Source organism: Streptomyces sp. HD (assembly GCF_028369295.1).
Classification (GTDB): domain Bacteria; phylum Actinomycetota; class Actinomycetes; order Streptomycetales; family Streptomycetaceae; genus Streptomyces.
The window spans coordinates 288358-335823 of the sequence record NZ_JAQMYP010000003.1; the positions used below are offsets into that span (position 1 = coordinate 288358).

Annotated in this window: 39 protein-coding genes and 2 tRNA genes (1 of these 41 only partly in view); 8 read left to right on the plus strand and 33 right to left on the minus strand. The window is 70.4% G+C overall.

The features are described from left to right. A protein-coding gene (lepA, locus tag POF73_RS04685) for a translation elongation factor 4 (RefSeq protein WP_272113151.1) crosses the window boundary here: on the minus strand, nt 1–382 show its start. Its footprint begins 1487 nt before the window's first position; only the first 382 of its 1869 coding nucleotides appear in the window; its start codon is at nt 380–382; its stop codon lies off the left edge, out of view. Between the two features lie 254 nt (nt 383–636). Between lepA and rpsT the strand changes: the two genes are divergently transcribed. After that, the gene (gene rpsT / locus POF73_RS04690) at nt 637–903 is read left to right on the plus strand and encodes a 30S ribosomal protein S20 (RefSeq protein WP_272113152.1); all 267 of its coding nucleotides are present in this window, start codon (nt 637–639) and stop codon (nt 901–903) included. A 220-nt stretch (nt 904–1123) separates the two neighbouring features. On the opposite strand, the gene POF73_RS04695 is transcribed toward rpsT, so the two are convergent. Both POF73_RS04695 and holA read right to left on the minus strand, forming a co-directional pair. Next, nucleotides 1124–1519, minus strand: coding sequence for a nuclear transport factor 2 family protein (locus tag POF73_RS04695; protein WP_272113153.1), 396 nt, complete (start codon nt 1517–1519; stop codon nt 1124–1126). Between the two features lie 68 nt (nt 1520–1587). Beyond that, entirely contained in the window at nt 1588–2577 is a 990-nt protein-coding gene (gene holA / locus POF73_RS04700) for a DNA polymerase III subunit delta (RefSeq protein WP_272113154.1), read from the minus strand. Between the two features lie 60 nt (nt 2578–2637). On the opposite strand from holA, the gene POF73_RS04705 reads away from it, so the two are divergent. After that, a complete protein-coding gene (locus tag POF73_RS04705; protein ID WP_272113155.1) occupies nt 2638–3459 on the plus strand; it encodes a class I SAM-dependent methyltransferase in 822 nt (273 codons plus the stop codon). A gap of 14 nt (nt 3460–3473) precedes the next feature. Here POF73_RS04705 and POF73_RS04710 read toward each other — a convergent pair whose 3' ends face one another. The 7 genes from POF73_RS04710 to leuS all read right to left on the minus strand — a co-directional run bounded on the left by POF73_RS04710 (nt 3474) and on the right by leuS (nt 13504). After that, nucleotides 3474–3719: a hypothetical protein gene (locus POF73_RS04710; RefSeq protein ID WP_272113156.1), complete on the minus strand. Its 246-nt coding sequence runs from the start codon at nt 3717–3719 to the stop codon at nt 3474–3476. A 297-nt stretch (nt 3720–4016) separates the two neighbouring features. Beyond that, nucleotides 4017–4856 carry an arylamine N-acetyltransferase family protein gene (locus tag POF73_RS04715; RefSeq protein ID WP_272113157.1) on the minus strand — a complete coding sequence of 280 codons (840 nt, stop codon included), beginning with the start codon at nt 4854–4856 and terminating at the stop codon, nt 4017–4019. Between the two features lie 4 nt (nt 4857–4860). Then, complete coding sequence (locus POF73_RS04720) at nt 4861–7449, minus strand: ComEC/Rec2 family competence protein (RefSeq protein ID WP_272113158.1); 2589 nt, start codon at nt 7447–7449, stop codon at nt 4861–4863. Next, nucleotides 7446–8513, minus strand: a complete 1068-nt coding sequence (locus POF73_RS04725) for a ComEA family DNA-binding protein (protein ID WP_272113159.1) — start codon at nt 8511–8513, stop codon at nt 7446–7448. The genes POF73_RS04720 and POF73_RS04725 overlap by 4 nt, the downstream gene beginning before the upstream one ends. Before the next feature lie 152 nt (nt 8514–8665). Beyond that, nucleotides 8666–9511: a DegV family protein gene (locus tag POF73_RS04730; protein WP_272113160.1), complete on the minus strand. Its 846-nt coding sequence runs from the start codon at nt 9509–9511 to the stop codon at nt 8666–8668. A 93-nt stretch (nt 9512–9604) separates the two neighbouring features. Beyond that, nucleotides 9605–10468, minus strand: a complete 864-nt coding sequence (locus tag POF73_RS04735) for a hypothetical protein (protein ID WP_272113161.1) — start codon at nt 10466–10468, stop codon at nt 9605–9607. A gap of 153 nt (nt 10469–10621) precedes the next feature. Next, nucleotides 10622–13504: a leucine--tRNA ligase gene (gene leuS / locus POF73_RS04740; protein ID WP_272113162.1), complete on the minus strand. Its 2883-nt coding sequence runs from the start codon at nt 13502–13504 to the stop codon at nt 10622–10624. Between the two features lie 470 nt (nt 13505–13974). Here leuS and POF73_RS04745 point away from each other — a divergent pair, with 470 nt between their 5' ends. Then, on the plus strand, nt 13975–15330 hold the full coding sequence (locus tag POF73_RS04745; protein ID WP_272113163.1) for a cytochrome b/b6 domain-containing protein: 1356 nt from the start codon (nt 13975–13977) through the stop codon (nt 15328–15330). Further along, on the plus strand, nt 15327–16940 hold the full coding sequence (locus POF73_RS04750; RefSeq protein ID WP_272113165.1) for an NADH-quinone oxidoreductase subunit NuoF family protein: 1614 nt from the start codon (nt 15327–15329) through the stop codon (nt 16938–16940). Before POF73_RS04745 ends, POF73_RS04750 begins: the two co-directional genes overlap by 4 nt. 149 nt (nt 16941–17089) lie before the next feature. Here the strand turns inward: POF73_RS04750 and POF73_RS04755 are convergent. After that, nucleotides 17090–17162: transfer RNA gene (locus POF73_RS04755), tRNA-Ala, on the minus strand. A 112-nt stretch (nt 17163–17274) separates the two neighbouring features. Between POF73_RS04755 and POF73_RS04760 the strand changes: the two genes are divergently transcribed. After that, entirely contained in the window at nt 17275–17808 is a 534-nt protein-coding gene (locus POF73_RS04760) for a glycosyltransferase 87 family protein (RefSeq protein WP_443049417.1), read from the plus strand. A gap of 34 nt (nt 17809–17842) precedes the next feature. On the opposite strand, the gene POF73_RS04765 is transcribed toward POF73_RS04760, so the two are convergent. The 8 genes from POF73_RS04765 to POF73_RS04800 form a co-directional block, all read right to left on the minus strand. Further along, complete coding sequence (locus POF73_RS04765) at nt 17843–18076, minus strand: hypothetical protein (protein WP_003976229.1); 234 nt, start codon at nt 18074–18076, stop codon at nt 17843–17845. A gap of 442 nt (nt 18077–18518) precedes the next feature. Further along, nucleotides 18519–18591: transfer RNA gene (locus tag POF73_RS04770), tRNA-Ala, on the minus strand. 78 nt (nt 18592–18669) lie between these two features. Next, the gene (locus POF73_RS04775; RefSeq protein WP_272113166.1) at nt 18670–19341 is read right to left on the minus strand and encodes a histidine phosphatase family protein; all 672 of its coding nucleotides are present in this window, start codon (nt 19339–19341) and stop codon (nt 18670–18672) included. Beyond that, nucleotides 19338–19784 (minus strand): ribosome silencing factor, encoded by a 447-nt coding sequence (gene rsfS, locus POF73_RS04780; protein WP_272113167.1) that lies wholly within the window; start codon nt 19782–19784, stop codon nt 19338–19340. Before rsfS ends, POF73_RS04775 begins: the two co-directional genes overlap by 4 nt. A gap of 127 nt (nt 19785–19911) precedes the next feature. Then, nucleotides 19912–21609: an LCP family protein gene (locus POF73_RS04785; protein WP_272113168.1), complete on the minus strand. Its 1698-nt coding sequence runs from the start codon at nt 21607–21609 to the stop codon at nt 19912–19914. Nucleotides 21610–21635: 26 nt separating this feature from the next. Next, nucleotides 21636–22274, minus strand: a complete 639-nt coding sequence (gene nadD / locus POF73_RS04790) for a nicotinate-nucleotide adenylyltransferase (RefSeq protein WP_272113169.1) — start codon at nt 22272–22274, stop codon at nt 21636–21638. A gap of 77 nt (nt 22275–22351) precedes the next feature. Continuing rightward, nucleotides 22352–22516: a hypothetical protein gene (locus POF73_RS04795; protein WP_272113170.1), complete on the minus strand. Its 165-nt coding sequence runs from the start codon at nt 22514–22516 to the stop codon at nt 22352–22354. 130 nt (nt 22517–22646) lie between these two features. After that, nucleotides 22647–22808 (minus strand): hypothetical protein, encoded by a 162-nt coding sequence (locus POF73_RS04800; protein WP_272113171.1) that lies wholly within the window; start codon nt 22806–22808, stop codon nt 22647–22649. A gap of 137 nt (nt 22809–22945) precedes the next feature. Here POF73_RS04800 and POF73_RS04805 point away from each other — a divergent pair, with 137 nt between their 5' ends. Next, nucleotides 22946–24046 (plus strand): M48 family metallopeptidase, encoded by a 1101-nt coding sequence (locus POF73_RS04805; protein WP_272113172.1) that lies wholly within the window; start codon nt 22946–22948, stop codon nt 24044–24046. Nucleotides 24047–24195: 149 nt separating this feature from the next. On the opposite strand, the gene POF73_RS04810 is transcribed toward POF73_RS04805, so the two are convergent. From POF73_RS04810 to proB, 5 genes are all read right to left on the minus strand, one after another. Further along, nucleotides 24196–25278 (minus strand): SCO2583 family membrane protein, encoded by a 1083-nt coding sequence (locus tag POF73_RS04810; protein WP_272113173.1) that lies wholly within the window; start codon nt 25276–25278, stop codon nt 24196–24198. A gap of 121 nt (nt 25279–25399) precedes the next feature. Then, complete coding sequence (locus tag POF73_RS04815; protein WP_272113174.1) at nt 25400–25975, minus strand: SCO2584 family spore wall biosynthesis protein; 576 nt, start codon at nt 25973–25975, stop codon at nt 25400–25402. Nucleotides 25976–26178: 203 nt separating this feature from the next. Continuing rightward, complete coding sequence (locus POF73_RS04820) at nt 26179–27465, minus strand: glutamate-5-semialdehyde dehydrogenase (RefSeq protein WP_272113175.1); 1287 nt, start codon at nt 27463–27465, stop codon at nt 26179–26181. A gap of 74 nt (nt 27466–27539) precedes the next feature. After that, complete coding sequence (locus POF73_RS04825; protein WP_272113201.1) at nt 27540–27995, minus strand: hypothetical protein; 456 nt, start codon at nt 27993–27995, stop codon at nt 27540–27542. Between the two features lie 344 nt (nt 27996–28339). After that, nucleotides 28340–29467: a glutamate 5-kinase gene (gene proB / locus POF73_RS04830; protein WP_272113176.1), complete on the minus strand. Its 1128-nt coding sequence runs from the start codon at nt 29465–29467 to the stop codon at nt 28340–28342. 191 nt (nt 29468–29658) lie between these two features. Between proB and POF73_RS04835 the strand changes: the two genes are divergently transcribed. Continuing rightward, a complete protein-coding gene (locus POF73_RS04835; protein WP_272113177.1) occupies nt 29659–31080 on the plus strand; it encodes a polysaccharide pyruvyl transferase family protein in 1422 nt (473 codons plus the stop codon). Between the two features lie 222 nt (nt 31081–31302). Then, on the plus strand, nt 31303–33357 hold the full coding sequence (locus POF73_RS04840) for a hypothetical protein (RefSeq protein ID WP_272113178.1): 2055 nt from the start codon (nt 31303–31305) through the stop codon (nt 33355–33357). On the opposite strand, the gene POF73_RS04845 is transcribed toward POF73_RS04840, so the two are convergent. The 9 genes from POF73_RS04845 to POF73_RS04885 form a co-directional block, all read right to left on the minus strand. Then, nucleotides 33326–34552 carry a glycosyltransferase family 2 protein gene (locus POF73_RS04845; protein ID WP_272113179.1) on the minus strand — a complete coding sequence of 409 codons (1227 nt, stop codon included), beginning with the start codon at nt 34550–34552 and terminating at the stop codon, nt 33326–33328. The two genes, POF73_RS04840 and POF73_RS04845, sit on opposite strands and share 32 nt — an antisense overlap. A gap of 257 nt (nt 34553–34809) precedes the next feature. Beyond that, nucleotides 34810–36927 (minus strand): hypothetical protein, encoded by a 2118-nt coding sequence (locus POF73_RS04850; RefSeq protein ID WP_272113180.1) that lies wholly within the window; start codon nt 36925–36927, stop codon nt 34810–34812. Between the two features lie 118 nt (nt 36928–37045). Beyond that, on the minus strand, nt 37046–38545 hold the full coding sequence (locus POF73_RS04855) for a bifunctional cytidylyltransferase/SDR family oxidoreductase (RefSeq protein ID WP_272113181.1): 1500 nt from the start codon (nt 38543–38545) through the stop codon (nt 37046–37048). A 182-nt stretch (nt 38546–38727) separates the two neighbouring features. Next, entirely contained in the window at nt 38728–39921 is a 1194-nt protein-coding gene (locus POF73_RS04860; protein ID WP_272113182.1) for a hypothetical protein, read from the minus strand. Between the two features lie 90 nt (nt 39922–40011). Continuing rightward, on the minus strand, nt 40012–41568 hold the full coding sequence (locus POF73_RS04865; RefSeq protein WP_272113183.1) for an alkaline phosphatase D family protein: 1557 nt from the start codon (nt 41566–41568) through the stop codon (nt 40012–40014). Nucleotides 41569–42116: 548 nt separating this feature from the next. Continuing rightward, the gene (gene obgE, locus POF73_RS04870) at nt 42117–43562 is read right to left on the minus strand and encodes a GTPase ObgE (protein ID WP_272113184.1); all 1446 of its coding nucleotides are present in this window, start codon (nt 43560–43562) and stop codon (nt 42117–42119) included. Between the two features lie 140 nt (nt 43563–43702). Further along, a complete protein-coding gene (gene rpmA / locus POF73_RS04875; protein WP_193473216.1) occupies nt 43703–43957 on the minus strand; it encodes a 50S ribosomal protein L27 in 255 nt (84 codons plus the stop codon). A gap of 14 nt (nt 43958–43971) precedes the next feature. After that, nucleotides 43972–44292, minus strand: coding sequence for a 50S ribosomal protein L21 (rplU, locus tag POF73_RS04880; protein ID WP_272113185.1), 321 nt, complete (start codon nt 44290–44292; stop codon nt 43972–43974). Between the two features lie 265 nt (nt 44293–44557). After that, nucleotides 44558–47466: ribonuclease E/G (locus POF73_RS04885; protein ID WP_272113186.1), on the minus strand; the 2909-nt coding region annotated here is incomplete at its 5' end.

Consider the following 47466-nt stretch of genomic DNA (forward strand, 5'->3'; position numbering starts at 1 on the left):
GGGCCTCGATGCCCTGGGCGGCGTCGACGAGGAGGATGGTCCCCTCGCAGGCGGCGAGCGACCGCGAGACCTCGTAGGTGAAGTCGACGTGCCCCGGGGTGTCGATCATGTTGAGGATGTGCGTGTTGCCGGGCTCATGGGTCGGAGCCCAGGGCAGGCGCACCGCCTGGGACTTGATCGTGATGCCGCGCTCGCGCTCGATGTCCATCCGGTCGAGGTACTGAGCACGCATCTGCCGCTGCTCGACCACACCGGTCAGCTGGAGCATCCGGTCGGCGAGCGTGGACTTGCCGTGGTCGATGTGCGCGATGATGCAGAAATTGCGGATCAGAGCCGGGTCGGTACGGCTCGGCTCGGGCACATTGTTAGGGGTCGCGGGCACGCAGGGTCCTGTCTCTTGAGGCGCCTTATGCCTCGGGTCGGATCGATACGTAGGTTCCATGGTCCCACGGGCGGCGACCCGGGGGTGGTTTGGGCCACGATGGGCGGGCTTCGGCGACCGGTTTGGGGTGGCCGCGGGGCCGCTGGTAGCCTGGGTGGCTGTGTCTCATGCCCTCTCAGCACGAGGCACACCCCAAGAAAATCATCGGTACGGGTCCCGTGCGGCCCCGTGCCAGAACCTGAAAAGGCTCATTCGTGGCGAACATCAAGTCCCAGATCAAGCGGATCAAGACCAACGAGAAGGCTCGGCAGCGCAACAAGGCCGTCAAGTCCTCCCTGAAGACCGCGATCCGCAAGGCCCGTGAGGCCGCTGCCGCGGGTGACGTCGAGAAGGCCACCGAGCACGAGCGCGCTGCCGCGCGTCTGCTCGACAAGGCCGTCTCCAAGGGCGTCATCCACAAGAACCAGGCCGCCAACAAGAAGTCGGCGCTTGCTTCGAAGGTCGCTGCCCTCAAGGGCTGAACCTCTTCTTTGATCTGACCGCCGGAGGGAATCGAGCGGGCCCTCTCTCATCCGCTCCCGTCCGGCACCCCGAGCCTGTACGCGGCCTGCGTTCGCCACGCGGGTACGGGCTCAGCAGCTTGAACCGAAGGCCCCGGCCTCCGTCCTTCCCCAGGACGAAGGCCGGGGCCTTCGGTATGGTCGGGCCTCTCCTACGACGATCAGGCCCCTGCGGCGACGGTCACGACCAGAAGTCGTTGGACTTGTCGAGGTCCGCGATGCACTCGTCGAGATCGCTGATCTTGTCTCCCACGACCCGGAAGACGATCGCCTCGTCCTCGTCGATGCTCTTGCCCTGGCGCTCCGCCTTGAAGCGGTGCACGGAGACCACATGCCCCCGGCCGTCGACGAGCAGGCTGCGGAGCTCGACCTGCATCGTCCCGGCCGTCTCCTCGAAGAGCCGGCCGTACATCTCGATGACCGCGTCCTGCCCCTTGAAATCACCGGACAGCGGGTGGTTGCCGGGCACGTGATGCGTGCAGTCCGATGTCATCAGCCCACGCAGGGCGTCCATGTCACCCCGCGTGAAGGCTTCATAACCCTTGCGGACGAGAGTTGCGTGCGGGTGTTCAGCCATGCCTGATCGCCACCTTCCCTGATGTCCGGCGATGTACGGCTGATACGCCCGATTCTCCTCTCTTCTCCCTAGCCGCGCCCCCGGGACCGCGCGGCCCGCGCGATGGTGACGACCGCCTTCTCCAGGGCGTACTCGGGGTCGTCCCCGCCGCCCTTCACACCGGCGTCGGCCTCTGCGACCGCCTGCAACGCGACCGCCACTCCGTCGGGCGTCCAGCCCCGCATCTGCTGTCGCACCCGGTCGATCTTCCACGGCGGCATGCCCAGCTCGCGCGCCAGGTCGGCGGGGCGTCCGCCGCGGGCCGAGGACAGCTTCCCGATGGCCCGTACGCCCTGTGCGAGCGCGCTGGTGATCAGGACGGGCGCCACCCCGGTCGCCAGCGACCACCGCAGCGCCTCCAGCGCCTCGGCCGCCCGCCCCTCGACCGCCCGGTCGGCGACGGTGAAGCTCGACGCCTCGGCCCGGCCGGTGTAGTACCGCCCGACCACGGCCTCGTCGATGGTGCCCTCGACATCCGCGACCAACTGACTCACCGCGGACGCCAGCTCCCGCAGATCGCTCCCGATGGCGTCGACCAGCACCTGACAGGCCTCCGGCGTCGCGGACCGCCCGGTCGCCCGGAACTCGCCGCGCACGAACGCAAGCCGGTCCGCCGGCTTGGTCATCTTCGGGCACGCCACCTCCCGCGCCCCCGCCTTGCGCGCGGCGTCGAGCAGCTTCTTGCCCTTGGCCTGACCGGCGTGCAGCAGCACGAGGGTGATCTCCTCGGCCGGCGACCCCAGATACGCCGTCACGTCCTTGATCGTGTCCGCCGACAGGTCCTGCGCATTGCGCACGACCACGACCTTGCGCTCCGCGAACAGCGAGGGGCTGGTCAACTCGGCCAGCGTGCCGGGCTGCAGCTGGTCCGAGGTCAGGTCCCGCACGTCCGTGTCGGCATCGGCGGCCCGGGCGGCGACCACCACCTCCCGCACGGCACGGTCGAGCAGCAGCTCCTCCTGACCCACGGCAAGGGTCACGGGGGCGAGAAGGTCTTCGTTCGCAGTCTTCCTGGCCATCGCGTAAAGCATCCCATGGGCCACTGACAACGGGTCGTCCTGCTCACATAGGTTGGGTCGGTGACGACCACCGCATCGCAAGAGGCGTTCCTGCAAGCGTTCCACGCCGAGCACCCGGCGGTGACCACGGAGGCGCTCGGCTGCGGCCGCGCTCCCGACGGCCGGTCCAGCTACGAGATCCTTTGCGACCGGGTGGCCGACAGCAGGCGCGTGCTGGACCTCGGCTGCGGCGACGGCCTGCTGCTTGAGCTCCTGGCCCGAGGTGACGGACGACAGCTCGCGGGCGTGGACCTGTCCCCACAGTGCCTGGCCCTGGCACGGCAGCGACCGACGCTCGCCGGGGCGCGCCTGGAAGTGGCCCGGGCCCAGACGCTCCCCTTCGCCGACGACGGCTTCGACGCCTGTGTCTCCCACATGGCGCTGATGCTGATGGGCGATATCGAGCAGGTCGTCGCCGAGATCGCCCGAGTGCTGTCCCCCGGCGGGACCCTGGCCTGCGTGCTGGGTGGCGGAGCCGTCGGCGGCGAGGCCTACGAGCTGTTCATCGGGCTGTTGCGCGGCACGATCCAGGCGGCGCCCGCCTCACAGCGCATCCCGTCGCTGGGTGACAGCAGGACACGCAGTCGCGAGGGACTCGACGAGCTCCTCGGCCCGGCAGGCTTCACCGCCGTGGACTGGGAGACCGTCCCCATCGATCTGAGCGGTCCGGTGGACCAGGTATGGGCCGCCCTCTCCGGCGTCTACGACCTCGGCCCGCTCGACGAGACGACCGTCGAGCGCCTGCGCACGGCCTTCTTCGCCGAGGTGCGCGACATGACGACGCCGGAGGGGCTCGTCCCCTGCGCCTTCACCATCTACCTGGCAACGGCACGAGTGCGCTGACCGCCGAGGAGCCCCTAGGGCTCCTCCCGCCAGCCGTCCCACTCCCCCGCGAACTCATCCAGCTTCCCGGGATCGAGCCGCCCCTGCTCGTCCCGCAGCACCACCAGCCACTGGGCGTCCTCGGCATCGTCCTCGCCGGCCAGCGCGTCCCGCACCAGCCGGGGCTCCTCGTCGACACCGAACCGCTCCCCGAGCGCCTCCGCGACCTCCTCCGCCGCGTCACGGTCGGGCAGCACCAGCACATGTCTCACATCGCTCACGGAGCAATTCTCAGGCACCCGAGGAGTGACGAGCGCGCGGGTCCTGGCACGAGCAGCACGTGCAGCCCTGAGTGACCTCTGTGCCCGATCCGGAAGGACCACCCGGGCACTCCGGGCGCTCCGGGCACCTTGGGCAACCCAGGCACTCCGGGCGCCCTGGGCAGCCCGAGCGGCCCGAGTGGCCCGACTGGCCCGTCCGCCTTCGCCCGTCCTGGGTGTTCCTGCCTGCCCTCGCCCGTCCTCGCCCGACCCGGTGCGTCCTCGCCCGTCCTCACCCGCCCAGGCCCCGCCCTCGAATCAGCCCTCCCCGTTCGGCTTTCGCACCGTCGGCACCCGGTCCAGTTCGATCCCGAACCGCTCGCGGTACACCCCCAGCACCTCCTCGTCCGTGCCCAACTCCCGCTCCTCACGTGTCCCGTCGGCCGCCGTCGCCTTGAACGTGCGGCCGCTGAGCGTGATCCGCCCGCCTTCCTCCGTCACCCGCGAACACACCAGTGACTGGGTGAAGTGCGAGGCCGGCGAGGTGCTGTGCCACCACGCCCCGGCCACGAAATCACCGAGCACCCGCGGCCGCCGCTCCAGCCGGTACTCCGGTCTGCCGTCCATGACGACCTCCAGGTCCGCCGCCTCGGCCACGTCGTGCCCGCCGCGCACCCCGGCCGCGTCCGGCCCGGCCTCGACGATCCGGAACACCCCCGCCGGATCCACCTGCTCACCCCGCGCCTCGAAGGCCAGCGGATAGTGGCTGTGCGCCCCGAAGCCGACGTCCGCCAACCACGCGCCGCCGTCCACCGTGCGCACCTTCAGCGCCATGTGGTCGTAGGGAATCCCCAGCCGTTCCTCCTTGCCGTGGACACGCGCCGCGAGCAGTGTCACGTCGAAGCCGAGCGCGCCGAGCAACGTCCCGAACGCCCCGTTCAGTTCGTAACAGAACCCACCCCGTCGCGCCCCCACCACCTTGTCCAGCACCCGCTTCTCCGCCAGGACGATCTCCTCGCCGAGGTGGATCGACAGGTTCTCGAAGGGCACCGTCTGCAGATGGCGCAGATGCAGTTCGCGCAGCACGTCCACGGTGGGCCACGCCGGGTGCTCGACCCCAAGGCGACGGAGATAGGCATCAACCTCAACGGAATCCATGACCTCAGTCTCCCGCCACCCGCAGCTCGGCGCCCGCACCCGCCACCGCCAGGGCCCCGTCCTCGTCCGTCCGCAGCACCACCGCGCCCTGCGCCCGCAGCGCCGCCACGGTGCTGGGAGCCGGGTGGCCGTACGGGTTGTCCGCACCACAACTGATCAGCGCGAGTCGCGGAGCAGCCCTGCGTATGAGCTCCGGGTCCTGGTAGGCCGAGCCGTGGTGAGCGACCTTGAGCACATCCACCCCGCCCAGCAGTGCCCCGGCCGGCGATCTCAACAGGGCCCGCTGCGCGGGAGGTTCGAGATCCCCGAGCAGCAGGAGCCGCAGCCCGGCCGACCGGACGAGCATGGTGACGCTGGCGTCGTTGGGGCCGTCCGGGCCGTCCGGGGCCAGCGCCGGGTGCGCCGGGGGCCACAGCACCTGCCAGCTGAGCGCCCCGGTGCGCCGCTCCTCCCCGGCGGCGGCCCGCGTCACGGGAATGCGCCGGGCCGCCGCCTCCCTCCGTACGAACTCCACCTGGTCCTCGGGCTCTTCATGCCCCGTCGCCTCGATCGCGCCCACCTCACGCCCGCGCAGCACGCCGGGCAGGCCCGCCACGTGATCGGCGTGGTAGTGGGTGATCACGACGAGCGGGATCCTCGTGATGCCGAGGGTGCGCAGGCACCGGTCGACCAACGTCGGATCGGGTCCGGCGTCCACGACCACGCCCGTCCCCTCGCCCGCCGCGAGCACCGTCGCGTCGCCCTGCCCCACGTCGCACATCGCGAACCGCCACCCGGGCGGCGGCCACCCCGTGACCACCCTGGTCAGCGGCGGCGGCTGCACGACCACCAGCACAAGCAGCGCCCCGCAGGCACCGCACCACCAGGGGTGCCGCAACAGCCGTCGGCCCGCGCACAGCACGGCCACCGTGGCGAGGGCGAGCAGCGCCGCCCCCGTCCAGCTGCCGGGCCAGTCCACCCCCGCTCCGGGCAGCGCGGCGCCCGTTCGGGCGACATCCGCGATCCATCCGGTCGGCCAACTCGCGCACCAGGCCAGAACCTTGGCCACCGGCATCGCGAGCGGTGCCGTCGCCAGCGCCGCGAATCCCAGCACGGTGGCCGGTGCGATCGCGAACTCCGCGAGCAGATTGCACGGCACCGCGACCAGGCTCACCCTGGCCGACAGCACCGCCACGACCGGCGCGCACAGCGCCTGCGCTGCCGCCGCGGCCGCCAGCGCCTCGGCCGGCCTCGGCGGCACCCCGCGCTTTCGCAGCGCCACGCTCCAGCGGGGCGCGAGGGTGAGCAGGGCGCCCGTGGCCAGGACGGAGAGCAGGAAGCCGTAACTGCGGGCCAGCCATGGGTCGTACAGCACCAGCAGCAGTACGGCCGTCGCCAGCGCCGGGATCAGCGATCTACGGCGTCCGGTCGCCAGGGCCAGCAGCGCGACGGCCCCGCAGGCCGCGGCCCGCAGCACGCTCGGGTCGGGCCGGCAGACCACGACGAACGCGAGGGTGAGCCCTCCGCCGAGCAGCGCGGTCGTCCGCAGGGAGATGCCCAGACGGGGCGCGAGGCCACGGCGCTCGACCCGCTGGGCCAGGCCGGGCGGGCCGACGAGCAGGGCGAGGATGATCGTGAGGTTGCTGCCGGAGACGGCGAGCGTGTGCGCGAGGTCGGTCTCCTTGAACGCCTCGTCCAGTTCCGGGGTGATCCGCGAGGTGTCGCCCACGACCAGCCCCGGCAGCAGCGCCCTCGCATCCGCGGGCAGCCCGTCCGTCGCCTTCCTCAGCCCGGCCCGCAGCCGCCCGGCCAGCCGCTGCGCCGCCGACGGCTTCCCCACCGCCTCTGGCACCGCCTGGCCCCGCACCCGCAGCACGGCGGCGATCCGGTCCCCGTCGGTCAGGGCGGGAGCGAGGTGTGCGCTCACGCGCAGGTGTGTGGAGGGGAGGAGCCTCAGCCAAGGCGAACGGAGACTGGCAGATCCCGTCGGCGGTCCCTTGCCCGACGCAGCGGACCTCGGCGCCGCGTCGACGATCACCAACACCGGCGCCCGTGTCACCACCACCGCGCCGTCCGCCTTCTCCACGCGCCGCACGTCCGCGTTGAACAGCACGGACGGCGCTGCCATGTGATTCCCTCGGACCCGGGCCTTGGTGAGCCGGGGATCCGAGGTGATCTCGACCTCGGCGGTCACGGTGGCGTACTCCCGCGCCAGCCCCGGCACCGGCCCGCGTCGTAGATCGGCTCCGTGCAGCCCTGCGGAGACGGCGGCCGCTGCGACACACAGCAGCACGGTGGCGACGGAGACACGCGACCAGGTCGGCCAGGTGAGTCGCGCGGGCGTTCTGCCGGCCCCACCTCGCCGCAGCAACAGCAGGACACCTGCGGCGACCAGGCATACGACCGCCGCCCCGGTCACCCACGCCGACGGGGCGTCCAGCGCCAGCGCCGCCGTCGCCCACGCGGCGAGGGCAGGAGGGACCAGCCGAAGGTCCGTCGGCCCTTCCTGTCGGGGATGGGACGCGCCGAGCCGGCTTCCGGACGCGGCGTGCACGGCGGCGCGGGAGGGCACGGGGTCCGCCGTGGGATCGGCGGTGCGCAGGTCGTGGCTCATGGCCGTACGAGATTCCGCAGATCGGCGAAACGACGGTCGCCGATGCCGTTGACCTCCCGCAACTCGTCCACCGAGCGGAAGCCGCCGTGCTGGGTGCGGTAGTCGATGATGTGCTGGGCCAGCACCGGGCCGACACCCGGGAGAGTGTCCAGCTGGTCGACGGTGGCCGTGTTGAGGGGGACCGGCCCGGCGGGTGCGGCACCGGCCGCCGCACCGCTCGAACCCGTGCCCGAGCCCGCTCCGGGCGCTGCCCCGGGAACGGCCCCCGGAGCGCCGACGATCACCTGCTCGCCGTCCACCAGGAACCGGGCCCGGTTGAGGCTGTCGGTGTCGGTGCCTGGGCGCACTCCACCGGCGGCGCGCAGTGCGTCCGCGACACGTGAGCCCGCCGGGAGGCGATGGATCCCCGGCTCGCGCACCTTGCCGCCGACGTCCACGACGATCTCGGGCGCGGCCGTGCCCGCGGCACCCGGAGCACCGGCCGCCGACCTACCCTCCCCGGTCTCCTCCCCCGGCTCCCCTCCCCCGTACGAGGCCGCGGCCCGCACCACCTCGGGCGCCCGCACGGACTGTGCCCGCCCGGCCCAGAAGTGCTGCACGGCGAACCCGGCGGCAAGGACGAGCACCACGGTGAGCGCGACCACGCTCCGCCGCTCCAGCCCACACCTCGCCTGCAACCACACCGGCATCCGCTCCCGCAGCGCCGGTCCGACCCGCGTCCGCCAGTCACCGGCACCCGGGGCACGAACCTCGGAATCACCGGAGTCGGCGGCCACCGCCTCAGCACCGCCCGGCGTGCCCCTCGGATCCTCTTCCGATCCCCTGACGCCGGCACGCCGAGCAGACTCCTCCTCCGCCTCCGACTCTCCCCACTCCCCGGCCCGTTCGGCGAAAATCACCTCCGCCCGGCGCCACAACTCCTCCGCCGACGTATGCCTGTGCCGTGCCCGGCCCCGGGCAGGCATGTGTCGTCGCTGCCGGACCCGGACGTCGGAGTGGGGACCCCGGCCAGGGCCACTGGTCGCCCTCACAGGGCGGGTACGTGTACGTGATCGAAGTGCCATGCGACGAGCATCGGACACCTCGGCGCACCCGCGATGATCTTGCTCAATTCCCGGGGATTACCACCCAGTTGTGGATAACTCCGCCACCCACACGAGTGACCGACCACCGAGGCGGCCCGACACCACGGCGAGCACGCCCCCCAGCCCGGCCTTCAGCGCGGCGAAACCACAACCCCCAACAGCCCTGGCCCGGTGTGCGCCCCGATCACGGCCCCCACCTCACTCACATGCAGATCGGCCAGCCCCGGCACCCGGGCCCGCAACCGGTCCGCCAGCGCCGACGCCCGGTCGGGGGCGGCGAGATGGTGCACCGCGATGTCGACCTGCGCGCTGCCCGCCCGGTCGGCCGCGATCTCCTCCAGGCGGGCGATCGCCTTGGAGGCCGTCCGTACCTTCTCCAGCGGCCCGATCCGGCCGCCCTCCAGCTGCAGCAGTGGCTTCACCGCGAGCGCGGAGCCCAACAGGGCCTGCGCGGCCCCGATACGGCCACCGCGGCGCAGATAGTCGAGGGTGTCTACGTAGAAGTAGGCGGCCGTGGCCCCGGCCCGCTTCTCCGCGGCGGTCACGGCGTCGTCCACCGTGCCGCCCGTCTCTGCCGCCTCGGCCGCGGCCAGCGCGCAGAACCCGAGCGCCATGGCGACCATCCCGGTGTCCACCACCCGCACCGGCACCGGCGCCTCGCGCGCTGCCAGAACCGCCGCGTCGTAGGTGCCGGAGAGCTCGGCGGACAGGTGCAGGGAGACGATGCCGGTGGCGCCGGACTCGGCGACCCTGCGGTAGTGCTCCGCGAAGACCTGCGGGCTGGGGCGCGAGGTGGTCACAGGGCGTCGCTTCTGCAACGCCTGGGCGAGGGAACGGGTCGAGATCTCGGTGCCCTCGTCCAGCGCCTGATCGCCGAGGACCACGGTCAGGGGCACCGCGGTGATGCCGTGGCGCTCCATCGTCCGCGGCGGCAGGTAGGCCGTTGAATCGGTGACGATCGCGACATGGCGGGACATGAGCTGGAGGTTACCTGGCGTAGCGCGCGTGCGGCAGCCCGACCCCGCTCAGCCGGTCAAGCCTTGACCGGAGCGGCTCGTGGTCGCGCGGCCTCAAGTCGTGCTCTCGGGACGGGGTTTCTTCTGCCAGGGATACGTTGGCCGAGGTCCCGGCGGGTTGATGGCGGGCCGCGTGGGCTCCTCGGCCCGCTGCCGCTGAGGGCTGTCCGGCCAGGTCTGCTCGGCCGTCGCGGCGGCTTCGGGGACGGGGGCCTCCGGCCAGGGCGGTGGCGTCGCCGACGGGCCTTCCGACGACTGCCTCGGCTCCGAGGATTTCGCCGCCGAGGACGCCGAGGACGCCGAAGATCCCGTCGTCACCGGTGAATCAGCCGTCGACGAGCCCGTCTTCGACGAGTCGGCCGCCGAAGGCTCCGTCGTCTGCCAGTGCCGCAAGGCGCCGGTCTCCACGTCGATCTGCGCGCTGAGGGTGTCCAGGTCGTCGTCCGCGAAGCGGCGGGCCCGGTCGCGAGCCGCCCAGCGCAGTGAGTCCGCCGACTCGACGATGCGCTCGGTGCGTTCGCGCAGGTCGGGCAGGCGTGCGGCGAGCTTGCTGCGGTCCGGCTCGGACTCCAGGCGCCGCAGTTCGGCGTCCAGTTCGTGCCCGTGCGCGCTGAGGCGGTGGAAGAGGCCGAGGGACTCCTTGAGGGACTCGTCGTGGTCGGCGTCCACTTCCAGTGCGTCCTGGGTGGCCCGCATGGAGGTGCGCAGCTTCAGCCGCAGCTGGGCGAGCTCGCCGGCCGCGCCGGGCTGGGCGAAGGACTTGGCCCGCAGGGTGTGGTCCTCGACCGTGCGCCGGGCGTGGGTGATCGTCTCGTCCACCCGGCGCTTGGCGGCGCCGACCACCTTCACCGTGGCGTACGCACCGAGCACGACGAAGAGCACAAAAAGCAGGGCGACGACTGCGATCACTGCTTCCACGAGCTCCTCCTCCGGCCGGCCGCGGCGCACGCAACATCACGCCGCGCCACATCACGCCACATCTACTCTTCAACGGTAAACGCAGCAGGCAGGCCCGGAGTTCCAGAGGAACCCCGAACCTGCCCGTAGGGGATCACCCCGAGCCGGGAGAACCTACGCCGGAACGATGTTCACCAGCTTCGGCGCCCGCACGATCACCTTCCGGATCCCGGCCCCGTCCAGCGCCGCCACGACCTTCTCGTCGGCCAGCGCGACCTTCTCCAGCTCGTCCTCGGAGATGGACGGGGAGACCTCCAGGCGGGCCTTGACCTTGCCCTTGATCTGCACGACGCAGGTCACGGTCTCGTCGACGACGTAGGCCGGGTCGGCGACCGGGAAGTCCTGGTGGACGACCGAATCGGTGTGGCCCAGCTTGCGCCACAGCTCCTCGGCGATGTGCGGGGCCAGCGGCGCCACCATCAGCACCAGGGCCTCGGCGACCGGGCGCGGCACGGCGCCGCCCGCCTTGGTCAGGTGGTTGTTCAGCTCGGTGACCTTGGCGATCGCGGTGTTGAACCGCATGCCCTCCAGGTCCCCGCGCACGCCGTCGATCGCCTTGTGCAGGGCACGCAGCGTGTCCTCGTCGGGCTCGGCGTCCGCGACCGTCACGGCACCGGTCGTCTCGTCGACGACGTTGCGCCACAGCCGCTGCAGCAGCCGGAACTGGCCGACCACCGCGCGCGTGTCCCACGGCCGGGAGACGTCCAGCGGGCCCATCGCCATCTCGTACAGCCGCAGCGTGTCGGCGCCGTACTCGGCACAGATCTCGTCCGGAGTGACCGCGTTCTTCAGGGACTTGCCCATCTTGCCCAGCAGCCGGGAGACCTTCTCGCCCTGGTAGTAGTAGGCGCCGTCGCGCTCCTCCACCTCGGCGGCCGGCACCGCGATGCCACGGCTGTCGCGGTAGACGTAGGCCTGGATCATGCCCTGGTTGAACAGTTTGTGGAACGGCTCCGCCGAGGAGACGTGCCCCAGGTCGAACAGGACCTTGGACCAGAAGCGCGCGTACAGCAGGTGCAGCACGGCGTGCTCGGCGCCGCCGACGTACAGGTCGACGCCGCCGTGCGGCTGGCCCTCGCGCGGGCCCATCCAGTACTGCTCGACCTCGGGGTCGACCAGCTGCTCGCTGTTGTGCGGGTCCAGGTAGCGCAGCTCGTACCAGCAGGAACCGGCCCAGTTGGGCATGGTGTTGGTCTCGCGCCGGTACCGCTTCGGGCCGTCGCCCAGGTCCAGCGTGACGTTGACCCAGTCCTCGTTGCGCGACAGCGGCGTCTCGGGCTCGGTGTCGGCGTCGTCCGGGTCGAAGGTGCGCGGGCTGTAGTCCTCGACCTCGGGCAGCTCCAGCGGCAGCATCGACTCGGGCAGGGCGTGGGCGATGCCGTCCTCGTCGTAGACGATCGGGAAGGGCTCGCCCCAGTAGCGCTGACGGCTGAACAGCCAGTCGCGCAGCCGGAAGTTGACCGTGCCCTCGCCGACGCCGGACCGCTCCAGCCATTCGGTGATGCGCGCCTTGGCCTCGGCGACGCCCAGGCCGTCCAGGGAGATGCCCTCGGCGGTGGAGTTGATGATCTTCGCGTCGTACGACCCGAAGGCGTCCTCCCAGGTCGAGGTGTCCGTGCCCCGGCCGTCGGTCGGCTCGACGATGCAGTGGATCGGCAGCTCGAAGGCGCGCGCGAACTCGAAGTCACGCTGGTCGCCGCAGGGTACGGCCATGATCGCGCCGGTGCCGTAGCCCATCAGGACGTAGTCGGCGATGAAGACGGGGACCTGCTCGCCGTTGACCGGGTTGGTGGCGTACGAGCCGATGAAGACGCCGGTCTTGTCCTTGGCCTCGGCCTGGCGCTCGACGTCGGACTTGGAGGCGGCCTGCGCGCGGTAGGCGGCGACGGCCTCGGCCGGGGTCGCGTGACCGCCGGTCCACACGTCGTGGGTGCCCTCGGGCCAGGCGTCCGGGGTGAACTTGTCGACCAGCGGGTGCTCGGGCGCCAGCACCATGTAGCTCGCGCCGAACAGGGTGTCGGGGCGCGTGGTGAACACGGTGATGCGCTCGCCGTCGATCGGGAAGTCGACGCGGGCGCCCTCGGAGCGGCCGATCCAGTTGCGCTGCTGCAGCTTGATGGCCTCGGGCCAGTCCAGCTCGTTCAGGTCGTCCAGCAGCCGGTCGGCGTACGCGGTGATCCGCATGTTCCACTGGCGCAGCTTGGCCTTGAAGACCGGGAAGTTGCCGCGCTCGGAACGGCCCTCGGCGGTGACCTCCTCGTTGGCCAGCACGGTGCCCAGGCCGGGGCACCAGTTGACCGGCGCGTCGGAGGCGTAGGCCAGGCGGTATCCGCCCAGGACGTCGGCGCGCTCGGCGGCGTTCAGCTCGCTCCACGCGCGTGTGCCGCCGTCCGCCCCGGGCACCGCGCGCTCACCGGACTCGAACTCGGCGACCAGTTCGGAGATCGGGCGGGCCTTCTTCGCCTCGTCGTCGTACCAGGAGTTGAAGATCTGCAGGAAGATCCACTGGGTCCACTTGTAGTAGTCCGGGTCGATCGTGGCGAACGACCGGCGCTTGTCGTGGCCCAGGCCCAGCCGGCGCAGCTGGGCCTTCATGTTCTCCATGTTGGCCTCGGTGGAGACACGCGGGTGCGTGCCGGTCTGCACGGCGTACTGCTCGGCGGGCAGGCCGAAGGCGTCGAAGCCCAGGGTGTGCAGGACGTTGTGCCCGGTCATGCGCTGGAAGCGCGCGAAGACGTCGGTGGCGATGTAACCCAGGGGGTGGCCGACGTGCAGGCCCGCACCGGAGGGGTACGGGAACATGTCCATGATGAACTTCTTGGGCCGGGCGACGACCGCGGGGGCGCCCGCCAGGTCACCCTTCGGGTTGGGCGCGGCGTACGTGCCCTCGGCGTCCCAGAAGTCCTGCCAGCGTGCCTCGATGTCGGCGGCCATGGCCGCCGTGTAGCGGTGCGGCGCTGCTGCCTCGGCGGCGGCAGCGGGGTTCGTCTCGCTCATGATCCTCAAAGCTCCATCGATCGTCTCTGCCAGCGGCTGCGGTTCTCTGGAAACGAAAAATCCCCTCGCACAGGAGGGGACGCCGCGCCGATTCCGACCATCCGATTCGCCCGGTGGTCGGGACTGATCAGCGCGGCCCGCTAAGCAGAAGGCGTACGGCACGCATGGCGTCAGGGTACCGCAGCGCCGGAGCGGGTCGCGACGGACTTCCGGCGGGGCGCATGACAGGACCCACAAGGGGCTCACGCATGAACAACTGCGCCCCCTGTTCCGTACCTGAGAGTTGTGAAGACCTCGAAAAGCTGAACAGCGTTCAATTGTTACCTGGCGTAACAGTCGCTAAGGGACATCGCCCGCCTCTCGCCGCCCGTAGATAACAACGCAATAACTCAAACGCCGTACCCCTCGGTATGGAGCCACTTAGAGTGCGGCAACGGGACCGCCTTCCCGAACCGCTCGGAGTTGCCCCCATGAACCCTCGTCGTAGTAACAGTTCGCTCCCCAAACCGGGCCGGTCGGCCTACGGGATAGCGACCGCTGCTCTTCTGCTGCTCATACCCCTGGTCGTGCTGCTCGGCGGCACCTGGCTCCAGGAGTTCCTCAACTTCGGTGCCGGCGTCCTGTCGCTCGTCTGCCTCACCTGCTCGGTGATCTGGGGCCTCGTCGCCCAGGACCGGATGATCCTCAACACCCGCCAGCGGATCATCGCGCAGGGCATCCACCGGGTGACGGCCGTGGGCTCGATCGCGTTCCTCCTGGTGCACATCGGCGTCAAGCTGGCCCTGGACCACGCCACCCCGATCGCCGCGCTGATCCCCTTCAGCCTGGTGTTCGCCGGGGGCAGCGAGATCCCGGGCAGCGCGTTCCTCATCGGCCTGGGCTCCCTGGCCGCCCTTCTCATGATCTTCGTCGGAGTCACCGGCGCCCTGCGCAACCAGTTCGCCTCCCCCGCGCCGGTCGCCGCCCGCTGGCGCGCGATGCACATGCTGGCCTACCCGGCCTGGTGCGCGGCCCTGATCCACGGCCTGTTCGCCGGCCGCCCGGCGAAGACGTTCTTCATGGTCAGCTACGAACTCTGTGTCGTCGCCGTCGCCGCGGCCCTCGCGCTGCGCGCCTCCCCGCGCCCGGTCAAGCGCAAGGTCGCCGACCGGCTCGCCCAGATCATCGGCAACGAGCCGGGCGCCCGCGAGGACCTGGAGGAGAGCCGCGCCCGGGCGGCGTCCGGGTCCTCCCTGCCCGGCTACGAGTCCCAGCGCCCGGCGCGTGGCTCGCGCGCTGACCGGCCGGCCCGCGAGGAGCGGACCGGCCCCCTGCCCGGCATGCCCTCCCAGGCCCCCTCGGCCGCCGAGTCCACCGGCGGTTTCGCCGCCGCCTACCGCGCCGTCTCCCCCCGCTCCCGCGGGCAGCAGCAGCCGTACGCCGACCAGACCTCCCGTATGGACCTGCCCCTGGACATGCAGCCGACCGAGGCCATCCCGCGCGTCGACGGCGGCGGCAGCAGCAGCACCGGCAACTGGCCCATCCCCTCCCCACCGCCGGTCGGCGAGGCACCCCCGTCGGCCTACGACCCGCTCAACGACACGGGATACAACATCCCCGTCTACGGCGACGCGGGCACCCAGGGCTACAACTCCGGCGCTGCGGGCTACGGCTCCAGTGATGTGTACGACACCGCTGAGACAAACGCCGTCTTCGGTACGTACAACCAGAACGACACGTACAACAACAGCGGTCCCGCCACTGAAACATTCCCCGGTGCGTCCTACGACTTCGACGCACCGGGTTCGGGCGAACCTTGGAACACGCCTTCCGGAGGCTTTAAGTGAACGAGGCCCTGCCCGACGTACCCGAGGTCCGCGTGGTCGGTCTTCCTCAGCTCACGTCGGGCTTCGACCTTGTCGAAAGACTTGATCTGCCCATGCATCTGAAAGTGCACGGGCCGCTCGAACCGATGGGCGGCGAGCAACTCGCGAAGCTCGCCGAGAACATCAACCTGAAGGGCCGCGGCGGCGCGGGCTTCCCCTTCCACAAGAAGCTGCGCTCGGTCGCCGAGGCCGCGATCAAGCGCGGCGTACGGCCGGTCGTCGTGGTCAACGGCAGTGAGGACGAGCCGGCCTGCCGCAAGGACACGGTGATGATCAACCGTGCCCCGCATCTCATCCTGGACGGCGCGCTGCTGTGCGCCGAGGCCCTGGGTGCCCGCACGCTCGTGGTGGCGGTCACCCGGGAATCGACCCAGCGCTCCATGGAGGCCGCCCTCGCCGAACGCGGTCTCAGCAACACCCGCCGCTCCGCGCTACGCGCGTTCGTCCAGCGCAATCCGGTGCGCATGGTCACCGGCGCCGCCGCCTCCGTGATCCGCTCGATCGACGGCGGGCCGGCGATCCCGCCCGGCCGCAAGGTCAGCGCCTCGCAGAACGGCGTCGGCGGCGCCCCGACCCTGCTGTCCAACGCCGAGACGTTCGCCCAGCTGGCCATCGCCGCCCGCATCGGCCCGGAGCGCTACGGCAACACCGGCCTGTACGACGAGCCGGGCACCGTCATGCTCACGGTCTCCGGCGCGGTCGCCCGCCCGATGGTCATCGAGGTGCCCACCGGCGTGCCGCTGCGCTACGTCCTGCAGCTGGCCGGTGCCCCGCCGGTGCCGCAGGGCGTGCTGACCGGCGGCTACCACGGCAAGTGGATCGACGCGGCGACGGTCAACGAGGCGATCGTCTCGCGCAACTCCCTGGACGCGGTGGGCGGCGCGCTCGGCGCCGGCGCGATCCTGCCGATCACTCAGGAGACCTGCCCGCTGGGCGAGTCGCTGCGGGTGGCGCAGTGGCTGGCCGAGGAGAGCGCGGGCCAGTGCGGCCCCTGCTACCTCGGCCTGCCGGCCGCCGCGCGCGGCATGGAGGACATCCTCAACGGCGGCGGCCCGGCCGCCCTGGAGGCCCTCAAGCAGGTCGCCAAGAACGTGAAGCGGCGCGGCGCGTGCTCGCACCCGGACGGCTCGGCGATGTTCCTGGAGTCGACCATCAAGGCGTTCACCGACGACCTCGCGGCACACGTCCTCGGCAACGGCTGCGGACGGCCCGTGGAGGGCGTCCTGCCGCTCTTCGAGGGCGGCAGGGCCCCGTCGGGCATCCCGGGCGGCGCCGAGTCGGAGGAGAACGGCCCCAGCCGCCAGAAGATCTACGTCGACTGGACACTGTGCCGCGGCCACGGCCTGTGCGCCGACATCCTCCCGGAGGTCTTCCAGCTCGGCGCCGACGGCTTCCCGACGGTCGCCCAGGCGAAGGTCCCGCGCTACGCCGAGGCCAAGGCCCTGCGCGCGGTGCGCCGTTGCCCGGCCCTCGCCCTGCGCATCGAGGAGGACACCCGCGCGCAGGACTCGTCCCGCAGCAACCTGCCGGTCCTCTCCCAGGGCCGCGGCAGGCGCGCCCTGGGCCGCTGAGCCCCGGCACGCACGCGTGGAGGGGCCGTCCACCCGGACGGCCCCCTCGTTCGCTTCCCGACCGCTGATCCCCAACCACCCCTGAAACCAGTGGTGTCCGCAAACGAAAAGATCCCGCCGGATCGATTCGACCCGGCGGGATCTTGCTGTGGAGCTAAGGAGAATTGAACTCCTGACCTCCTGCATGCCATGCAGGCGCTCTACCAACTGAGCTATAGCCCCTTGCTTTGGTCCGCCCGGTTTCCCCGGCGGCGACGCCAACATTACCGGTCGACCAGGTGCAGCACCAAATCGTTTCCGTTCTGCTCCATTACGCCCACTAATGTCGGGTTCTGTGACCGCGATCGTGCCCTCCGGAATCCACCGCCGAGTGCCGGTCTCGCTGGGAGTGTGCCTGGTCTCGTTCACCGCGTTCTGGGCGGCGCAGCGGGCCGCCCACGTGTCGCTGATCGACCCGATGGCCTACCGGGCCGAGGGCGCGACCGTGCGGACGGGAGGCGACCTGTACGCGCTGCGGACGACGGCCGCCCGACTGCCCACCACCTACCCGCCGTTCGCGGCCCTGCCGTTCACTCCGCTGACACTCCTCGACACGGCGACGATGCGCATCCTGGGAACGGCCGGGAACCTGGTGCTGCTCGTGGTGTTCGTACGGCTGTCCCTGCGGCCGGTCGGGCACGCACGCGTGGAGAGCGTGTGGTGGGTCGCGGCACCGGTCCTGTGGGATCTGTCACGGCGCCCAGGTGAGCGCTGGGCCGGCGCCGGCACGGCTCCGGCGGCCCCTGGCTGCGGCACGAACTGCATCAGAACGGCGCAGAGTTGCCGCCGTCAGCCCTCTACGGGACGGCGGGCTGCCTGTTCCTGGTGATCGCCGGGGTCTCCCTCAGGAACCCCGGCGCGCGTCAAGCCGTGACGAAGGAATAGAAACGCTTGAGTGTGCAGTGTTCTTCGAGGAGGCGGCCGTAGATCGGTTCGCCCTCAAGTTCACGGTACGTCTCGATCGGGTCGCCTTTTATGATCAGCGCCCGCGCGCATTCCTCGCACCAGTACTGGTAGTCGGGGTTCACCGGTTCCATGTCACGGACGATCGGCGTACCGCTGCCGCACCAGTCGCACTTTCGCCTGTGTGCACCCATCGATCAGCTCCAGATGTGGCCGCAGGCCGTGCACACGTAGGAAATTCCGCCGTTGTCCCCGAGAAGCTGGGCGACATGGACGGATCCGCAGGAAGGGCAGCTGAGGCGGGTGATCGTATCCCGTGTCAACGCTGCTTCGAAGAGGCGACCGACCTCTTCGAAGATGCTCGCAGGCATCACCACTCCCTCCCGTCGGGCCGCGCCCCCTTCCGGCCGTTTGATTCTGCCACGGCCGGACCAATACGGTCAGCGACGCCTCAGTACCAGTCCGGACACGGCAGCCTCCGCTGCCGTACGAACCGTGCGAACACGCACCCCAGAGCGCCTCCTGAGAGGTATACGCCCGCGAGGCCCGAGCGACTCAAGTCGGACCCGAACACTTTGGCGTATACCAGAAGATCCCGCCGATCGAAGCGATCGGCGGGATCTTGTTGTCTCACTGTGGAGCTAAGGAGAATTGAACTCCTGACCTCCTGCATGCCATGCAGGCGCTCTACCAACTGAGCTATAGCCCCTAGTTCCTCCCCGCTCAGCGGGGCGAACAAGAAGAACTTTAGCCTGCGACCTGCCAGAAAGTGAAATCCGGGTCGGCGTCAGTCGTCGTCGCCCAGCACCGGTTCCGGCAGGGTGCCGGCGTTGTGCTCCAGCAGACGCCAGCCGCGGGCACCCTCGCCAAGGACGGACCAGCAGCAGTTGGAGAGGCCGCCGAGGCTCTCCCAGTAGCGGGGCTCCAGGCCGAGGAGGCGGCCGATGGTCGTACGGATCGTGCCACCGTGGCTGACCACGACGAGCGTGCCGTCGTCGGGGAGCTTCTCGGCGTGCCGGAGCACGATGGGCGCGGCGCGGTCGGCGACCTCGGTCTCCAGCTCGCCGCCACCGCGGCGCACCGGCTCACCGCGCTTCCACGCGGCGTACTCCTCGCCGAACCGGGCGATGATCTCCTCGTGCGTCAGGCCCTGCCAGACGCCCGCGTAGGTCTCGCGCAGGCCCTCGTCGCGGGTCACCTCCAGGCCGGTGAGCCCGGCCAGCTCGGCGGCCGTGGCGGCGGCGCGCTGGAGGTCGGAGGCGATGATCGCGTCGGGCTTGAGGCTGACGAGCAGCCGGGCGGCACGGCGGGCCTGGGAGATGCCCGCCTCGGTGAGCGCGACGTCGGTGGTGCCCTGGAAGCGGCGCTCCACGTTCCAGGAGGTCTGGCCGTGCCGCCACAGGATGACGCGGCGGCCCCGGCCGGCCTTGCCCGCGAGCACGTCGCCGGCGGTGCTCATCGCCACTCACCACCCAGCTCGGCGGCCTCCTCGGCGGCCTGGAGCTCGGCGTGCTCCGCGGCCTTGCCGCGGGTGGCCTTGGCGTCGTCGGGCAGCTCCAGCTCGGGGCAGTCCTTCCACAGCCGCTCCAGGGCGTAGAAGACACGCTCCTCGCTGTGCTGGACGTGCACGACGATGTCGACGTAGTCGAGCAGCACCCAGCGGGCCTCGCGGTCGCCCTCGCGGCGCACCGGCTTGGCGCCGAGCTCCTTGAGGAGCCGCTCCTCGATCTCGTCGACGATCGACTTGACCTGGCGGTCGTTGGGCGCGGAGGCCAGCAGGAAGGCGTCCGTGATCGACAGGACGTCGCTGACGTCGTAGGCGATGATGTCGTGCGCGAGCTTGTCGGCGGCCGCCTGGGCGGCGGTGTTGACGAGCTCATGGGAACGGTCGGTAGCGGTCACTACAAGGCTTTCGATCGGCGGACACTGGACTTCACTCGACCTCAAGGGTCTCACGGACCAGTGACAGCACCCCACGTGATTACCGGCTCACATGGGGTGGCCTGCGGTTATGTACGGGCTGCGGCTGTCAGGACGAGGGTTTGTAGTCCTGTCCCAGGACCACCTGGACATCGGCGTTCCCGGACACGTCACCCTTGGTGACCGCACCTGCGGACAGGCCCAGGGTCTTGGCGACCTCGGTGGCGTTGTCCTTGTCGGCGGCGTCGGCGTACAGGACCTTCGAGGTGGCCGCGGCGGACGCCGTGCCGCCCTCCAGGAAGGTGAAGCCGCCGTTCAGCAGGACCACGCGGGCCTTGCCGGAGTTGTCCTTGACGCCGCTGGCGTTGCGGACGGACACCCGGACGGCGGCGCCCTTGTCGGGGCTCTTGGCGGTGCCGCCGAGGACCTCCTTGACGACACTGGCGCTCGCCTGGGCGCTGAGCGTGCCGTCGGTCTGGACCGGCAGCAGGGCCGTCTTGTAGTCGCCTCCCTTGGCGAGGTCGGCGAGCTTGGCGAGGAAGGCGCCGAGGTCCTTGTCGGTCAGCGGCGGCTCGATGATCATGCCGAGCGTCTGCACGGTGGTGGTCGCGCCCTGGGCGTCCGACGTCATCTTGCGCAGCACGGCCTGCATGACCTGCCCGAACCGCTGCAGCTGGGCGCTCTGACCCTCGCCGGAGGCCTGGTAGGTGGCGTAGGCGACGGCCGTCTTGCCGCTGAGGGTCTGGGCCTTGCCCTTGCGGACGAGGGGGGCGGTGCCCTTGGACTTGGCGTCCGGGTCGGGCACGTCGGTGTCGGTGTCGACCTCGATGTTGCCGACCAGGTCGACGAGGTTCTGCAGATACGGGGTGTCCAGCCGCCAGGTGCCCTGGATCTCGGTGCCGAGGACGGTGTCGATCGCGTCGCGCGTGCCGGAGGAGCCGTCGTCGTCGACCGACTTGGCGAGGGTGGTCGTGGTGCCGTCGTCACTGGACATGGCGAGGGAGTTGGGCAGCAGGACGGTCGTGCCCTGCTTGGTGGTGGTGTTGTCGACGAGCAGCGCCGTGGAGGTGCCGCCCTTCTTGGTGTTGTGCAGGTGTACGACGATCACGTCGCGCTGCTGGGCGCCCACGGCCGTGTCGGTGCCGGTCTTCTCGTCCGACGCCGACAGTCCGGGCAGCTTCCCGGCATACCAGAGGTAGCCGACGCCGCCGGCCGCGACGAGGGACAGCACGACCACGAGAGCGATCACACGCGCGCGTGCCCGTCGCCGGGCCTCCTCGCGGCGCTCGGTGCGGTTCTCGGTGAACTTCAGCCAGTCGATGACGTCCTCGGAGTCCTGGTCGGGCTCCTCGACGAAGGCGAACTGCTCGGTGTGGTAATCGCGCCCCGCGCGGTCCTGGGTCAGGGGTTCCTCGACCGGCCCGGCCTGCTGCGGGATGTAGGCGGTCTGCTCGGCCACGCGGTGCTGCTGACCGCTGGTGGCGGTACGGCCGTACGGGTCGTACGACGGCGAGTGGGCGCCGCCCTGCTGCTGGTGCGTGCCGGTGCCGTACCCGTCGTAGGAGGGCGTGGGCGGCTGCCGGCCGGTGTCACCGCTGCCGTAGGGGTCGTACGGCGGGACCGGCTGCTGCCGGCCGGTCGCGTACGGGTCGTAGCCGTAGCCCTGCTGTGCGTAGGGGTCGTACTGCTGCTGGGGCGGCTGCTGCTGTACCTGTCGGTACACAGGCTGCCCGTACTCGTCGTATCCGACCAGTTCGTACTGGTCGGATCCGTGTCCTGCCGCCCCCGCGTCGTATCGGTCGTTCACCGGTAGCCCCTCTCGGCTCACTCGCCTCACTCGCCGCGGTACAGCTCACGTTTGTCGATGTAGCGCACGACTCCGTCGGGCACCAGATACCAGATGGGATCTCCCTTCGCGACTCTCGCGCGGCAATCGGTGGACGAGATGGCCAGAGCGGGAACCTCGACCAACGAGACGCCGCCTTCCGGGAGCCCGGGATCGTTGAGGTGGTGGCCGGGCCGGGTGACCCCGATGAAGTGCGCCAGGGAGAACAGCTCCTCCGAGTCCCGCCAGGTCAGGATCTGGGCGAGGGCGTCGGCGCCGGTGATGAAGAAGAGGTCCGTGTCGGGGTTGAGCGCGCGCAGGTCGCGCAGCGTGTCCACGGTGTACGTCGGGCCGCCGCGGTCGATGTCGATGCGGCTGACGGAGAACTGCGGGTTCTCGGCGGTGGCGATGACCGTCATCAGATAGCGGTCCTCGGCCGGGGAGACATGCCGGTGGCTCTTCTGCCACGGCTGGCCGGTCGGCACGAACACGACCTCGTCCAGGTGATACCGCGCGGCGACCTCGCTGGCCGCGACGAGGTGGCCGTGGTGGATCGGGTCGAACGTTCCGCCCATGACGCCGATGCGGCGCTTGCCGGAGTTCGTCTGGCCGTTTCCGGGGCCGGTAGGCATGTCCTGCTCTCCCATGCGTGCAGACCCTACCGGCCCCGCCTGAGAGCTCCGGCCGACGGCCGTCCGGGCGGAGCGAGGGGACCGGCCGGGACTCAGCGGTCGCGGTTGAAGCGGGTGGTGATCCACAGCAGGAGCAGCAGGATGATGAACGCGCCGCCACCGGTGGCCAGGGGGCTGATGCTGTTGTGGTTGCCGCCGTGTTCCTCGCCCTCGGCGGCGAGGGTGACCAACTGGGCAGCTGCGCTGTGGAAGCTCATCTTCGGCGTGACCTATCGGTGTGGGCGGGATAAAGATGTCGGCTCATCGTAAGCGGGCGCCATGACGGCGATCACGCCGACTCCACCGTTGGGGCACCGCCGAGAACCGGTGGGGAACCTTCCCGGGGGCTCAGTCGTCCTTCCGCCTGTAGCCCCGCAACAGGAACCACGCGGTCAGCACACAGCCCACGACCATCACGATCAGTACGACCCGGAGCAGATTCCCCGGCCCTTGCTGCTCGGCGGCCTTCGCGGCCTCGGTGAGCCAGTCGGCTGCGGGGTTGTGCTCCATGACGGCGGAACTCCTTCGCTGTAGTGCCCGTCCACGGTAACTCCGCCTAGGCTGGGCTCTGCTTCGGGGGCGCAAAGGGCGGAACAAGGCTCCGCAAAGGTCGGCAGAGAGCCATCCACACGCACTTGGGGGAAGACATGTCCGACGGCCATGAGCACAGCGGGCAGGAGAACGTACCGAGCAGGCAGCGCAGGCGTTTCCCGGGGATCTCCTCGCGTGCGTACGAGCACCCGGCCGACCGCTCGGCGCTGGTGGCCCTGCGCAAGCTCAGCGGCTTCGACACGGTCTTCAAGGCGCTGAGCGGTCTGCTGCCCGAGCGCAGCCTCAGGCTGCTGTTCCTGTCCGACTCGGTCCGGGTGTCGGACCAGCAGTTCGCGCACCTCAACGACATGCTGCGGGACGCCTGTTACATCCTGGACCTGGAGAAGGTCCCGCCGATGTACGTCAACCAGGACCCGGTGCCGAACGCGATGTGCATCGGCCTGGACGAGCCGATCATCGTGGTCACGACGGGGCTGGTGGAGCTGCTCGACGAGGAGGAGATGCGGGCGGTGGTCGGCCATGAGGTGGGCCACGCCCTCTCCGGCCACTCGGTGTACCGCACGATCCTGCTGTTCCTGACCAGTCTGGCCGTCCGGGTCGCCTGGATCCCGCTGGGCAACCTCGCGATCATGGCGATCGTGACGGCGCTGCGGGAGTGGTTCCGCAAGTCGGAGCTCTCGGCCGACCGCGCCGGGCTTCTCGTCGGCCAGGACCTCCAGTCCTCGATGCGCGGCCTGATGAAGCTGGCGGGCGGCCACCATCTGCACCAGATGAACGTGGACGCGTTCCTGAAGCAGGCCGAGGAGTACGAGGCGGGCGGCGACCTGCGCGACTCGGTCCTGAAGATCCTGAACGTACTGCCCCGTTCGCACCCCTTCACCACGGTCCGCGCGGCCGAGCTGAAGAAGTGGGCCGAGTCCCGGGACTACCAGCGGATCATGGACGGCCACTACCCGCGCCGCTCGGAGGACAAGGACACCTCCGTCACCGACTCCTTCCGCGAGTCGGCGTCCCATTACGCCAATCACGTGAAGTCCTCCAAGGACCCCCTGATGAAGCTGGTCACGGACATCGCCGGCGGGGCGGGCGATCTGGGAAGCCGGGTACGCCGGGGCTTCGGCGGTCCGGCGGCCAAGGAGCAGCCGAGGCGCGACACCACGGACGAGGGCGGCGGCGAGGGCGGCACCGAAAGCTGACCGACAGCTGACTGCACGGTGCGGGAGGGGCGTGGCGTGGCGGGGGCGTGAGACACCCGCCCGGCTCCCCCTCCCCCGACCGACTCGCACACCAGGCTCACCCAGCAGACTCACCCACCCGACTCGCACACCAGGCTCACCCACCCGGCTCACACCTTCGGCTGGGCGCCCGTCGCCAGTGAGCCGCACAGTGCCGTCGCCCCGCCCGTGGCGTAGGGGTCCGTGCCCGCCGGGCCGCCTTCCTTCGCGGTCTGGCCCGCCAGCAGGGGGTGCAGCCGGTTCGTGGAGTCCTCGGCGCAGGACAGGGGGCCCGCCTGGACGTAGGAGACGACCAGCTGGGCCTGGTGCAGGCGCAGGTCCTCGCGGTCGAAGCGGAAGTGCAGCTCCCGCCGCACCGTGAACAGCGATGTCTCGGTCGCCTTCTCGCCGGCACCGGCCTTCACCGCCCGCAGGGCGTATACGAACGTGTGGTCCCCGGTGACCTCAAGGGTGGAGGAGTCGGTCTCTGCGGCCTGGAGCGTGCCCTGGACCCGGATTCCGCGATCGGCCAGCTTCGCCTGAGTGGGGTCGAAGCGAACCAGCCACCCGGTCGGCGCATGCCGCCCGTCCGCGGCCGGCTGCCTGAAGCTCTGGTCGAACTGGTCCAGTTGATCGGGGTCGAGCAGCACCCGGACCGGCCGGACCTGGTCCCCGGTGAGCACCTCCGGATACAGCGCGGACCGCACGATGTAGTCCTTCGCGATGCTCAGCGCAGTCGTCACCTGGCTGTCCGAGAAGTGCGCGGTACGCCGCGCGGCCGGCAGCGGTATGCCCTCCGCGCCGATCCGGTACTGCGCGGCGGGGCTGTGCGCGTACAGCTGGTCGGGGTCGGTCGCCCCGGGCACCTCGCCCTCCGGGGCGAGCGGGATGACGGTCATCCGCAGGGGCTCGGCGAGCGGCCCGGAGCCGGCGGGGCTCTGGTAGGGATGCCGTACACCCATGTAGATCGCCGTACCGAAGGCCACGGCGATCAACAGGACGAGGATCAGTGCTTGCCGGGACAGTCCCCGGCGCAACGGTGGACGGCGGCGTACGGCGGGCGCGTGGTCGCTCAGGCGCTCCTGCGCGGAGAACTCCTGGAGGCGGGCAGCACGCACGAACGATTCGTCGAACACGACGGATCGGTACTCGTCCTCTCCACCTCCGGGGCCGCCCTCGGGTGCCCCCTCGGGTGGGTCTCCAGGCCCTCCCATACCTTCAGGGTAGGTCGCCGGAAGCCCCGGTAAACGCCCTGGTACACGACAAGTTCTGACAGGTTCTCACCAGGATGGTCACGCTGCGCTCAGCAAGGCTCAGGCCCCCGATCAGGCCCGTTCAGGGCGTGCGCGGGGTCGCCGGGACGGCCGGCGGGGAGTACTCGGCGGAGACGGAGGGGGCGGCTCCGCTGCCCTGTTCCAGCCCGGTGGAGGCGGGTGGCGGGACCTGCTCCCGGCTGCTGGAGGAGGCGCCGCGGTAGACCGCCGCGAAAGCGAGCGCGACCATGCCGATGCCCATCACGACGGCGAGCACCCAGGCGACGGGACGATGCCAGCGGACCTGCTTGCCGTACGTGCCCGGGGCGCCGTAACGGCCTTCGAGGATGTCCGTGTCGTCCAGATCGTCCAGCTCGGGATCATGGCCGAAACCGGCGCGGTCGTCGGGGCCGTACCCCTCGTCGTACCGCTCGCCCCGGCCGTGGGCCCGGCGCGCTTCCGCCTCGGAGGCCTCCGCTCTCGCCTGGGCGGCGGCCAGGAGGCGCTCGACGGCGGTCGGCTCGTGCACCACGGCCGCCTGTACGAAGGCCTCGTCGAAGACCACGGAGGCGAACTCTTCGTCCGACACCCCGCGGTCGTGGTCGTCGTCGGGCTCCCAGCCGTCAGGGAACGGCGTGCCCCCCACGTCCTCCGGCACGGGATCCAGAGTAGTCCTGGGGGGTCAATTTGGGCAGACGGTATGGAGATTCATCTGCCCTGTGAGACGCCTCTTGTGGGCCAGGGCCCAGGGGCACGGATGCAGTGAGGGGCGCGTGTCGGACGCATATGCCCTGACCGCGCGCCTGGCGCCCCCGATGCCCTTGGAGGCGCCCCGTCCGCTCGCGCGAGAGGCGGCGCGGCTCAGCGCCGTACGTGCCCGTCCCCGGTGACGATGTACTTCGTGCTGGTCAGCTCCGGCAGTCCCATCGGGCCGCGGGCGTGCAGCTTCTGCGTGGAGATGCCGATCTCGGCGCCGAAGCCGAACTGGCCGCCGTCGGTGAAGCGGGTGGAGGCGTTCACCGCGACGGTCGTGGAGTCGACCAGCTGGGTGAAGCGACGGGCGGCCTGCTGCGAGGTGGTGACGATGGCCTCGGTGTGGCCGGAGGTCCACAGCCGGATGTGCTCGACGGCCTTGTCCAGCGAGTCCACGACGGCCGCGGCGATGTCGTACGACAGGTACTCCGTCTCCCAGTCCTCCGCCGTGGCCTCGACGACGGTGGCCTTGGAGTCCTTGGCGTACGCCATCACCCTTTCGTCCGCGTGCACGGTCACGCCGGCCTCCGCGAGGGCGTCCAGGGCGCGCGGCAGGAACTCGGGGGCGATGTCCTGGTGGACGAGGAGGGTCTCGGCGGCGTTGCAGACGCTGACGCGCTGGGCCTTGGAGTTGATCAGGATCTCGATCGCCATGTCGAGGTCGGCGTGGGCGTCGACGTAGACGTGGCAGTTGCCGGTGCCGGTCTCGATCACGGGGACGATCGACTCGGAGACGACGGTCTGGATCAGCGAGGCGCCGCCGCGCGGGATCAGCACGTCGACCAGGCCGCGGGCCCGCATCAGCTCGCGCACGCTCTCACGGCTCTCACCGGGTACCAGCTGCACGGCGTCGGCGGGCAGCCCGGCCCCGCCCACGGCGTCGCGGATCACCCGGACGAGCGCGCTGTTCGACTCGTACGCCGAGGCCGAGCCGCGCAGCAGCACGGCGTTGCCGGACTTCAGGCAGAGGGCGGCGGCGTCCACGGTGACGTTCGGACGGGCCTCGTAGATGATCCCGACGACGCCCAGCGGAACGCGGACCTGGCGCAGGTCGATGCCGTTGGGGAGGGTGGAGCCGCGAACGACCTCGCCGACCGGGTCGGGCAGCGCGACGACGTCCCGCACGTCGGAGGCGATGGTCCGCACCCGCTCCGGCGTCAAGGTCAGCCGGTCGATGATCGCCTCGCTGGTGCCGGCCTCGCGGGCCTTGGCGATGTCCCTGGCATTGGCCTCGACGATCTCACTCGTCCGGACCTCCAGGGCGTCCGCGATGGCGAGCAGCGCGTCGTCCTTCTCGGCCCGGGGCAGCGGGGCGAGGTCGGCGGCGGCGGCCTTGGCGCGGTAGGCGGCCTGGGTGACCGGGGTCATGGAGTCAAACGGCGAGAGCGAGGTCATGCAAAGAAGGGTAGTGCGCCCGCGACGGCGGTCCAGCGCTCATTTCACACCCCGAGACAGACCCCCCCGGGCGCTCAGTAGGGGTGGATACCGACCGGAGTCGCCGGTGCCGGTCCGTAACCCTCGGCGATCCGCTGGTGATAGGTCTCGCGGTCGATGACCTCCAGGCCGACGATCTCCCAGGGCGGCAGGCCCGCGGTCTGCCGGTGCTCGCCCCACAGGCGCAGGGCGACGGCGGCCGCGTCGTGCAGGTCGCGGGCCTCTTCCCAGTAGCGGATCTCGGCGTGGTCGTTGGCGTACCTGCTGGTCAGCAGAAAGGGGTGGTCGTGGGCCAGCTGTTCGAGGGCGCGCCGCACCTCCTTCAGCGGGGCCTCCTGCCCGGAGACGCTGAGGGTGACGTGCCACAGGCGAGGCAGGTCCTTGGGCTCCTCGTAGCGGTCGCCGGCCGCGACGCTCGTCAAGGCGCGCTCCTCACCGGCCGCACGGGACGAGGCCCCACCGGCACTGCGGGACGCCGTCCCAGGGCGCACTCGTCTCACGACGGCCTCCTTTACGCAGTGACCGACTCGGGGTCGTGCGGAATGTGTCCCTGAGACAAAGTTGAGCAGGCCGCAAGGGCTCGCGGGGCGGTTTTGCGGAACGTCCACCTCAGGGCGACATCGGAAGCGGGGCGTTCCCCCCGTTTTCGGCCGGGGGTCCGGGGGTCGGCCCCCGGGACAATGCAGCGCGGAACGTCCACCTCAGGGCGACATCGCAAGCGGGGCGTTCCCCCCGTTTTCGGCCGGGGGTCCGGGGGTCGGCCCCCGGGGCGATGCAGGCCTCAGGACACTTTCAGGGATCCCTCAGGCCGGGGCCCTCAGGCATCAGGACTCCCTCAGGACTCCAGAATCACCAGGTCGTCCCGATGGACGACCTCCCGCTCGTACTCCGCTCCCAGCTCCCGAGCCAGCTCCCGTGTCGAGCGCCCGAGCAGTTGCGGAATCTCCTTGGCGTCGAAGTTGACGAGTCCGCGGGCGACCGCGTGACCGGTGCTGTCGCGCAGCTCGACCGGGTCGCCGGCGCTGAACTCCCCCTCGACGGCGGCGATTCCGGCCGGGAGGAGGGACTTGCGGCCTTCCACGACCGCCCGGACCGCGCCGTCGTCCAGGGTGAGCGAACCCTGGGGCGTGGAGGCGTGCTGGAGCCACAGCAGCCGGTCGGCGGAGCGCTTGCCGGTGGCGTGGAAGTACGTACCGGTGTCGCCGCCGGAGAGGGCGTCGGCCGCGTGGATCGCGCTGGTCAGGACGACGGGGATACCGGCGGCCGCCGCGATCCGGGCCGCCTCGACCTTGGTCACCATGCCGCCGGTGCCGACGCCGGCCTTGCCCGCGCTGCCGATCTCGACGTGGGCGAGATCCTCCGGTACCCGCACCTCCGCTATCCGCGACGTCCCCGGCTTGCTGGGGTCGCCGTCGTACACGCCGTCCACGTCGGACAGCAGCACCAGCAGATCCGCCCGTACGAGATGGGCGACCAGCGCGGCGAGCCGGTCGTTGTCGCCGAAGCGGATCTCGTCGGTGGCGACGGTGTCGTTCTCGTTGACGATCGGGAACGCGCCCATCGCGAGGAGCTTGTCGAGGGTGCGCGAGGCGTTGCGGTGGTGGACGCGGCGGCTCATGTCGTCGCTGGTCAGCAGCACCTGGCCGACACGGACGGCGTAGCGCGCGAAGGAAGCGGTGTAGCGGGCGACCAGGAGGCCCTGGCCGACGCTCGCGGCGGCCTGCTGGCGGGCCAGGTCCTTGGGGCGGCGCCGCAGCCCCAGCGGGGCGAGCCCGGCCGCGATGGCGCCGGAGGAGACCAGGACGATCTCCCGCTCCCCGCCGCTGCGGCCCTTGGCCAGGACGTCGACCAGCGCGTCGACGCGGTCCGCGTCCAGACCGCCGGACGCGGTGGTCAGCGACGAGGAGCCCACCTTGACGACGACCCTGCGGGCCTCGCGCACACCCTGTCTTGCCCCTGCCACCTGTGCTCTTCCCCCTCGCGCGAATGCCGGTTGCCTGCCCCGAAATCTACGCGAAGCGGATCGGGTGGCGCGCATCGGTCCAACCTCCGGACAGGCGCCGCGTGACGGTTTGCTCACGCGTTGCATACGGCAAAAAGGTTGTACTCGTTGCTTATGGCTCTCAACTATTCGGTGAACTTAAGTTGAACGCCGTGTCACCCACCGCACCCACATCACCCACGGCTCGTCGCGCACAGCGCATACTCCTCCGCTCGGGGAAGAGCCCTTACGACGTCGTCCCGGTGGAGGAGGCCCTGCACCGGGACGTCATCGCCACCAACTCGGGCAACCTGATCTTCAGCGACGCCACGCACAAGATCCTGGAGACCCCGCACACCGAGGTCGTCTCGAACGGCATCCGCACCGATGTCTCGTCGGCGGGCCGGATCAACGAGGAGTACGACGCCTTCGTCGTACCGCTGGCCAACGCGTTCCGGCCCTCGTTCGAGGCACAGCTGAAGCGGCTGACGCGGCTCATCACCAGGCTGCGGATCCCGGTGGTCGTGGTGGGGGTCGGCGCGCAGACCGGACTGAACTACAACGCGGCGCGGCTGAAGGCCATCGAGCCCTCCGTGCGCGCGTTCGTCTCCGCGGTGCTCGACCGCAGCGCCTCGATCGGGGTGCGCGGCGAGTTCACCGAGACGTATCTGAAGGACCTGGGCTTCCGCGACGTCGAGGTCATCGGGTGCCCGTCGCTGTTCATGTACGGCAAGGAACTCGACGTCACCAAGCGGGAACCGGCGCTCACCCCCGGCTCCCGGATCGCGGTCAACGGCTCGCACAGCGCGGTGCGGTCGCAGGGCCTGGACCGAGTCGTCACCCGGGCCCACGCGCGCTATCCCCACCTGCGTTTCATCGGCCAGAACCTGAGCGACGCACGGCAGTTGCACTGGCGGGACCTGTCCGAGCCGAACGGCCGGGTGACGGCGATGCCGACGCACCCCGACCACCCGATGTACCGGGAGGACAAGGTCCGCGTCTACATCGACCCGGTCACCTGGATCGACGACCTGCGCACCTTCGACTTCTCCTTCGGCTCCCGCATCCACGGCAACATCGCCGCGCTGCTCGCGGGCACACCGGCGACCGTGCTGTGCGGCGACTCGCGGACGCTGGAGCTGTGCCGCTACTTCGACATCCCGCACCGCCGGATCGACCGGCTGCCCGAGGACCTGGACCCGGCGTCGCTCTACGAGGAGGCCGACTTCGGTGCCCTGACGGGCGGCCACCAGGAGCGGTTCGAGCGGTTCACGGCGTTCCTCGACAGGAATGGCCTGGAGAACACGTTCGCGCACGGTGACGGCGGCGCCGCCTTCGAGGAGCGCCTGCGGTCCCTGCCCTTCCCGCCGGGCATCCGCCCCTGGAACGACGCCGACCTCGCCTCGCTGACCACCCGCTTCGGCTGGCTGCAGAGCCGTATCACGGAACTCGGCGCGGACAACGACCGCCTGAAACGCGAACTGGCCCGCACCACCAAGGCAGGCACGGCATTCCCGGCGGCATCCGTCTACCGCCGGGCCCGCCGCGCGGTGGGCGGCCCGATCCGCCGAGCACTTCAGTCGGGACGGCAGTAACAGGACCCCTGAAGGTACGGTCCGGCAACGCCCCCTGAAGGGGCGCGGGGCTGCATCGATATGCGGCTCCGCCGCGTGGGCACGACCAGCCACAACGCACCCGCAGACACCCAACGCCCCCTCCCGGCCCTCCCAGCGGAGCGTCACGTGCGTGTCGTCTGGAGGCAGCCGAGCGTTAACCCGGGCGCACGACATCCCGCGCCTACCTTGGAGTGACCGCAGTTGCCCACACCCCTGTCCCGCATCCCGGCGAGAGCGCTGGTCACGGCTCTCCTGGTCGCATCCTTCGGCGCCCAGGCCGTCGCCGCCCTGCGTCCGCACGTCCCGCTGCTGCTCGCCGCGACGGTCGCGTCCCTGGCCGTCGAGGGCGTGCTGTACCGCTGGCACCGGGGTGTGCTGTCGGTGTTCGCCAAGTCGCACGCGGACATCACCGTGCGCCATGTGCTGCGGGACCTGCTGCTGGTCGTGGCCCTCCTACGGCTCGGCGAGCAGCACCGGGAGACCCTGTACACCCCGCTCATCGCGGGCCTGCTCGCCTTCTACGCGCTGCACTGCGTGATCCAGGCGCTCTCGGTGCTGGTCCGCCGCACCCGCACCCTGCCGGTGATCACCCGCAACATCGACGCCTCCGCACTGCGTCTGTCCCCCGCCCCACCGGTCCTGCTGCGCCGCCCCGGCGACCGTCTGCTCGCCTTCGGCCTCCCCGCCACGGCGGGCCTGCTCACCACGGCGGCCACCGACGACCCACGCTGCGCGGCCCTCGGCATCGCACTGTCCCTGGGGCTGTCCCTGCTGGGCCTGTACGACCTTGTCGTACGACTACTGCCGAGCCGTCGCCCGGCGAGCGAGCACGAGGCGCTGGACTGGCTGGACGCCTGGCTGGCGGAGTACCGGCCGACGGCCGGGCTGTACTTCTCCGGCGGGGCGTCGTCGGCGTACCAGGCGAACATGTGGCTGGAGCCGCTCGCGCAGCTGGAGGGCCGTCCGCTGATCGTGCTGCGGGAGCGGTTCATGGTGCAGAAGATCGGGCCGACGGACGTGCCGATCCTCTGTCTGCCGAAGGTCTCCACCCTGATGCGCCTGGAGCAGTCCTCGCTGCAGGTCCTCATCCACCCCTCGAACTCGGGCAAGACCTCCCAGGTCCTGCGCATCCCCACGCTCAAGCACACCTTCGTCAACCACGGCGAGAGCGACAAGCTGTCGTCCTGCAACCCGTACGCGAAGGCGTACGACGAGGTGTGGGTGGCCGGTCCGGCGGCGCGTGAGCGCTATGCGACGGCGGAGGTCGGTGTCGAGGACAAGGACGTCGTGGAGATCGGCCGCCCGCAGCTGGACGCCGTACGGCCGTACTCGGGTCCGCCCGCCGGGGCCGGACACCGCACGACCGTTCTGTACGCGCCGACCTGGGAGGGCTGGGACGGCAACCCCGGCAACACCTCGGTGGTGGACGCCGGCGAGAACCTCGTGCGGGCGCTGCTCGCGGACCCCGGCGTACGGCTGCTGTACAAGCCGCATCCGCTGACGGGCTCGGTGGATCCGCGGGCGGGGGCGGCCGATCTGCGGATCCGGGAGCTCATCCGGGCGGCGAACCGGGAGCGGGCGGGTGAGCGGCCGCGTGAGACCGGGGAACTCGCCCTGCGCACGAGGGAGTTGGACCGTCTCACCACGATCGCCGTCCGGGCGGGCGCCGATCAGGTCGAGCGGATGCTGCTGCAGGCGGCGCCGGAGCCGGGGCGGGCGGCGGCGGTGGCGGCGGCCACGGCGGCCTGGGAGGAGGCGTTCTGGGCCTCACTGCCGGAGGGCGAGCACCAGATCGTCACCGATGCCCGGCCCACGCTGTACGCCTGCTTCAACGTGGCCGACCTGCTCATCAGCGATGTGTCGAGCGTGATCAGCGACTTCCTGGCCAGCGGGAAGCCGTACGCCGTGGCGAACACCAGCGGTCTCGCGGAGGACGTGTTCCGCAAGGCCTTCCCGACCGTGCGCGCGGCGACCGTGCTGGCGCCGGACGCGGCCGGGATGCCGGAGCTGCTGGACACGGTCCGGCACCCCGAGAAGGACCGACTGGCCGAGGAGCGGGCGGAGTTGAAGCGGCACCTGCTGGGGCCGGACGAGCCGACGTCACAGGTGCGCTTCAACGAGGCCGTACGGACGTTGTGTTCGGCGGCGCTGGAGCACCGGGCGCGGATGACGGAGCGGCTGGCGGCCGAGTTGCCCGCCGAGATCCCCGATCAGCGCCGGTCGGTCACGCCGCAGCAGCCCGCCCGCCCGGCGTAGCCCCGCCCGAGGACCTCAGCACCCGGCGCGCCTTGCGCACCGCACGCCGCAGGAACGAGTCCGCGCCGCCCTCCCGGTACCCGGGGAAGGCACGGGCCTCGCGCGGTCCGGCGAGGTAGACCGAGTCCGGTATCCCCGCCGCCGCGTCCCGGAAGTGCGGGTAGGCGAGGTAGACACGGCGGCCCTTCTTCTCCAGGAGGGCCGCCGCCTGCTTCTTGGCCTTGACGAACTCCACGACGGGCAGCAGGAGATCGCCGCGCTGCTCGGCGACCAGGTGCAGCCGCAGGCGTTCCTCGACCTTGAGGCGGCGGGCGACGGACGGCGTCCAGTGGGCGTCCATGAGGGGCTTGGCCAGCTCCAGCTTGTGCTTCCTGACCTTCTCGCTGTCCTTGGCGTACTTGGGCCCGAACTGCGGCAGCAGGGTGATGAGGAACGGGCGGAGCATCAGCAGGTCGCGCCGCTCGCCCGCCGGCACGTGCTCGGCGATCAGGTTCATCAGGGCACGCGCGGAGTCGAAGCGCAGGGAGTAACCGCCGCTCTTCGTCACATGCTTGCCGTCGTCGCGGCCCACCAGGTAGTAGCAGGTGTAGTCGGCGACCACGGAGACGCCGTCGGCCCGCAGATAGGCCTCCATCGTGAACAGCGCGTCCTCGCCGGTCCACAGGGACTCGTCGAAACGCATGTGATGCCGGGTCAGCAGCTCGCGGCGGAACAGCTTCTGCGCGCTCAGGGTGAACTTGATATTGGAGGAGAAGACGTCGGTCCGGTCCAGCGTCTTGCCCCACATCGACTTGGGCGCGGTGCGGTTGACGCCCTCGACCCGGCCGAGCACCACGTCCGTGCCGTTCTTGTCGCCCATGGCGACCATACGCTCAAGGGCCTCGGGGCCCAGCCGGTCGTCGGCGTCCAGGAAGAAGACGTAACGCCCGGTCGCCTTGCCCAGGCCGACGTTGCGCGGGCCGCTGGGCCCGCCCGAGTTCGCCTGCCGGATCACGGTCACCGGCATGGCCACGCGGGCCGCGAACTCCTCCAGGCACTCCCCCGTACCGTCCGTCGAACCGTCGTCGACGGCGATGACCTCGATGCGCCCCGGGTCGATGGTCTGCGCCTCGACGGAAGCAAGGCACTCGACCAGGTATGGCATCGCTTCGTACGCCCCGATGATCACAGTCACATCAGGCTGCGTAACGGTCACGTTTCCCCCTCGTCAATGGGATATTTCCCCCGTATCAGCTCATTCACTAACTGGTAGACGGCTGCGTGATGCAAGCGGTTGCCTCGTCGCCCTCTTTTGGTGAGCCAGATCACAAAAGTGAACTGACATGGAGTCACGCTATTCGGGCAACGTAAGAGGCCCACTAGAAGCAATACGGCCATACACGAAAACGGCGCGGCCCCCGAGGATTCGCTCCTCGGGGGCCGCGCCGTTCGTCCCGCTGGTGACCTCGCGGGTCAGGCCGTCACATCGTCCTCCGCAGACGCCACCCGCGGCGCGGGTACGGCCGCCAGTTCGGCCTCGGCGGCTCCGGCCGCCGCCCGTGACTCCTGGCCGACATTGCGCCTGTCGGCCTTGGTCGCGAGGTTCGCCACCGCGGTGTTGAACTGCTCGATGGACGTGGGCTCGTCCGGGCCGAGCAGGTACCGCTTGAGGTCGCCCCGGTCCTCGGCCAGCGGGTCCCCGGCCGGATCCCGTACGGCGTCCAGCAGCTCGCCCAGCTCGGCCGCGCTGTTGGACAGGATCGTCGCGGCGCGCACGGCCGTGTTCTGCCGCTTGAACTCCTCCACGCCCAGCTCGGCGGAATCGGTCACGGCGTACGGCTTGCCGCTGGCGATGAAGTCGGAGACCACGCTGGAGATGTCCGAGACCATCGCGTCGGAGACGTTGAAGCAGTCGTACAGACGCGGCTGGGCGCCGGTGATGACGCGGTGCTCATGGCCGCCGAAGGAACGCCAGTACGCGGTGTTCCACTCGGCGCGCAGCCGGGCGACCTCCTCGTGCCGGGCGAGGTCGACCAGGCCGTCACGGGTGGCCTCGGCCTCGTCCCCACTGCCGTTGCCCTTGCCCCCCTTGCCCTTGGCCTTGCCGGACAGCTCGGCGAGGCGGGCCTCGATACGGGCGAGCTCGGTCTTGGCGGCGGTCTGCGCGGCGCTGTCGGCCTGGAAGCGGGAGTCGGTGGCGCGCTCGGTGGCGGCCTGCTCGACCAGGGCCGTGATCCTGCGGTGCGCGGCGCCGGCCTCCTTGCTGACGGTGCCGGTGAAGGGGTGCGGCTTGTACAGGACGCGGACCGGCGGGTCGGCCTTCACCAGCTTCTTCACGATGTTCTCGCCGGCCAGCACGATCGAGGTGTTGCCGGGGTTGCCGTCCCAGCCCTCCCAGGTCGGGGCGTACAGGACGGTCGGGATACGGCCCTCGGGGACTCCGTTCCAGCCCTGGATCGGCGCCAGCTGCGGACGGCCGACCTCGACGATGTCGTCGTCGCGGACGCCGACGTCGGCGATGGCGTAGCGGTCGCGGCCCGCGCGGCCCGCGGTCCACACCTCGTCGTAGACCTTGCTGTACGGGTTGACGCTGGCCAGCTTGTCGCTGTCGCCGTGGCCGATGAAGACGTGCTTCATGGTCGGGACGCGCAGCAGGTGGATGTTCTTGCCGACGTTCGCGGCGTAGAGGGCGACGCGCACGTTGGTCAGGTCCAGGTTCATCAGGTGGACGCCGCCGGGCACGCAGATCACGGGGACCGTGGTGGGCGCCAGGTTGTTCAGGATGACGCGCTCACGCAGGATGATCAGCGGCTTGGAGTCCAGCTGCTCCATGGTCTCCAGCCACATGTTGACCTGGTACGCGGAGTCCTTGGAGCCGGAGAAGTACAGCACCGTCTCGGGGCGGTACTCGCGCAGCCAGTCGTCCACGGCACCCAGCACGGTCTCGGCGTTCGGCGGGACCTTCCTGCCGCGCACGTACGGCACGAGCGCGAGGACGTACCCGGTGCCCAGGCCGACGGTGAGGCCGATACCGAGGAAGCCGAACCCGGCCGACCCCAGGGCCGCCGAGACGAGGATGCCGACGACGGCCGCGAGGTCGAGGTGGAGCATCTTCTCGGCCGAGCGGTGCAGCAGCCGGCGCGGCGGGGCGTCCGGGATGCGGATGCGCGAGGCGAGGTCGATGTTGCGGGTGGCGACCGGCATACGGCGGCGGTTGCGGATCAGGGTGACCAGCGCGCCGTGCGGGGCCTGGAGGCCGTAGAAGGCGATGAAGCAGGCGATGGCGCCGTAGTAGATCAGGTCGTCAGCGAAGCCGAGCCGGGCCAGCAGCAGGATCAGCAGCAGCTGCCTGATCAGGAAGCGGATCGACAGACCTGCCCGCACCTTGCTCAGACGATTGACCAGATAGCTGCCCTTGCGGTGCAGATAGTGGTCCGCCAGGTACGTCACGGCGGCCGCGGCCGCGAAGGCGGGGACGCTCGGGACGAGCGCGGCCAGCATGAGCGCCGGGAAGCCCAGGATCATGAGGGCCGCCGCGGCCAGCTCGGCCGGGCTGCCCACCCGGGCGACGCGAATAGCGGTGGATATCACGGAGAACCTGCTCAGGGAGAGGGGCCGGTCTGACGGGGGGAAGGACTCAGGCCCCTGTGAATTCTTCGTGAACGAAGAACCGCAGAGGCCTGAATTCCATAAGGCTATTAAATCTTGATTATGCCATGCCGTCCTGGCGGTCCAGAACACTGGCCAGCGCCTGCTCGAAGCCGGACGCCTTTCCGGCCGCCGCCGTCGGGTCCTGCTGGCGGACGTCGATGACATGGCCGGTCAGCTCGGAGAGCAGCACGTCGAGCGAGGTCCGGGCGACGGCCTCGGAGGAGAGCAGGCTGCCCGCGGGCTCCTGGCCGAAGGCCTTGGTGCGCATCGGGGTGGCGGTGCGCTCCGGGTTGATGCAGTTGACGCGGATGCCGTCACCGGCCCACTCGTCGGACAGGGCCTGGGTGAGGTTCACCATGGCGGCCTTGGTCGAGGAGTACAGGGAGTACTCGGCGCGACCGCGGGTGTAGCTGCTGGAGGTGTAGAGCAGCAGTTGGCCCTTGGTCTCGGAGAGGTACTTGTACGAGGAGCGCGCGATCTGCACCGGGGCGAGGTAGTTGACCTTCAGCGCCTCTTCGATGGTGGCGTTGTCGGTCTCGGCGAGCTTGCCGATGCGCAGGACGCCGGCGGTGTTGACGACGTAGTCGATCCGGCCGGTCTCGGCGTACGCCTTGGACAGCGCGTCGTCGACCTCCTCCGGGTTCTCCACGTGGGTGCCGGTGGTGGAGCGGCCCAGCGCGTACACCTTGGCGCCGTAGGACTCGGCGAGTTCGGCGATGTCCTTGCCGATGCCGTAGCTGCCGCCGAAGACGACGAAGGTCTTGCCGGTCAGCAGCTCGCGGTAGGCCTCCTCGCTCACCTGCTCGGGAGTGGCGGTGGAGGCCAGCTGGAAGAGCTTGTCGGCGATGAAGACGTCGACGGGCTGGGTGACCTTCATGTTGTACTCGTCACCCGCGACGACGTGGATCGGCACGTCCGGCAGGTACTTGAGCACGACGGAGCAGTCGTCCGTGGCCTGGAAGTTCGGGTCACCGGCGGCGACCTCGTAGGCCCGCTTGATCGTGGACAGCTTGAAGGCCTGCGGCGTCTGGCCGCGGCGCAGCCGGGAGCGGTCCGGGATCTCGGTGATGAACTCGCCGTCCTCGCCGTGCGTGCGCGTGACGATGATGGTGTCCGCGGACGGGATGGCGACGTCGACGGCCTGGAAACGCTCCAGGGCGACCACGCAGTCGTCGATCACACGCTGTGACAGCAGAGGGCGTACGGCGTCGTGGAACAGGACGTTCAGGTCCTCGCCCTCGGCCAGGCCCTCACCGAGGGCCTCGATGGCGCGCTCGGTCGTCTCGTTTCGCGTGGAGCCGCCCTCGATGATCTTCTTGACCTTCGTGAACCCGGCCTTGGCTACGATCTTCTCGATGTCCGGTACATAACCGGGCGCCATCAGCACGATGACGTCGTCGATCGAGTCGGCCTTCTCGAAGGTGGTCAGCGTGTGCTCGATGACTGCCTTGCCGGCGATCTTCAGCAGCTGCTTGGGGATCGACAGACCCACCCGCTGACCGGTGCCACCGGCCAGGATCACTGCGGTGGTACGGGGCTTGGCTATGTGCTGGGACACAGGTGACCTACCTTGTGGCGACTGGGAACCCGGAAATGGTCCCACTTGGGGTTACCGCAGTGCAAGGTGAGCGTCCCCGGCTGCATATGTGCGCGCAACCTGTCATTCACCTTGTACGCATGGTCATTGCGAGAGGCCCTCCGGGCGCCCCGGACAATTGCTGTGAGTAACGGCACAGGGGTTCAGCGAAGCCGCAGCCGCTTGAGACAACGATGGCCGAGTACCCGCACCAGCTCCTTGGAAGACGTCTGGTGAACGGTGCGCGCCCCGGCGGCCGCAGTGTGCCGTACAGGCGCCGCCGCGGCCGCGGCGAGGGCCCCGTAGAGCGCCTGGGCGGCGGCCTCGGGGGCGATGCGCGGCTCGCCCCCGGGACGGGTCGCGGGCATCTGCTTTTCGGACAACAGCCGCATGTCACCCAGGACCCGCACGCCGGTGCCGCCGATACGCTCCGCCATCTCCGCGGCGATCTCGGCGGCGGCCTCGACGGCCCACTGCGGGGTACCGATCTTCACTTCGCCGGGACCGGGGGTGCACGTGTTCTTCATATGCATCACAGCGCCGTTCCTGACGAGCTGTGAATAGAGCTCCGCGGGCAGTTCATTGGCGCGGAATTCCTTATTAAGATTCCGCAGCATTTCGGTCTCGGCGAGGGTGAGAGAGCGATTCGCCGCGTCCGGAACGGGACGCAGCAGCCCCGCGGGCAGTCCGAGCAGCGTCTCGAAGGTGCGCATCAGCCCCGCCCGGTCCCGGTCGTCCACCACGACGACGGTGACCCGCTCCGCCCCGACCACCCCGGTCCACCGCTCGACGAGCCGGTCATGCCGGTGCCGGCGCCAGAAGCTGGGGTTGGGTCTGTCGTACGGCGGCTTTCTGAGCATGTGCTCCAGCCAGTCCTCGTAGCCCATGCGCAGACCGTTCTGCACATACTGCTGCCACTGGGACGGCATGACCCGCGCCAGCGGGCGCAGCGTGACCAGGACGTGTACGCGGTCGCCGCCGAGCTGTCCGACGATCCGCCCGATCGTCTCGTCGTCGGGGGCGTCGGCGAAGAACTCGCTGCTGATCACAGACGTGCGCCGGCCCGTGGCGCGCACCCGCTCCAGCAGCCGTTCCCAGTGCCGCTCGGTGGGCTCGACGTCGCCCATCATGCCGGTGCACGCACAGGCGGCGAGGACCGCCTCCATGGGGTGCCGGGTGGAGGCCGGCCACTCGACGCCGTGCCGCGCCATCTCGTCCTTCGCCTCGAACAGCGCGCTCTGGATCGAGGTGGTGCCCGTTTTGTGCGGGCCGATGTGCAGCAGCCGGGTCCCGGTGGGCAGCGGGGTGATCACGCCGCCGTTCGCGGGACCTTCATCTCTCGTACAGTCCGTCTCCATGGTCAGAGGACGGTAAGAGCCCTTCCTGAGACTGTGCTGAGAGTGACCTGGGACACGGATGAGTCCCAGGTCACCCTCGCCGGTCGCGGGCTACACGACCTCGACGCCCGGTCGGCCCGCCTCGACCCTGAGCCGCGCCAGCGTGCTGGACGTGGCCGTCGGCTGCCGGACCGTGTCCACGACCCGCACCTGCGCGTCGATGGCGTCGCGGCGGATGTCGAAGAGGTGGTAGCCGCAGTGGGCGTCGATCAGCTTCCAGTGCGGGTTGTCCGGCATGCGCGGGTCCCACTCGGCATGGAAGGCGGCATGGTCCCGGTCGCCGCTGCTGGAGATGGACGTACCGACGAACTCGGCACCGACGACGTCGGAGTCCGGGTCGGCGAAGTCCTTCTTGAGGTCGCTGATCATCGTCAGGTGGCGGTCGCCGGTGAACACGACGGGGTTGCGGATGTCCGCGAACTCCTCCATGAGCTGGTTGCGTTCCACCTGGTAGCCGTCCCAGGCGTCGTAGTACCAGAGCTTGCCCTCGCCGACGAGGAGGTCGGTCTCGGCCATCATTATCTGCGAGGCGATGAGGTTCCAGACTGCGGGCGAGTCGTGCAGCCCGTCGAGCAGCCACTGCTTCTGCTCGGCGCCGAGCATGGTGAGCGAGGGGTCCTGGGCGGCTTCCTGGCTGGTCACCTGGTCGCTGCGGAACTGGCGGGTGTCGAGGACGTTGAGGCGGGCGAGGCGGCCGAACTCCAGGCGGCGGTACATCTGGATGTGCGGGCCGTTCGGGATCGCGGTGGCACGGACCGGCATGTGCTCGTAGAACGCCTGGTAGGCCGCCGTCAGCCGGGCCACGAAGGCGTCGTGCGGCTGCTTGTCGGGGTCCTGCGGAATCTCCCCGGCCCAGTCGTTGTCGACCTCGTGGTCGTCGAAGCTGACCACCCAGGGGGCGTTCGCCTGCATCGCCGCGAGGTCCGGGTCGGTGCGGTACTGGGCGTACCGGTTGCGGTACTGGACCAGGCTGTACGGCTCCCCCGTGCCCTCGTGCCGGCGCACGCCCGTCGCCGACGGCGTCGACTCGTAGATGTAGTCGCCGACGAAGAGGACGAAGTCGGGGTCCTGGGCCAGCATGTCGGCGTACGGCGTGAAGTAGCCGTGCTGCCAGTTCTGGCAGGAGGCCAGCGCCATGCGCAGCCGGCCGCCGGAGCTGTGCGGGTGGGGGGCGGTGCGGGTACGGCCGATCGGCGAGAGCTGGCCGCCGACGCGGAAGCGGTACCAGTACGTACGGCCCGGACGCAGGCCCCGTACGTCCACGTGCACGCTGTGCCCCAGTTCAGGACGGGCCTGGGCGACTCCGCGACGCACGATCTTTCTGCACCCGTCGTCCTCGGCGAGCTCCCACTCCACCCGCACCACGCTGTCGGGCATGCCACCCCCGTTGAGCGGGTCGGGGGCGAGTCTCGTCCACAGCACGATGCCGTCCGGGAGCGGATCACCGGAGGCGACCCCCAGGCTGAACACCCCGTCGGGCACGGGGGTTTCGGCGGCCCGGGCGGTACCTGGAAGCCACAGCTCGGCGGAAGCCACAGCCCCGAGCGTAGCGGCACCGGTCAGAAAGCGGCGCCGGCCGGGGGATACGGGTCCGGAAACTCCGTTCATCGGCGAACTCCCTTGTCTCACTGGCCTCTTGGACACGTGCAAGCTCACGCAGCAGGGGGGTCCGCCCGCTGAACGGAAGCCTTCGCATACATGACAAATGAGCAGACAGCAGAAGACCCGTTGCGACACGGGAACAACGGGATGAACCTGACCTTGTCGCAACGGGCCTGAGGGACCGTCAAGTGGCGCCGTCGACCGGCGGGGGGTTAGTTCGCGAACCCCGAGTGGGCTCCTAGGCGGGTGGTGCCGAATCCGTGGGCGTGGAGCAGGTGCCTCCGGCCGGGGAACAGGGCACGGCGGCGGGAGCGCGGAGCCAGGGTGACCACATCAACTCCAGGGATCCGAAGGGCGGTTGGAGCGCGACGAGATTCAAGATCCTCATCGCGCCGCCCAGTACGACTCACCGGGGGACGAGGGGGTTGCCCTGGGGTGTGCCGTGTCTTTCCCGGACGTTCACCATTTCGGCCTGTGCTGCGGAGGGGCGCCGAGGGTCACTTCTCGGCGCCGGTCCGCATCTTTCAGCACAAGGACGGCGCAGGGCGCCGTGTCTAGAACGGCTCGAAGTCGTCGAACTCCCGGAGGGACTCGTCCCGCTCCGCCTGCTTGTCCCGCCTGCGCTGCGCGGCGGGCCGCGGCTCCTCGAAGCGGTGGTCCTCGCCACGGCGACCCAGCATCTCCGCCCCGGCCATCAGCGTCGGCTCCCAGTCGAAGACGACCGCGTTCTCCTCGGGCCCGATGGCGACGCCGTCCCCGGAACGGGCCCCGGCCTTCATCAACTCCTCTTCCACGCCAAGGCGGTTGAGCCGGTCGGCGAGATAGCCGACGGCCTCGTCGTTGTTGAAGTCGGTCTGCCGCACCCAGCGCTCGGGCTTCTCGCCGCGCACCCGGAACAGCGGCTCGCCGCCGACCTCCTCGCGCGTCACGGTGAACCCGGCGTCGTCGACGGCCTTGGGCCGGATCACGATCCGCGTCGCCTCTTCCTTCGGCTTCGCGGCCCGTGCCCTGGCCACCAGGTCGGCCAGCGCGAACGACAGCTCCTTCAGCCCGATGTGCGCCACCGCCGACACCTCGAAGACCCGGTACCCACGGGCCTCCAGATCCGGCCGCACCATCTCGGCGAGGTCCTTGCCATCGGGTACGTCGATCTTGTTGAGGACGACGATCCGGGGCCGGTTGTCCAGCCCGCCGTACTCCCGCAGCTCCGCCTCGATGATGTCCAGGTCGGAGACGGGGTCACGGTCGGACTCCAGCGTCGCGGTGTCCAGTACGTGCACGAGCACACTGCACCGCTCGACGTGCCGCAGGAACTCCAGGCCCAGCCCCTTGCCCTGGCTGGCACCCGGGATGAGCCCGGGGACGTCGGCGATGGTGTAGACGGTCGAACCAGCGGTCACCACACCGAGGTTCGGCACGAGCGTGGTGAACGGGTAGTCGGCGATCTTGGGCTTCGCCGCGCTCAGCACGGAGATCAGCGAGGACTTGCCCGCGCTCGGGTAGCCGACCAGCGCCACGTCGGCGACCGTCTTCAGCTCCAGCACGATGTCCTGGAGATCCCCCGGCACACCGAGCAGCGCGAACCCCGGGGCCTTGCGGCGCGCCGACGCCAGCGCGGCGTTGCCGAGCCCGCCCCGGCCGCCCTGCGCGGCGACGTACGAGGTGCCGTGTCCGACCAGGTCGGCGAGGACGTTGCCGGCCTTGTCCAGTACCACCGTGCCGTCGGGCACCGGCAGCACCAGGTCCTGGCCGTCCTTGCCGGACCGGTTGCCGCCCTCGCCGGGCTTGCCGTTGGTGGCCTTGCGGTGCGGCGAGTGGTGGTAGTCGAGCAGCGTCGTGACGGACTGGTCGACGGTCAGGATGACGTCACCGCCGCGCCCGCCGTTGCCGCCGTCGGGCCCGCCGAGCGGCTTGAACTTCTCACGGTGAACGGAGGCACAGCCGTGACCTCCGTTACCCGCGGCGACATGCAGTTCGACGCGGTCCACGAAGGTGGTCATGTGGGGTGCCTCCAGCACTGATGAAAACGTACGGATGTCTCTCTTGCCTAACACGCGAAAGGCGGACCCGCCTTCCCGGAAGGGAAGTGAGGTCCGCCTCGCGAAACGCTCTACGGAGCCTGAGCCCGAAAGGGCTGGTGTCAGGCGACCGGAACGACGTTCACGACCTTGCGGCCACGGCTGGTGCCGAACTCCACCGCACCGGCCTGCAGCGCGAACAGCGTGTCGTCGCCGCCACGGCCGACGCCCGCACCGGGGTGGAAGTGCGTACCACGCTGGCGGACCAGGATCTCACCCGCGTTGACGACCTGACCGCCGAAGCGCTTCACGCCGAGCCGCTGGGCATTCGAGTCGCGACCGTTCCGGGTGGACGATGCGCCCTTCTTGTGTGCCATGTCTCCTCAGTCCCTTACTTCGCAGCCGTGGGGATCTCAGTGACCTTGATCGCCGTGTACTGCTGGCGGTGGCCCTGACGACGGCGGTAGCCGGTCTTGTTCTTGTAGCGCAGAATGTCGATCTTCTGCCCCTTGTGGTGGTCCACGACCTCGGCCTGGACCTTGATGCCGGCCAGCACCCACGGGTCGCTGGTCACAGCGTCGCCGTCGACAACGAGCAGGGTCGAGAGCTCGACCGTGTCGCCAACATTGGCAGTGGAAATCTTGTCAACCTCAACGATGTCGCCGACAGCAACCTTGTGCTGGCGACCACCGCTGCGCACGATGGCGTACACGCGGATCTCACTCTCTCGCTCGGAAACGGCACCCCCGCAGTCCAGCCACCCGGCACGCGGACAGCCTCTCCGGGACACCCTGTGCTCCGGAGGATGAGGTTTACGGGGATGTAGCGCGCCTATATCTACGGACACGCCGACGGTCAAGGTTACGGGGCCGTGGCCGAGAGGGTCAAACCGGGCCGGGCCCCACAGAAGTGCGGCCGGTCACAGGGACCGGCCGCACCTCACGTCACTCGTCAGTGAACGTCACTCACCGTGAGCGTCACTCGTCGCCGGCTGCGGAGACCGCGGTCTTCTTCGCCGTCGACTTGGCCGCGGCCGTCTTGACGGTCTTCGCCGCCTTCTTGGCCGTCGCCTTCTTGGCGACCGTCTTCTTGGCCGCGGTCTTCTTGGTGGCGGCCTTCTTCGCCGTGGCCTTCTTGGCCGTCTTACGGGCCGTCTTCTTGGCCGGAGCCGCCTCCTCGACGCCCTCCTCGGCAGCCGACGCGGCCGGGGCCTCGGCGGTGGGCTCCGCCTGCGCCTCCGCGGCCGGGACGACCATGACGGCGCCCTCCTCGGAAGCGGTCGGCGCGGTGGCCTTGCGCACGGCACGGCGCCGCGGGCGGGCCGGAGCGGCGGGCGCCTCCTCGGCCTGCTCCGCCGGAGCCTCGGCCGGGGTCTCGGCAACCGGCTCGGGCGCCGTGGGCGCCGTCTCGCCGACCGTCACCACGGCGGCCTCGGCCCCCGCGGGCGACCCGGCGGGCGCGGACACCTTGCGGGTGGCGCGACGCCGCGTACGTCCCTTGGGCGCGGCCTCCTCGGCGACCGGAGCCTCGGTGACCGGAGTCGCCGCGGCCGGGGTCTCGACGACCACGTCCTCCATGGCGACCGGCTCGGCCTTCGCCTCGGCGGCCGACTCCGGCTGCACCGGACGCGCGACCTCCTCGGCGACGGTCACGTCCTGAGCCGTGGGCATCGCCTGGCCCTTCTTCGGCGCACCCGCCGGAGCGGACACCCGGCGACCACCACGGCGCCGCGAGCGACCGCCGCGAGCGGCGGCCTCCGCCTCGGCGACGCTGCTGTACAGCTCCTCGTCGGGCGCGAACGCGGGCTCGGCCAGCGCGGCCGGCTCGGCGACCTCCGCGGCGACCTCGGCCTCGGTCTCCGCCTCCTCCTCGGCCGTCTCGACCGGCTCGGCGGCGACGGACGCCTCGTGCACGTGCTCGGGACCGGCACCGGCACGCGCGCGCTTCTTGCGCTTGCCGCCGCCACCGGGGGCCGTCGGCTGCTCCATGTGCACGATGACACCGCGGCCGTTGCAGTGGACGCAGGTCTCGGAGAAGGACTCCAGCAGGCCCTGGCCGACCCGCTTGCGGGTCATCTGCACGAGGCCCAGCGAGGTCACCTCCGCCACCTGGTGCTTCGTACGGTCGCGGCCCAGGCACTCCAGGAGGCGCCGCAGCACCAGGTCCCGGTTGGACTCCAGCACCATGTCGATGAAGTCGATGACGATGATGCCGCCGAGGTCGCGCAGCCGCAGCTGGCGGACGATCTCCTCGGCCGCCTCCAGGTTGTTCCTGGTGACCGTCTCTTCGAGGTTGCCGCCCTGACCGGTGAACTTGCCGGTGTTGACGTCGACGACGACCATCGCCTCGGTCCGGTCGATCACCAGCGAACCGCCGCTGGGCAGCCAGACCTTGCGGTCCAGCGCCTTGGCGAGCTGCTCGTCGATCCGGTACGTGGCGAAGACGTCGACCTCGCTGGTCCACTTCGACAGCCGCTCGGCCAGGTCCGGCGCCACGTGCGAGACGTAGCCGTGAACGGTCTCCCAGGCCTCGTCACCGCTGACGACGACCTTGGAGAAGTCCTCGTTGAAGATGTCGCGGACGACCCGGACGGTCATGTCCGGCTCGCCGTACAGCAGCGTCGGGGCGTTGCCGTTCTTGGCCTTCTTCTGGATCTCTTCCCACTGCGCCTGGAGCCGCTCGACGTCGCGGCGCAGCTCCTCCTCGCTCGCGCCCTCGGCGGCGGTGCGCACGATGACGCCCGCGTCCTCGGGGACGATCTTCTTGAGGATGGTCTTCAGCCTGGCCCGCTCGGTGTCGGGCAGCTTGCGGCTGATGCCGGTCATGGAGCCCTCGGGGACGTACACGAGGTAACGGCCCGGCAGCGAGACCTGGCTGGTCAGACGCGCACCCTTGTGCCCGATCGGGTCCTTGGTGACCTGCACCAGGACCGACTGGCCGGACTTCAGGGCGGACTCGATGCGCCGCGGGCCGTTGGCCATGCCCAGCGCCTCGAAGTTGACCTCACCGGCGTACAGGACGGCGTTCCGCCCCTTGCCGATGTCGATGAAGGCGGCCTCCATCGACGGCAGTACATTCTGGACCTTGCCCAGGTAGACGTTGCCGACGTACGAGGTCGACTGCTCCTTGTTGACGTAGTGCTCGACGAGCACGTTGTCCTCAAGGACGCCGATCTGGGTGCGGTCGCCGTGCTGGCGGACCACCATCACACGCTCGACGGCCTCGCGGCGGGCGAGGAACTCGGCCTCGGTGATGATCGGGACCCGGCGGCGGCCCTGCTCACGGCCCTCGCGGCGGCGCTGCTTCTTGGCCTCCAGGCGTGTGGAGCCCTTGATGGACTGCACCTCGTCGGACGGCTCGGCACCCTTTTCCCGCGCGGGACGGGGCTCGCGGACCTTGACGACGGTGCGCTCGGGGTCGCCCTCGCCGGGCTCGGTGTCGACGGAGGAGTCACCGGCGCGACGACGACGGCGACGGCGGCGCCTGCTGCTGGAGCTGGAGCCGGAGCCCTCGTCGCGGGCGTCCTCGTCGTCCTCTTCCTCCTGCTCGGCGGTGTCCTCGGCGTCCTGGGCGGCCTGCGCGGCGGCGACCTCATCGGTCTCACCGCTGTCGCCCTCGGCCTCCGCGGCCTCACCACGACGACGGCGACGGCCACCGCGACGGCGACGCCGGCGCGACCCGGTCTCCTCGGACTCCTCGGGCTCCTCGCCCTCGACGACGTCCTCGGCGGCCTCTTCGGCTTCCTCGGTCTCGTCCTCGGCGGCGGCCTCGACGGCCGGGGCCTCGGGCTCCTCGCCGAAGGCACCGCCCCGGCGCCGACGACGGCGACGCGCACTGGGCTGCTCCTCCGGGAGCTCCTCGACGTCCTCGGTCTCGGTCACGGCCT

Coding starts and splice junctions, on each gene's coding strand:
- POF73_RS04775 (WP_272113166.1), bottom strand. CDS start 19,341: ATGAGCACCGCCGGCGACGTGCTCGCGGGCAAGGCCGGCCGGGGCCGC.
- POF73_RS04725 (WP_272113159.1), bottom strand. CDS start 8,513: ATGGCACTTCGATCACGTACACGTACCCGCCCTGTGAGGGCGACCAGT.
- nadD (WP_272113169.1), bottom strand. CDS start 22,274: ATGGGAGAGCAGGACATGCCTACCGGCCCCGGAAACGGCCAGACGAAC.
- POF73_RS04745 (WP_272113163.1), top strand. CDS start 13,975: ATGAACCCTCGTCGTAGTAACAGTTCGCTCCCCAAACCGGGCCGGTCG.
- POF73_RS04860 (WP_272113182.1), bottom strand. CDS start 39,921: ATGGAGACGGACTGTACGAGAGATGAAGGTCCCGCGAACGGCGGCGTG.
- POF73_RS04800 (WP_272113171.1), bottom strand. CDS start 22,808: ATGGAGCACAACCCCGCAGCCGACTGGCTCACCGAGGCCGCGAAGGCC.
- leuS (WP_272113162.1), bottom strand. CDS start 13,504: ATGAGCGAGACGAACCCCGCTGCCGCCGCCGAGGCAGCAGCGCCGCAC.
- POF73_RS04695 (WP_272113153.1), bottom strand. CDS start 1,519: ATGGCTGAACACCCGCACGCAACTCTCGTCCGCAAGGGTTATGAAGCC.
- POF73_RS04805 (WP_272113172.1), top strand. CDS start 22,946: ATGTCCGACGGCCATGAGCACAGCGGGCAGGAGAACGTACCGAGCAGG.
- POF73_RS04720 (WP_272113158.1), bottom strand. CDS start 7,449: ATGAGCCACGACCTGCGCACCGCCGATCCCACGGCGGACCCCGTGCCC.
- POF73_RS04765 (WP_003976229.1), bottom strand. CDS start 18,076: ATGGGTGCACACAGGCGAAAGTGCGACTGGTGCGGCAGCGGTACGCCG.
- obgE (WP_272113184.1), bottom strand. CDS start 43,562: ATGACCACCTTCGTGGACCGCGTCGAACTGCATGTCGCCGCGGGTAAC.
- POF73_RS04730 (WP_272113160.1), bottom strand. CDS start 9,511: ATGTCCCGCCATGTCGCGATCGTCACCGATTCAACGGCCTACCTGCCG.
- POF73_RS04810 (WP_272113173.1), bottom strand. CDS start 25,278: ATGGGAGGGCCTGGAGACCCACCCGAGGGGGCACCCGAGGGCGGCCCC.
- POF73_RS04820 (WP_272113175.1), bottom strand. CDS start 27,465: ATGACCTCGCTCTCGCCGTTTGACTCCATGACCCCGGTCACCCAGGCC.
- POF73_RS04795 (WP_272113170.1), bottom strand. CDS start 22,516: ATGAGCTTCCACAGCGCAGCTGCCCAGTTGGTCACCCTCGCCGCCGAG.
- POF73_RS04715 (WP_272113157.1), bottom strand. CDS start 4,856: ATGGATTCCGTTGAGGTTGATGCCTATCTCCGTCGCCTTGGGGTCGAG.
- holA (WP_272113154.1), bottom strand. CDS start 2,577: ATGGCCAGGAAGACTGCGAACGAAGACCTTCTCGCCCCCGTGACCCTT.
- rpmA (WP_193473216.1), bottom strand. CDS start 43,957: ATGGCACACAAGAAGGGCGCATCGTCCACCCGGAACGGTCGCGACTCG.
- POF73_RS04865 (WP_272113183.1), bottom strand. CDS start 41,568: ATGAACGGAGTTTCCGGACCCGTATCCCCCGGCCGGCGCCGCTTTCTG.